This window comes from Streptomyces sp. NPDC058697, from assembly GCF_042715345.1.
Classification (GTDB): Bacteria; Actinomycetota; Actinomycetes; order Streptomycetales; family Streptomycetaceae; genus Streptomyces; species Streptomyces liliifuscus.
Genome location: NZ_JBHXSU010000007.1, coordinates 1 through 51015, shown reverse-complemented (window position 1 = coordinate 51015; position 51015 = coordinate 1). Strand labels below are relative to the sequence as shown.

The following is a 51015-nucleotide window of genomic DNA, read 5'->3' as shown; positions in this document are numbered from 1 at the left end:
CCTTTATCCGCGTTGTTTGGTTCTTTTTTGTTTTTGTCTCGGCGGGCGTCCCCACGGGCGGGGGGCGGGCGGGCTCGCGCCCCCCCCCCCCCGCGGGGTTCACCCGGTGTCTGCCTCTCCGCCCTCACGCGCCTCGGTTCCGCCCGTACCGGGGGGCCGCGGAGCCGTCGGAGCGGCGGGCCGCACGGGCACCACGGGCCGCCGGGCGGCCGCGAGATGGCGGCGCGCCCTCTCCAGGGCCCGCCTCACATCGCGCGTGCCGGTCGACACGCAGAGCGTGTACGCGAGGTCCTGCGCCCGCTGGTCCGGTTTCGCCACGGCGCCGCTCTCGCCCCCGGGGGCGATCAGCGCCTCGTACTCGTCCACGAGCCTGCGCAGGGTCGCGGGATGGGGCATCAGCATCGGACTCACTCCTCGACCTCCTCGGCCTCTTCGGATTTCCGCGTCACGCGGCCCTGGTACGCCCGTCGGTGTCGGCCTGTGCGTCGCCGTCCGGGCGACCGGCCCGCGGCTCCTGCCCGCCCATCGCCTCGTCCCTCACACGCGCGCAGCTGCGGCTGATGAGACGTGAGACGTGCATCTGGGAGATGCCGAGCACATCGGCGATGCGCGTCTGCGTCATGTCCTCGAAGAAGCGCATGTACAGGATGGCCCGCTCGCGTTCGGGCAGCCGGCGCAGCCCTTCCCTGGCCGCTTCCCGGTCGACGACCAGCTCGTACGAGGAATCGACGTCGCCCAGGGTGTCCGCGAGGCTGTAGTTGTCCTCCGCGGAGGCGAGTTCGGCGTCCAGGGACAGCGTGCTGAAGCTCTCCATGGCCTCCATCCCCGCGCCGACCTCGTCCTCCGTCAGGCCGGTGTGCGCGGCGATCTCGGCCACCGTCGGCTCCGGGGATCCGGGATTCAGCGTGAGATCCCGACGGGCCACGCGCACCTTGTTGCGCAGTTCCTGGACCCGGCGGGGCACTCGCAGCGCCCACATCCGGTCCCGGAAGTGCCGCTTCACCTCACCGGTGATGGTGGGCACGGCGTAACTCTCGAACGCCCCGCGCGAGGGGTCGTAGCGGTCGACCGCCTTCACCAGCCCCATGGCAGCCACCTGGCGCAGGTCCTCGACCGACTCGCCCCGGTCGCGGAAGCGGCCGGCGATCCGGTGGGCCATGGGCAGCCATACGGTCACCAGTTCGTCGCGTACGGCGTCCCGCTCGGGCCCATCCTCCAGTTCGGCGAGCCGGGCGAACGCGGCCGCGGCGTCAGGAGCGTCGTCGTGCGAATGCTTTGCGTGGGCGGCCGGCAGGGCGGGTGAGTCCGGCCGGACGGCCGTCTCCGTGCTCACGGGCTTGTCAGGTCGATTTGTAGACAAATCGCTAGGCATGAGGATTCGCTCCTGAACTTGGCTTGCGGGGGAATGCCGCAGGAGGAGTGGTGTCGCCCGAGCCGCCCGGAGGCCCCCGGAGCTCACACCTACTCGCTCCTACGGACGTGCCTCCGGTCCGAAGCACGAAATTCCGCTTGCCCGGGCTTCCCGGGGAAAAACACCGCTTCTCGAAATCGACCACACGGCACAGAGGCGAGATTCGCGCCCCGCAACAGCTCCGGCCAGGCCTCGGCCTTGGTCACCGTCCGCCCGAAACCCCCTCAGGAGAGGGAACAAAGGGGCGACTTCCGGCCAGATCCTCCCGACGCCCGCATTCTCTTGCCTCGCGAAGGGAGTGGGCGGCCCGAAGCAGGGCATGCGGGCTTTGACACATCAGCGCCGACGAGTGGGGTGGACGGCATGACAGCCGTGACGGCAGGCGAAGCAACGGCCACGGCACAGCGCACGCAGACGGTCGACGAGACGGCACTCCCTCTCATCGACGAACCGTCGCTGATCAAGCCGAAGGACGCTCGCGATCTGTCCCGACAGTTCTTCGACCGCCTGGCCGTGCTGGAGGAAGGCACCCGCGAATACCAGTACGCGCGCAACACCCTGATCGAGATGAACCTGTCCCTCGTCCGGTACGCGGCCTCCCGGTTCCGCGGCCGGGGCGACTCGATGGAGGACATCGTCCAGGTCGGCACCATCGGGCTCATCAAGGCCATCGACCGGTTCGAGCTGACCCGCGAGGTGGAGTTCACCTCCTTCGCGGTCCCCTACATCGTCGGCGAGATCAAGCGGTTCTTCCGCGACACGAGCTGGGCCGTCCATGTGCCGCGCCGGCTGCAGGAGGCCCGGGTCGAGCTGGCGAAGGCCACCGAGGAACTGCGGACGCGTCTGGGCCGTACGCCCACGACCGCCGAGCTGTCGCAGCTCATGTCGCTGCCCGAGGCAGAGGTCATCGAGGCCCGCAAGGCGGCGAACTGCTACAACTCCTCATCGCTCGACGCGGCCCTCACCTCCGATGGCGACTCGCAGGGCGAGACCGTCCTGGCCGACTTCATCGGCGAGGACGACAAGGCGCTGGAGCTCGTGGACGACCTGCACTCCCTGACCCCCCTCATCGCCGAACTCGACGAGCGCGAGCGCCTGATCATCCACCTGCGGTTCGTCGAGGAGCGGACCCAGGCGGAGATCGGCGAGGTCATCGGCATCTCGCAGATGCACGTGTCGCGACTGATCAGCCGCATCATCAAGCGGCTGCGCGCCGGTCTGCTCGATCCCTCGGTGGCCTGAGCCGCCGTTCCGCCGACCGCCTGATCCCACAGCCGGCCGTCGAGCCCGCCCTTCCGCTCCCGCGAGCGTTTCCACCTCGCGGCAGCGGCACGGCGGGCTCCGTCGTGCGGGGCCCCGGTGGCACTTCGTCGTGCGGCCCCGGTGGCGCTTCCCAGGGAAGATCACACTCCCCAGTCTCAACCCCCGTATCAATCTGGCTCGACCTTTGTTCACGGCATGACCTTCGGGTTAGCCTGCGGCGTACTTCCTCGACGGGCAACCCTTGTTCACGGGTCCGCGCCGACGAGGAGGGGTCCGGCAGTGGGCCTGAAGTTCCGAGTCCCCCTTTCACGGGACTCTTTGTCTTGAGCGGAACGAGGGTGCGCATGACCAGCCAGACGACCGACCCCGTCGGCCGCACACCGGGCGAGCCGGAGCTGCGCCGGCTCCTGGCCGGCCTGACAGCGGTACGGGACGGAGACTTCGGCACACGTCTGCCGGACGACGGCGGCGGCCTCCTGGGCGACATCGCCACCGTCTTCAACGGCATGGTCGACCAGCTGTCCGTGTTCACCTCAGAAGTCACCCGTGTCGCGCGCGAGGTGGGTACCGAGGGGACGCTCGGCGGACAGGCGGAGGTGCCGGGCGTCTCCGGCACCTGGGCCGATCTCACCGACTCGGTCAACGCGATGGCGGGCAATCTGACCACCCAGGTCCGTGACATCGCGCAGGTGGCGACGGCGGTCGCCAAGGGTGACCTCTCCCAGAAGATCGACGTGCCGGCCCGCGGCGAGATCCTGGAACTCAAGAACACCATCAACACGATGGTCGACCAGCTCTCCGCCTTCGCCGACGAAGTGACCCGGGTGGCCCGCGAGGTCGGCACCGAGGGGCGGCTCGGCGGCCAGGCGGACGTCAAGGGCGTCAAGGGCACCTGGCGCGACCTGACCGACTCCGTGAACTTCATGGCGAGCAACCTGACCGCCCAGGTCCGCAACGTGGCCCAGGTGGCGACCGCGGTGGCCAGGGGCGATCTCTCGCAGAAGATCACCGTCGACGCCCGGGGCGAGATCCTCGCGCTCAAGGAGACCATCAACACGATGGTCGACCAACTCTCCGCGTTCGCCGACGAGGTGACCCGCGTGGCCCGCGAGGTCGGCACGGCAGGCAACCTCGGCGGGCAAGCCACGGTCCGCGGTGTCTCGGGCACCTGGAAGGACCTCACCGACAACGTCAACGTGATGGCGTCCAACCTGACGGGCCAGGTCCGCTCGATCGCCCAGGTCGCCACCGCCGTGGCCCGCGGCGACCTGTCCCAGAAGATCACGGTCGAGGCCAAGGGCGAGGTCGCGGCCCTGGCGGACGTCATCAACACCATGGTCGACACGCTGTCCGCCTTCGCCGACGAGGTCACCCGGGTGGCCCGCGAGGTCGGCACCGAGGGCCGGCTGGGCGGCCAGGCCCAGGTGCCGAACGTGGCGGGCACGTGGAAGGACCTCACCGAGAACGTCAACTCGATGGCCAACAACCTCACCGGCCAGGTGCGCAACATCGCGCTGGTGACGACGGCGGTGGCCAAGGGCGATCTGTCCAAGAAGATCGACGTGGACGCCCGGGGCGAGATCCTGGAACTCAAGACGACGATCAACACGATGGTCGACCAGCTCTCCGCGTTCGCCGCCGAGGTGACGCGGGTGGCCCGCGAGGTCGGCAGCGAGGGACGGCTCGGCGGACAGGCCGAGGTGGAGGGTGTCTCCGGCACCTGGAAGCGTCTGACGGAGAACGTCAACGAGCTCGCGGGCAACCTGACACGACAGGTACGCGCGATCGCCGAAGTCACCAGCGCCGTCGCCGAGGGCGACCTGACACGCTCGATCACCGTCGAGGCGTCCGGCGAGGTCGCCGAGCTCAAGGACAACATCAACTCGATGGTCGAGTCCCTGCGCGAGACTACCCGGGCCAACCAGGAGCAGGACTGGCTCAAGACCAACCTCGCGCGGGTCTCCGGCCTGATGCAGGGCCACCGGGACCTGTCCGTGGTGGCCGAGCTGATCATGGACGAGCTCGCGCCCCTGGCGTCGGCCCAGTACGGCGCGTTCTACCTCGCGGAGGAGGCCGGACGCGGCCACGAGCTGCGGCTCGTAGGCTCCTACGGATGGCCCGACGACGACGGGCGTCCCGTCCGGATCCCCTTCGGCCGCTCGCTGGTCGGTCAGGCCGCGCGCAGCCGCCGCACCATCTCCGTGGACGAGCTGCCGCCGGGATACGTGACCATCTCCTCAGGGCTCGGCCGGACGGTGCCGACGGCCCTGGTGGTCCTGCCGATCACGGTCGAGGACCAGGTGCTCGGAGTCATCGAGCTGGCCTCGGTCACCCGCTTCACCCAGATCCACCAGGACTTCCTGGGCCAGCTGATGGAGACCATCGGCGTCAACGTCAACACCATCGTGGCCAACGCGCGGACCGACGAGCTGCTGGACGAGTCCCAGCGCCTGACCACCGAACTGCAGGCCCGTTCCGAGGAGTTGCAGGTCCAGCAGGACGAACTGCAGCGCTCGAACGAGGAACTGGAGGAGAAGGCCTCGCTGCTGGTCGCGCAGAACCGTGACATCGAGGCGAAGAACCTGCAGATCGAACAGGCCCGGCAGGAACTGGAGACCCGCGCCCAGCAGTTGTCGCTGGCCTCCAAGTACAAGTCGGAGTTCCTGGCGAACATGAGCCACGAGCTGCGGACCCCGCTGAACAGTCTGCTCATCCTCGCCCAGCTGCTGGCGCAGAACCCCTCACGCAACCTCACCCCGAAGCAGGTCGAGTACGCGGGCATCATCCACTCCGCGGGATCGGACCTGCTGCAGTTGATCAACGACATCCTCGATCTGTCGAAGGTCGAGGCCGGGAAGATGGAACTCGCTCCCGAGCGCGTCCCGTTGCGGCAGCTCCTCGAGTACGTCGAGGCGACCTTCCGGCCGATGACGACGCAGAAGAGCCTGAACTTCACCGTGCGCACCGCGCCCGGGGCGCCCGGCGACCTCCTCACCGACGACTCCCGGCTGCGTCAGGTGCTGCGCAACCTCCTCTCGAACGCGGTCAAGTTCACCGAGCAGGGCGGTGTCGAGCTGCGTATCGAACCGGCGGCCGACGACGAGGTGCCCGACGGCGTGCTCCGGGGCGGCACCATCGTGGCGTTCCGTGTGCGGGACACGGGGGTCGGGATCCCGGAGCAGCATCTGGAGACGATCTTCGGAGCCTTCCAGCAGGCGGACGGCACGACGAGCCGCAAGTACGGCGGCACCGGCCTCGGTCTGTCCATCACACGGGAGATCGCGCACCTGCTCGGCGGAGCCGTCACCGTCGTCAGTACGCCCGGACAGGGCAGTACGTTCACGCTGTTCCTGCCCGTGGCGCGCGCCGACTTCGAGGATCTCCTGAGCGGGGACCGGTCGTCCGAGAAGGCCCTGACCGCGGCTCCGTCCGAGGAGTCGGCGGAGCACGTGCCGCCCTCAGGACCTGCCGCCCTGCCCCGGAGCCGCAGGCGCCGTCTGCTGGTCGTCGAGGAACGGCAGCGCGGCCTGCTGACCCTGGTCGCCGAGAGCACGGTCGCGGACGTCGCCCACGGTCCGGACACCGGTGATCCGCGCGGCACGGTCGACGTCATCACCGCCGTCGGGGCGCAGGAGGCGGCGAGCGCGCTGGCCGCGGGACCGTGCCACTGCGTCGTGCTGGAACTCGGCATGCCGGACGGCGAGGCGACCCGGTTCCTGGACGCCATGCACGGCGACTCCGCGCTCGCGAACGTCCCGGTCCTCGTCCACAGCGGTCACCGCGCGGATCTGGCACAGGAACAGGCGCTGCAGGCCCGTTCGGGCACGCGTGCCCTGGAGTTCCTGTCGAGCCTCGACGAACTGCGCGAGCGCATCGCCCTCCATCTCTCCGCGGAGGAGCTGGGGGATGTTCCCTCCCTGGCCCGCGCCGAGGAACCGCAGCCCGAGACACCCCACCCCGTCGAGGACGCCTTCCTCGGCCGCACGGTCCTGGTGGTCGACGACGACGCGCGCAACCTCTTCGCGCTCAGCGGGATCCTGGAGCTCCAGGGGTTCCACGTCCTGCACGCGGACAACGGCCGCAAGGGCATCGAGACATTGCTCCACCACCCGGACATCTCGCTCGTCCTGATGGACGTGATGATGCCGGAGATGGACGGCTACACGGCCACGGCCGAGATCCGGAAGATGCCTCAGTACGCGGGTCTTCCCATCATCGCCGTCACCGCGAAGGCGATGCCCGGCGACCGCGAGAAGAGCCTCGCCTCGGGGGCCAGCGACTACGTCACCAAGCCGGTCGACACCAACGACCTCATCGCCTGTGTCCGCCAGTGGCTGCCCGCGTGACCCGCACCGAGCAGTGTCCTGATCCGGCCGAGGAGCGCTCGCCGGACGAGTCCGCGCAGGAGCCTCCGGACGCGTCGGCCGACGAGTCGCCCGAGGACTCGGCCGCTCTTCTCGCGAGCTACCCGGTGGGCAAGCTCGCCGCCACGGTGGAACGCCTGCGCCGCGAGGTGCGCGCGGCCCAGGCCGAGGCCGACGGACGTGCCCTGATCGAACTGGCCAAGGGCATCCTGGTGGAGCGCCTCGGGTGCGGGCCGGCACAGGCCGCCCGCCAGCTCGCCGAACTCACCGAGCAGGCCGGGGTGAGCACACTCGAACTCGCCGTCGAGGTCATCAACCAGGCCGCCCGCGACCGGCTTTCGGAGGTGGCCGACGCCTTCCTGACCGCCGCGAAGTCCACCGCCGCTGCCACGGACGACGGGTCGTCGAACGCGCACTCCCCCGCCGTACGGATGCGGGAGGCGGAGAGCGGTGCGCTGGCGGCCCCCGACACCCAGGCCGTCGCCGACTCCCTGCTGCAGCACGCGCTGACCCCGCTCGGCGCGGTGGCCGTGGCCATCTGGACCGTGCGCTCCGACGGTTCCCTGACGCTGGCCGGCAGTGCCGGCTTCTCCCCGGCGGAAGCCGGACGCTGGCACCATGTGCCCCCGGGCGTGGTGACGGTGGCGCGCACCAGCCTCTCCGAGCGCGCCGGGCAGTGGATCGGATCGCTGGCCGAGACCGGGCTTCCCTCCATCGGCCAGCACCAGTTCCCCGACGGTGGAAGGGCTGCCGTGCCCGCCGGCACCGGAGGCCGCATCCACGGGGCCCTGGAGATCGTCTGGCCCTCCCGCCTGGAACCGCAACCGCCCCAGGTGGTCCGGCAGGTCGAGGCCCTGGCGGAACTGTGCGCCCGCACGCTGGAGACGTACGCCTTCGTACACGGCGACGAAGCCCTCCGCGAGCCGCGTGCGGTCCCCGACGCCACCGAACTCGTGGACCTGGCCGACGGGTTGCACGACCCGGCCCTGGTCCTGGTCCCCTATCTCGACGGCGGGCAGCTCGTCGACTTCCACATCCATCACGTCAACAGCCGTTTCCTCGATCCCGCCGGCCGGCCGCGCGGGCTGGTCAACGGCGCGATGCTGCTGGAGGCCTACCCGTTGGCCGCCGGGGAGAGCGAACTCTTCCAGCGGATCGAGCGCGTCTACGCCACGGGCGAGCCGTTCCGCGCGCAGCGCATGAACCTCACGGCCCTCGTCGACCAGGTGCCGCTGTCGGCCGTGGCGGAAATCAGCATCAGCCGGCACGCCAACAGCGTGCTCCTCATCTGGCGCATCGAGGACGAGACGGCCCGGCTGGCGAGCATCCTCCAGCACGCCCAGCGCCTGGGCCGCATCGGGGGCTTCGAGGAGAATCTGGTCACGGGTGAGATCACCTGGAACGGCCAGCTCTTCACCCTGTACGGCAGGCCTCCGACGAGCTCGCCCGTGCCGCTGGAGGAACTGCCCGTCCACGCGCACCCGGACGACGCCGTGGCCATCCGCCGCTTCCTGCGCACCGTGCTCCATCACCGGCGGCCCGCGTCCGCGTCGTTCCGGCTCCGGCGCCCCGACGAGGTGACGCGCCACATCCGTGTGGTGGCCGAGCCGGTGCTCGACGCCGACGGCCGGCTGTTCGTCGTACGCGGGGCCTACCAGGACATCTCGGCCCAGCACTGGACGGAGGTCGCGCTCGCCGCCACCCGTGTCCAGCTCGCCCACACCGAGCAGCAGGCGACCGAACGCAGCCGCCTCACGCTGCAGCTCCAGCACGCCATCATGCCCCCGACCCAGGACCCGTTGCGGGCCCCGGGAATCGACGTGGCGGTCCGCTACCGGCCGGCCGAGACAGAGCATCTGGTGGGCGGCGACTGGTACGACGCGGTCGTCCTGCCGTCCGGTCTCGTGCTCCTGTGCGTGGGTGACGTGGCCGGTCACGGTATGGAGGCGGCGACCAGCATGGTCGTCCTGCGGAACGCGCTGCGCGGACTGGCCGTGACGGGTGCGGGCCCGGGCCAGCTGCTGACCTGGCTCAACAGCGTGGCGCACCATCTGACGGGCACCGTGACCGCCACCGCGGTGTGCGGCCTCTACGACCCGGAGCACCGTACGTTGCGATGGGCCAGGGCCGGTCATCTGCCGCCCGTGCTGGTACGCGACACGGGGGCGGTGTCCCTTCCCCTGGTCAAGGGGTTGCTGCTGGGCGCGGCACCGCGGGTGACGTACGAGGAGGACGAGATCCAACTGGCCGTCGACGACACGCTGTTGATGTACACGGACGGCCTGATCGAGCGCCGGGACCGCTCGATGGAGGAGTCCATGACCCAGCTGCTGACCACGGTCCGTACGGCTCCGGCCACGCTCGACCAGCAACTGGACCGGCTGCTCACGTACAGCCGGTCGGACACCGACGACGACACCTGCATCATCGGCATCCGCGTGTCGTAGCCGCGGGGCCGACGAGAGTCTGATCACGTCGCGCGGAAGGCAGCCGAGGGCATCGAATCCGCACAGGGGGGTAACCGGCCCAAGCCGTCACTTCTTCTGGAGGTACCTGTGTCCATTGCCCAGAACCCGCTGTCCGTCGAGGTAGCACTGCCTCGCGAGGGCATCGCCCTGCTCACGGTCGAGGGCCATCTGGACATCGACACCGCCACGGGGCTGCAACATCATCTGGCGAACCAGTTCCAGCACGGCCGCCGGCACTTCCTGCTCGATCTCTCGGCCGTGCCCTTCATGGACTCGTCCGGCATGAACATCATCATCAGGGCGTACCAGCAGACCCGGGAGTCCGCGGGGAGCGTGCACATCATCGGGCCGCCGCCGGCCGTGCGGCGGATCCTGGACCTCACCGGGGTCAGCATCACCGTGCCGGTGTCGGACACCGTCGACGAAGCGCTCGCTCTCGTGGACAAGCCGCGGGACGAGCCCGAGCTCTGAACGGGAGCGCGAGCGGTACGGCGGTGTGGGGAGGGGGTCCGGGATGGGGCGGTGGATGACAACGGACAATCACGCGGAGCGAGTTCCGCGTACGGACTCACGGGTTCCGTGTACGGGTGCACGGGATCCGGTGCCGTCAGGGGGTCAGGCCGTCCTGGCGTCGGCGACGTCGTCCTCGTGGATCTCCTGCGCCGCGGCGGCGCAGAACGCGACCAGCCCCTCCAGCAGTGCGGTCCGTTGCGCGGCCGGCATGTGCTCCAGCACGGACTGCAGAGCCTGCTCGCGGCGGGAGCGCAGATCGACAAGGAAGGCACGTCCCCGGCGGCTGAGGTACAGCCGCAGTTCGCGACGGCTGGTGGCACCGGGTCTGCGTTCGACGAACCCCACGGCCTGGAGGCGGTCGCAGAGCCGGCTGGTCGAGGGAGGCGTGGAACCCAGGGCGTCGGCAAGCGTGCGCAGGTTGATGCCCTCGTGGTGTTCCAGGATGAACAGCACACGCAGCTGGGACGCCGAGACCGGAGCCGTCGAGGCACGCCCCCACAGGACTTCCAGCAGCTCCGCCGCCTCTGAGGTCACACGCGCCACTTCCTGGGGCTCCGGGCGCGCGTAGGAGGAAGTCACGGTGACACTCTCCCAGGCTTCCCGAACGCTGTCAGCCCGCCGCCTCGGGCGACCGGCCCCCGGTCACCGACTCACACAACAGACCGTCGGCGTCGGGTACCCGACGAAACGGGCCCGACGCCGACGCGGAGAGAATGGCATATCCACCATCGTGAACAGATTCGTGGCAGCCGAGCGCGCGCTGCGCTCCGCGGCACCGCACCAGCTGCTGGACGCGGTCCGCGAGGTGCTGTGCAACCGGTACGCGGCGCAGGACGCCGAACTATTCCTCGCCGACTACGGACTGACCCTGCTGCAGCCCGTGTCCGCGGCACAGCACGCCGTGGACCCGCTGCCGGTGCACGACAGCCCGGCCGGCCGGGCCTTCGGGGCGCAGGAGCCGTACACGGAGCACCAGGGCGGTGGAAGCGTGCGTCTTCATCTGCCGGTCACCGTGCGCGGCGACCGGCTCGGAGTGCTGTCCGTCACCCTGCCCTCGGCCGAGGCGGCCCGGGAGTGCCGGACCGAACTGGCCGAGGTGGCCGAGGTGCTGGGCCACGAGGTGGTGGTCGCCGACCGTGACACCGACCTGTATCTGCTGGCGCGGCGCAGGGACCGGCTCACCCTGGCGGCGGAGATGCAGTGGCAGCTGCTGCCCGCCCGCTCCTGTGCCCGGCCCGAGTTCACGCTCGGCGCCCAACTGGAGCCCGCCTACGCCGTGTTCGGCGACAACTTCGACTGGTGCGTCACCGCCGACCGGCTGACGCTCTACATCACCAACGGCATGGGCGAGGGCATCGACGCCTCGCTGCTGACCAGCCTCGGCATCAACGCGCTGCGCAACGCCCGGCGGGCGGGCATCCCCATCGCGGACCAGGCGTCCCTCGCCGACCAGGCGGTGTACGCCCACTACCGCGGCGCCGCGCATCTGTCCGTGCTGCTGCTGGACCTCGAACTGTCCACCGGGCGCCTGCGGGTCGTCGACGCCGGCTCGCCCCGGATGCTGCGTCTGCGCGACAGGTCCGTCACGACCGTGGACATGGAGGCACAGCTCCCGCTGGGCATGTTCGAGGAAACCGACTATGTGGCGCAGGAGTTCACCGTCGAGCCCGGCGACCGGCTGGTCCTCGTCAGCGACGGGGTCCACGCGGTCGCGGCACCGGGCGGCGAGCGCTACGGCGACCGGGCGCTGGCCCGGGCCGTCACCTCCACGAGCCTGGTGCCGGCCCCCGAGGTGCCCGGGGCGGTCCTACGGGAACTGACGGGGCATCGCGGCGAATCCGAGCCGGACGACGACGCGTTGGTGGTCTGTCTCGACTGGCACGGAAAGCAGCCGGCGTCCTAGGCGGGCGCCCACGGGGCAGGAGGTGTCGTGCCGGACGGCACCCCGGCTACAGTTGCCATCCGGCAATCTTTACATCGCTTTCTCGTTGCCTTCGTCAAGTTCGAAGCGACACGACGCACGTGAGGAGTGGAACAGGTGCCGGAGCACGAAACGGCAGGACAGCACGGATCGCCCGCGCGGGAGGTCGGGGACTTCCTGCGGCGCCGCCGCGAGCAGATCGCCCAACGGTGGGCCGACACCCCCTTGTTCCGTACGGTCTTCACCGTGTCCAGGGACGAGGCGGTGGAGGCGGGCAAGGCCGTGGTCGAGGCACTGGCCGGGGTGGCCGCGGCCGGCCGCGTCGAGGACGCCGAGGCGGACGGTTTCACCGTGGTGCGCGAGCAGTTGACGCGCACGGCGGCCGCCAGGTCACGCGCCGGTGCCGGCTCGGCACAGGTGTCGAACGAGGTGGACGCCCTGCGACCGCCCGTCGTGGACCTGCTCGTGGCCGACCTGTCCCAGGCGTCCGCCGAGCACGTACGCGAGTGCGCGACCGCGGTGACCGTACTGATGGGCACGCTGCGGCTGGTGGTCATGGAGTCGGCACTGAACGAGGGCCGGGCCCTCATCGACCGGCAGCGGATGGAACTGCTGGAGACGGCCACGCCCGTGATCAGGCTCTGGGACGGCATCGTCGCCGTACCGCTGATCGGCACGCTGGACAGCGCGCGCAGCCAGGTGGTGATGGAGACACTCCTGGAGTCCGTCGTCGACCAGCACGCGCGCTTCGCGATCCTGGACATCACCGGTGTGCCGACCGTTGACTCCCTCGTGGCGCAGCACCTGATGAAGACGGTCGCGGCGGCGCGGCTGATGGGAGCGGAGTGCATCGTCTCCGGCATCCGGCCGGCCATCGCGCAGACCATCGTCCATCTCGGCCTGGACCTGGGCACGGTGGTCACCCGCGCCAGCCTCGCCGACGCCCTGGCGTACGCGCTCGACCAGCAGGGCTCAGGCATCGTGGACCCGAAGCCCCGTGGGGCGGTCGCGCGGTGACCGACGCGCACGCCGGACCTCCGTGGGGGTCCGTCCCGGTGCTCAGGCTCGGCGACGTCCTGCTCGTGACCCTCCAGGGCGATCTGCACGACAGTACGGCCGAACGGCTCCAGCAGGACATCAGCGAGACCATCGCGAGCAGTTCGACCACCGGTGTGGTCATCGACCTCTCGGGGGTCGAGATGGTCGACTCGTTCCTGGGGCGTGTGCTGGCCGAGATCGCGGCGAAGGCGGGGCTCCTCGCCGCGCAGACCGTGGTGGCCGGCATGCGGCCCGCGGTCGCGATCACGTTGGTGGAGCTGGGTCTGACGCTGCCGGGTCTGCGCACCGCGCTCACCACGGAGGACGCCCTGGGCCTCCTGGGCGGGGAGGTCCAGCCGTACCGTCCCCGCGGCACACGGTGGGAGAGTCCGTGAGGCAGACAGCCGGCTGTGTCGACGCCCGCCTGCCGATCCACTCGGACATGGATCTGGTGTGGGTACGGCAGCATGTGCGGCAGACGGCCGCCCAGTTGGGCTTCGGCCTGGTGGAGCAGACCAAGCTGGTCACCGCGGCGAGCGAGCTGGCCCGCAACACACTGGTGCACGGCGGGGGCGGCGAGGTGGAGGCCACTGTCCTGAGGAACGGTCACGCACCGGGGCTGCGGCTGGCGTTCATCGACGAGGGCCCTGGCATCGCGGACCTGGAGCGGGCGCTGAGCGACGGCTACACCTCGGGGGACGGCCTCGGGATGGGCCTGGGCGGCGCCCGGCGGCTGGTCCACGAGTTCTCGGTCGACAGCAGCCCCGGAAACGGCACCACGGTCACGGTGACCTCCTGGACCGTCCGTCCGCCGCGGCAGCGGGAGGAGACCTGATGCCCCGTGTCTGGGACGTCCCGGTGCACGACTCGACACGCGTGCGCGACGCCAGGGTCGCGGCGGAGGGTGCCGCCGCCCTGGCCGGGCTCGACGGGAGCCGCACCGCCGCGGCCGCGCTCGTGGCCACCGAACTCGCCACCAACCTGCTCAAGTACGCCAAGGGAGGCCAGCTGCTCATAGAGGCCGTGCCCCCTCCCATGCTGCCGGCCGGGCAGGAAGCGGCCTCCGTGGTGCAGATCGCCGCGATCGACCACGGCCCCGGCATGGCCGATGTCCCGGCCGCCCTGCGTGACGGTTTCTCCACGGCGTCCACGCTCGGCGCCGGGCTCGGTGCCTGCCGGCGCATCGCCGACGACTTCGATCTGCACAGCGTGCCGGGGCGGGGCACGGTCGCGCTGGCGCGGATCGGTGCCGCCCATTCCGGTACCGCCGCCCGCGGTCGCCATCACGCGATCGCTCCCGATCCGGTTGCCGCCACAGCTCGGGCGGGCGGGGTCAACATCCCCTTCGCCGGCGCGGAGTTCTCCGGTGACGCCTGGGCGTGGGTCCGGGCGGGCCACCGTACGACCCTGATGCTGGCCGACGGACTGGGCCACGGCCCCGACGCCGCCCGGGCCTCGTCCGCGGCAGTTGAGGCACTGCGCCGCTCGGGCCATCTGCCGCCGGCCGAAGTGCTCCGGTACCTGGACGCGGAGCTCCGCCCCACCAGGGGCGCCGCGGTCGCCGTGGCCCAGCTCGACACGGAGACCGGGCAGTTGACCTTCTCCGGGATAGGGAACATCGGTGCCCGGCTGCGCACGCGTGAGGGCTGGCGGCCCCTGCTGTCCCGTCCCGGCATAGTCGGCGCCCACCGGCCCACGACCATCCCCGAACACCATGCGACGTGGGACGCGGACTGTCTGCTGGTCCTGCACAGCGACGGGCTGCCCAGCCGCTGGACCCCGCCCACGGACGCCTGCCTCGCGTCCTACGACCCGGCTGTGATCGCGTCCGTCACGGTGCGCGACGCGAGCAGCTCCGCCCGGCCGGTACGGGACGACACCGCTGTCGCCGTACTGAGCCCCGTTCCGCCGGACGGCACACCATGATGCGTACCTGGCACATCACCACGGTCACCGACGCCGCGCGGGCCCGTATCGACACGGCACGTCTGACGGCCGCGTACGGGGTGCCCGGTCTGGAGCGGACCCGGCTGACCACCGCGCTCAGCGCGCATCTGCGGCAGTGCCTCACGAAGGGCGGCACGTGGCGGCTCTGCCTGGAAGCGACGCCCTCGGTGTCGCCCTCGGTGCCGCCCGGGGACGGTCTCCTGCGGGCCGTCGTGACCTCGTTCGACGACGCCGGCGCCGACGGGCAGCCGCCGTGGCACATGACGGTCACCTGCCCGGAGGGCGCGGACCTGTCGGACATCGGCGCCGTGGCGGACGATTCCGCGATCCTGGCCGAGGCACTGCTGGGCGCCGACGAGGACACGGCCCTGGTCCTGGAGAAGCTCGGCGAGCAGGAAGGGCTGGTGGACTTCCACCGGGAGGAGCTGCACCAGACCAACCAGGGCGTGCTGGCCCTGCACGCCGAACTCGACGCGGCGGGACGGGCCCAGCGCGAACTCTTCGCCGCCGAGCGGAAGGCTCGTACCGAGGCGGAGAGTGCCCGCCGCAGGCTGACGTTCCTGGCCGACGCCAGCGCCGTACTCACGGCTTCGCTCAACCACGACGAGATCGTGCGGCGGCTGCCCAGCCTTCTGGTGCCGGAGTACGCCCGCAGTGTCGACGTGTGGCTGTTCGACGGCGAGGACGACGAGCTGCGGCAGAGTCCGCGTCCGGCCGCCGCCGTGGTCGCTGCCCGCAGCGGACGCCCTCAGTACGCCGCCGGCCATCCGGGGGGCCTGCCCGGCGTCGACGACCTGCCCCCTTCCGCGCTGCATCCCACGCGGCCCCTGCTCTGCGTTCCGCTGCCGACACGGCGGGCGCCGCTCGGGGTACTGATCCTCACGCCGCCCGGCGAACGCTGGGACGCCGACGACGCAGTCATGCTGATCGAACTCACGCGCCGTGCCAGCATCGCCATCGACAACGCCCGGCGCTTCGAGCACAACCGCGACATCGCCGAGACACTGCAGCGGGCCCTGCTCACGGATCTGCCCACCGCTCCGGAACTGCGCCTGGCGGCCCGCTATCTGCCGGCCACCCACGGTCTGAACATCGGCGGGGACTGGTACGACGCCTTCCGCCAGCCCGACGGCAGCCTGATCACCGTCGTCGGCGACGTGACGGGGCACGGACTGCACGCAGCCGTCATGATGAGCCAGTTGCGCACGGCGCTGCGCGCGTACGCCGTCGACGGAGGCACCCCCGGCCAGCTCCTCACCCGGCTGCACATCCTCCTCCACCACCTGCAGCCCGATCTGTACGCGACGGCCGTCATCGCGCGCTTCCACCCCGACGATCCGACGCTCACCTGGGCCGCGGCCGGCCACCCGCCGCCGGTGCTGCGCACTCCCGACGGGGAGGTGCACACGCTCGACGCCAAGCCCGGTGCCATGCTCGGCATCCCGCTGCGCCAGGTGATCGACGACCACACCGTGCGCCTCGACCCAGGTTCGACGCTGGCCCTCTACACGGACGGGCTCGTCGAGCGCCGCGCCCAGGGCATCGACCCGGGAATCGAGCGTCTTGCCGCGTCGCTCGGGGCCTTCCGTTCCGAGGACCTCGACACGGACCTGGACGGCTCGGCCGACCGTCTCCTGCATCCGTTGTTGAGCGACTCCGAGCGGGACGACGACGTGTGCCTGCTCCTCTGCCACATCCCGGGCCGGGCGGCGGAGACGGTACGCCCCTCCCCCACCGGACTACCCGTCTGACGGGCGTCAGCCGCCGGTCCCTGTTTCTCCCCCGCCCCGCGTGTCGCCCCGCAGCCGCGGACGTGTGCGGGCGCGGGCCTGCTCGAAGGCGCCCAGTCCTCGTTGCAGAGAAGCACGTTCGCCGGGCGTCATCGCCCCGAACACGGCGGCCAGACACAGGGATCGCCGCTCGGTGACGTCCGCCAGGAACCGCCGTCCGTCGTCGGTGACCACCAACCGCACCTCACGGCGGTTGTGGGGCTGGACGGTCCGCTGCAGCAGCCCGGCGGACACGAGCCGGCCGCACAGCCGGCTGGCGGTGGGCAGTCCTATCTCCAAGTGCTCGGCCAGAGCGGTGAGATTGAGCTCGGGCCGGCGACGGACCGTCTGCAGGGCGAACAGCTGACGCGCGGACAACTGCGGGACGACGTCCTCCGCCGCCGCGAACCAGAGCGTCACGAGACTCTCCACCGTGTCGACGACGTGGCGGGCAAGCGTGTCCGGCTCGTTGCCGGGGTCCTGGTCGCGGCCCGTGGGCCGGTCGGTCTCCACAAGCGCTCTCTCAGTGAACTGCGGACAGGGCAGCTGTCATGTAGGTCGGCCCTACCCGAAGAACCGGACCGTACACGGCCCGGCTCCCGCTCGTTGTACGCCTGTCCAGCCGCTCGGGGCCCAACGCCCCCGGCCTCCCGTCCCCGCGCGCGGTGTGCGGGGACGGGAGGCCGGGCCGGTGGCCGGACGGCCGGTCAGCCGGTGGCGAGAGCGCTCCTCAGCACGGTCACTGCCTGGCCTATGGCGGCGCGGGCCGCGTGGGTCTCGGCGAGGGCGTTGAGCATCACGAAGTCGTGGATGATGCCCTGGTAGCGGACCGCCGTGACCGCGACGCCCGCCTCGCGCAGCTTGTTGGCGTAGGCCTCGCCCTCGTCGCGCAGGACGTCGGCCTCGCCGGTGATGACCAGGGCCGGCGGCAGACCGGTGAGCTGCTCGGTGGTGGCGCGCAGCGGGGACGCGGTGATCTCGGCGCGCTGCTTCTCGTCGGTCGCGTACTGGTCCCAGAACCACTGCATGGCGTCGCGGCGCAGGAAGTAGCCCTCGGCGAACTGGTGGTAGGAGCCGGTGTCGAAGGCCGCGTCGGTCACCGGGTAGAAGAGGACCTGCTGGACGAGGGGCACGTCACCGCGCTCCTTGGCCATCAGGGTCAGGGCCGCGCTCATGTTGCCGCCGACGGAGTCGCCCGCCACCGCGATACGGGAGGCGTCCAGGTTGTGCTCGGCGCCGTCGGTGACGACCCACCGGGCGACGGTGTAGTTCTGCTCGATGGCGACGGGATAGCGGGCTTCGGGCGAGAGGTCGTACTCGGGGAAGACCACGGCCGCGTTGGCACCGACTGCGAGTTCACGGACCAGGCGGTCGTGGGTGTGGGCGTTGCCGAAGACCCAGCCGGCGCCGTGGATGTAGATGATCACCGGGAGGACGCCGGAGGCACCCGCCGGGCGGACGACGCGTGCCCGGACCTGTCCGGTGGGGCCGCCGGAGACCGTGACCCACTCCTCGTCGACGTCGGGCTTGGTGATGTCGCCCGACTGCACCTCGTCCACGGTCTTGCGGCCCTCTGCCGGGCCGAGGTCGAACAGGTACGGCGGGTTCGCGGTCGCCTCGGCGAAGGCCGCGGCGGCGGGCTCCAGGACGGGACGGGTGCCGGTGGTGTCGGTCATGGCGATCTCCTCGGATCCGGTGCCGTGGGCAGGCTCCGTCGACGGTCTTTCGCCGGAGCGGCGGCACACCACGAAAGTAGCGCACTATTAAGTCGTGCACAACTAATTAGGGTGCGATAGAATCGAGGAGACTCGAACGGTAGAGTGGAGATCACCGTGCGCCACACCGGAGCGGGCACAGGAACAGGGAGCGACACCGTGAGCACACCAGGGGCCGAACCGACCCGGGAGGGTTCCCTGCTCCTGGACGACCAGCTCTGCTTCGCCCTCTATGCGGCCTCGCGTGCGGTCACCGCCCGCTATCGGCCCCTGCTGGACGAACTCGGACTGACCTATCCGCAGTACCTGGTCATGCTCGTGCTGTGGGAGCAGGACCAGATCTCCGTACGGGACCTGGGCAACGCCCTCCAACTGGAGTCCAGCACCCTCTCCCCGCTCCTCAAGCGCCTGGAGGCGAACGGCCTGCTGCGGCGCGAGCGCCGGGCGGAGGACGAGCGTTCCGTCGCCCTCCGCCTCACAGACGCCGGAGCCCGGCTCAAGGAGCAGGCGGACACCGTCCCCCTGGCCATCGGCGACGCCATGGCCCTGACCCCCGAACAGGACGCCACAGCAAAGCAGTTGCTCCGCCTACTGACAACAAACGTCACCCGGTAGGGACACGGCCCCGCAGCCCCGCCCCTCAAGGGGCGCGGGGAACTGCGCGACAAGCCCCCACCGAACCCGCAGACGAATCACCACGCATCCAGCGAAGCGTTACTGCCGAGCCCACTTCTGATTGGCACCCCCACCACAAGTCCACAGGACAACCTTCGTCCCGTTGGCGGTAGCGGCGTTGTACGCATCCAGACAGAGCCCGGCATTCACATTGGTCACGGTCCCGTCGGCATTCACGTTCCACTTCTGATTGTTGCCCCCGTTGCAGTCCCAGACGACGACCCTCGTGCCGTTGGTGGTCCCCGCCTGATAGGCGTCGAGGCACTTGTTGCCGTAGACCACGAGCTCCTTGCGCGCGGTGTACGTCCAGGACTGGTTGACCCCGCCCGCGCAGTCCCACAACTGCGCCTGGGTGCCGTTGGTGATGGTGTTGTTGTCGACGTCGAGGCAGCGGCTCGACTGCTGCCCGATGAACTCCGTGCCGTTGGTGCCGGGCAGCGGCCGTACCTCGATCGCGTCCAGATCGGGCGTCCAGGCGGAGGCGTTGGAGAACGTCAGGGTGTTGGCCGAGCCCTTGGCCAGGGACACCTCGACCGAGACGGTGCCGGGCGTGGTCCAGGAGCCGGTCGGCGGGAAGGAGACCTTGGTGGCCGTCTGCCCGTTGACCTGGAGGACCGCCGTACGGGCCGCGCTGTCGCCGTTGGTGTAGGCGATGTCGACGACCTTGGTGCCCGTGTCGGCTGCCGAAACGGCGTTGAACCGCAGGGTGTTGGCCGCGCCGTTGCCGACACCGCCCACCTTGGTACCGCCGGAACAGTTGGCACAGGTGGCATCGGCCGCCGAGCCGCCCTTGGTGTTGCCCGACGCCTCGGCCTCGTACGTGGTGCTCGCGGCCTCGGTGGCGCCGGTGACGGTGAGCATCACCGAGTCCTTGGCGGGGACGCTGACCGTGTAACTCGTGCCGAAACTGCCCACGTTCGCCCGCGTCCAGAGGTTGCGGACCGTCGCGGACGCGTTGGTCAGCCCCAGGTCCGACCAGCGGACGGTCATGTTCTGTGCGCTGGAGGTGCGGTTGAGGAGGACGACTGCGCGCTTGCCGGTGCCGGAGAGGACCTTGCCGTACACCTGCAGCCCGGAGGTGTCCTCGGCGACCTTGACGCCCTGGAGGCCGCGCGGGTCCTGGTCGACCGCGATGACCTCGGGGTTCTTCAGGATGTTCGCCGACTCCGTGCTCATCGTCGCGAGGTTGTTGCCGGCGAGGAGCGGCGCCCCGGAGACGGCCCAGAGGTTCATGTGGCTGCGGTTCTGGGCGGCGGTGAAGCCGTCCATGCCGACCATGAGCATGTCGGGGTCGTTGTAGTAGCCGGTGTGCTGGGCGGTGGGGTGCACGTTGGTGTCGAAGTTGGTCAGCATGCTGTCCCACGACGGCGAGTTGCCGTGGAAGATGATGTCGGTGTTGGTCCGCCACAGGGCGGCCATTCCGGCGCCCCAGTTCCACGGGTTCTGCTTGCCCCAGTTGCAGATCGACAGGGTCAGCGGCCGTCCGGTGGTGGCCGTCGCCTTCGCGGCGGCGTCGCTGATGGCCTGGTACGTGGTCCTGGCGTCGAGGCCCTCGACGTCGCCGCCGCACCAGTCGACCTTGACGTAGTCGAAGCCCCACCGCGAGAACTGGAGCATGTCCTGCTCGTAGTGGCCCTCGCTGCCACTGCCCGGGGCGGCGGGACGGCCGGTCGGGAAGTAGTAGCCGCAGCCGTCCCTGCCCGCGTCGGTGTAGATGCCGGCCTTGAGGCCCTTGCTGTGGATGTAGTCGGCGATGGCGCTCATCCCGCCGGGCCATTCGGACTCGTCGATCGTGATGTTGCCCGCGCTGTCGCGGGTGCCCTGCCACCAGCCCTCGTCGAGGTTGATGTACTTGTAGCCGGCCGCGGGCAGGCCCGCCGCGACGAACGCGTCGACCTGCGTCTTGATGACGTTGTAGTCGATCCGGGCGGCGAAGGTGTTCCAGGAGGCCCAGCCCATCGGCGCCGTCGGCACCGGGATCTGATTGGACGTCACCGCGACCGGCTGCACCCGGTCGAGATCGACAGCCGCCCGCTCCTGGAGACCGACCAGGGCGCCGGCCGCCAGGGCGAGAACGGCGGCACGGACAACGACAGCTCTGCACAGACGTCTTGCACGGGGGACGAACTGCGGAAAAGGCATGGGGGTTCCTTCCGGGGGCGCGGCAACCCAGCACACAGGAATGGTCGACATATCGAACACTGAACGAGTTGTCGAACCGATGGGACGCCGAAGCTAGGCCCGCACCACATGGAAGTCAACGGATCGTCACCACTGGATTTCCATCAGTCGCACAGACCCCGGGGAAGCGACGCCCACGACGGACACCCGTCACACCGAATCAACCGGAGCCGAACGCGCCGGAAGCGTTGACGTGTCCCCACCCCAAATCTATGTTTTGGTCGAACTTCCGCACGCCGTACGGCATTTCGAACATCCCTGACGTCCGTACACCCGTCACCCGATCCCGACCCTCCGCGCAGAGACGAGGAACGAATGGCCCCCGCCTTCCCCAGACGGAGACTCCTCCAGGCCGCACTGTTCGCCACGGCGACCCCGGCGTTCTCGTACGCGGCGGGAGGCGGTTCGGCCGCGGCCGCCACGCTGCCCGCGCCCGCCGCCTGGACGCTCCGGCCGTTCGAGCTCAAGGACGTGAAGGTCGGTCAGGGCGTCTTCGCCGCCAAGCGCCAGCTGATGCTCGACCACGGCCGCGGCTACGACGTGAACCGGTTGCTCCAGGTGTTCCGCGCCAACGCCGGGCTCTCCACCGGCGGCGCGGTCGCCCCCGGCGGCTGGGAGGGCCTGGACGGTGAGGCCAACGGCAACCTCCGCGGCCACTACACCGGCCACTTCCTGACCATGCTGTCCCAGGCGTACGCGAGCACCGGCGACCAGGTGTACGCCGACAAGATCCGGACCATGATCGGCGCGCTCACCGACGTGCGCGCGGCTCTGCGCAAGGACCCGGCTGTGCTCGGTGTCACCGGGAAGTTCGGCACCGCTGCCGAGAACGTGCGCGGTTCCTACCAGTACGTCAGCCTGCCTGCCGCAGTGCTCAACGGCTCCGCGACGATCACCCTGTCGGCCTGGGTGAAGCCCACCCACGACGCCAACTGGACCCGGGTCTTCGACTTCGGCAACAACAACACCCGGTACATGTACCTGGCCGCCCGCAACGCCGGCGGCGTACCGCGCTTCGCCATCTCGACCAACGGGCCCGGCGGGGAACAGGGACTCAACGGCACCGCCGCGCTGCCGCTGAACCAGTGGAGCCACCTGGCCGTCACGATCTCGGGGAGCACCGGCACCCTCTACGTCAACGGCACCTCCGTCGCCCAGAACACGTCGATGACGCTCAACCCGTCGTCCCTGGGCGCCCTGACGAACAACTGGCTCGGCCGCTCGAACTTCGACGACCCGGTGTTCGCGGGCGTCTACGACGAGTTCAACATCTGGTCGCGGGCGCTGACCGCCGCCGAGATCACGTCGTTGCAGAGCAATCGCGCCGCCGCCTCCTCGGCAGGTCGCGGCACCCTGGCCTCGTACACCTTCGACGAGACCGCGGGCGGCACCTTCGCCGACGCCTCGGGCCGTGGGCTGACCGCCACCCTGCGCCGGACCTGGGGCGGGCCGAGCCATACCGGGTTCCTGGCCGCCTATCCGGAGACGCAGTTCATCGACCTGGAGTCGCGGACCAGCCCGGACTACACCAAGGTGTGGGCGCCCTACTACACCGCGCACAAGATCCTCAAGGGCCTGCTGGACGCGTACCTCGCCACGGACGACGCGCGGGCGCTCGATCTCGCGTCCGGGATGTGCGACTGGATGTACTCCCGGCTGTCCAAGCTGCCCGAAGCCACCCTGCAGCGGATGTGGGGCATCTTCTCCAGCGGCGAGTTCGGCGGAATCGTCGAGACGATCGTCGACCTGTACACGATCACCAGCAAGGCCGAACACCTCGCGCTGGCCAGGCTGTTCGACCTCGACAAGCTCATCGACGCCTGCGCCGCGAACACCGACACACTCGACGGGCTGCACGCAAACCAGCACATCCCGATCTTCACCGGGCTGCTGCGGCTGTACGACGCAACGGGCGAGACGCGCTACCTCACCGCAGCGAAGAACTTCTGGGGCATGGTCGTGCCCCACCGCATGTACGGCATCGGCGGGACCAGCACGGCCGAGTTCTGGAAGGCGCGCGGGGTGATCGCGGGGACGATCAGCGACACCACCGCCGAGTCGTGCTGCGCATACAACCTGCTGAAGCTCAGCCGGATGCTGTTCTTCCACGAGCAGGACCCGAAGTACATGGACTACTACGAGCGGGCCCTCTACAACCAGGTCCTCGGCTCCAAACAGGACAAGGCCGACACGGAGAAGCCGCTCGTCACCTACTTCATCGGCCTGACACCCGGTCACGTCCGGGACTACACCCCCAAGCAGGGCACCACCTGCTGCGAGGGCACAGGTATGGAGAGCGCCACCAAGTACCAGGACTCGGTGTACTTCAAGAAGGCCGACGGGAGCGCGCTGTACGTCAACCTGTACAGCCCCACCACCCTGACCTGGTCCGAGAAGGGCGTCACGGTCACGCAGACCACGGACTACCCGAGGGAACAGGGCTCCACCCTCACCTTCGGCGGCGGCAGCGCGGCCTTCGAACTGCGGCTGCGGGTGCCGTCCTGGGCGACGAGCGGCTTCCGGGTGACGGTCAACGGCGGTGCGGTGAGCGGGACTCCGGTCGCCGGAAGCTACTTCGCCGTCACACGGACCTGGCGCAGTGGTGACGTGGTGAAGGTCGCCATCCCGTTCCGGGTCCGAGTCGAGAAGGCCCTCGACGACCCGGGACTGCAGACCCTGTTCCTCGGTCCGGTCAACCTGGTCGCCCGCAACTCCGGTACGAGCTACCTGCAGTTCGGGCTCTTCCGCAACGCCGCGCTCTCCGGCGACCTGCTGCCGAGCCTCTCCCCCGTGTCAGGCAAACCGCTCCACTACACGCTGAACGGCACGGAGTTCGCCCCGTTCTCCGAGGGCACCGAGGACCCGACCCACGCCTACTTCAGGCGTTCCGAGCCCAAGGTGGTCTTCGGCACCACCGATTCCGGCGTCACCAACCCGGCCCGGTCCGACGGCACCACGCTCCTCGACGAGATCTGGGCAGGCGCCCCCTTCGGCAACAAGGCCGCGCTGGTCTCGCGCGTGCAGAGCACGGTGAACTCGTGGGTGTCGGCGGGCCTTCTCGGCCAGGCAGACGGCCAGAAGGTGGTGACCACGGCACAGAACGCCTCGTACGTGTCCTGACGCCCTGTCCGTACGCCCTGTCCGTTCATGGCCCGACCGTCCCGGGCGTCGCGCAACCGAGCGCCTGTCGCGGTCGTGGGACGATCGGGCCATGCTGCTGGAGACCCCCAGACTCGTACTGCGCCGATTCCGTGCCGAGGACGCGGCGCCGCTGGCCGCGTACCGGTCCGATCCGCTGGTGGCCCGCTATCAGAGCTGGACCGCGCCGGTGCCGCTCGACTCGGCGGCGCGGATGGTGCGCGGCATGGCCACGGGGTCCCCAGAGGAACCGGGATGGTTCCAGTACGCGATCGAACTCAAGGCCGACCACTGCCTGGTGGGCGACGTCGGGGTCTGCCTGCACGAGAACCGCATGCAGGCGGAGCTCGGCTTCACCCTGGCCGGCGACCGGCAGGGGCAGGGCTACGCCACGGAGGCCGTACGAGCTGTCCTCGGCGATCTCTTCGATCACCGAGGACTGCATCGGGTCTCCGCCGAGTGCGACGCGCGCAACGACCGTTCGGCCCGGCTGCTGCGACGGCTCGGCTTCGTCCAGGAGGGCCTGCTCCGCCAGGCCACCTGGCTCAAGGACGAGTGGACGGACGACCTGCTGTTCGGCCTGCTGGCCTCGGACTGGCAGTCGTCCGACAGGGCCTAGTCCGGGCCCGGTCCGTCCTCGTCCCGTCCCTCACGCGTCGGCCGCCGCGTACACCCGGCGGCCGTCGACGAACGTCTGGAGCACCCGCGTGGCGGCGATCTCCTCCGGCGGTCCGGCGAAGGGGTCGCGGTCCAGGACGACCAGGTCGGCGAGCCTGCCGACGGTGATACTGCCGGTGATGTCGTCGAGGTGATTGGCGTGAGCGCTGCCCGCGGTGTACGCAGCGACGGCGGCACCGAGGTCGAGTTTCTGGTCCGGCAGGAAGGCGGGCGTGCCCTCGGGTGCGTCGGGGACGACTCGGTTGACGGCGACATGGAGGGCCGCCAGGGGGTCGGGGCTACTGACCGGCCAGTCGCTGCCCGCGGCGAGGGTGGCTCCGGCGCGCAGGAGGTCGCCGAACGGGTACTGCCAGGCGGCCCGTTCGGGGCCGAGGAACGGGATGGTGAGCTCGTCCATCTGCGGTTCGTGGGCGGCCCACAACGCCTGGAGGTTGGCGGTCGCGCCCAGTGCGCGAAAGCGCGGTACGTCCTCGGGGTGGACGACCTGGAGGTGGGCGAGGTGGTGGCGGGTGTCGCGCCATCCGTTGGCCGTGCGGGCCGCCTCCACGGCGTCCAGCGCCTCACGCACCGCGCGGTCGCCGAGCGCGTGGAAGTGGACCTGGAAGCCGAGCGCGTCGAGTTCGGTGACGTACTTCTTCAGCTCGTCCGGCTCGACGAAGCTGATCCCGGAGTTGTCGGAGGCACAGCCGCAGCCGGTGAGATACGGGCCCAGCAGGGCGGCGGTGTGGTTCTCGGCGATGCCGTCCTGCATGACCTTCACGGTGGTGGCCCGGAACCGTCCCCGGCTCGACTCCTCCCTGCGGGCGGCGAGTTCGGGGATCTGTTCGCCGCCCCGGCTCCGGTCCCACCACAGGGCGCCGACGACCCGGGCGGTGAGCAGGCCGCGGTCGACCGCCTCGTGATAGGCGGGCGTCGGATCGGTCATGTTGGCGAACTCGCCGACGATGGCGTCCTGCCAGGCGGTGACCCCGTACGAGTGCAGGACCGACTGGGCCCGCAGCAGTGCGGCGAGTTGTTCCTCGGGGGTGGGGTCGGGCATCAGGCGGGACACCAGGTGGGCCGCGCCTTCCTGGAGCATGCCGGTGGGGTTGCCGTCGGCGTCCCGCTCGATGCGGCCGTCGGACGGGTCGGGGGTGCTGGCGTCGATGCCGGCCCGTTGCAGGGCACGGGAGTTGACCCAGGCGCCGTGGTGGTCGCGGTTGGGCAGGAACACGGGCCGGTCGGGGACGACCGTGTCCAGCAACGCGGCAGTCGGGGTGCCGCCCGGAAAGGCCTCCATGGACCAGCCGCCCCCGGTGATCCACTCGGCTTCGGGGTGCTCGTCGGCGTACGCCCTGACGCGCCGCAGGTACTCCTGCGGGTCGATGGTGTCGTTCAGGTGGCACAGGCCCAGTTCGGCGCCCGCGCCCTGGGGGTGGACGTGGGCGTCCTGGAAGCCGGGCAGCAGCAGTCGTCCGGCGAGGTCGACGACCTCGGTACCGGTGCCGATCAGCTCGTGGACCTCGTCGTGGCCGACGGCGACGATCCGCCCGCCGCGCACGGCCACGGCGGTGGCCCGGCTGCGCGCGGCGTCGACGGTGTGGACGGGTCCGCCGGTGAGGACGAGGTCGGCGGCCTGGGGGTGGGACATGGGTTCAGCGCTCCAGAGGGGAGGGATCGGACGGTCCGTCGGGAGGGGGTCACACGGCGGTGCGGTCCATCGGGAGGGCGAGCGCGTCGGCGTCGGTGCCGCGCCCGGTGGTGAAGTACGGCGAGCGGCGGGCGTACTTGGCGACGGCAGCCATGACGAGTCCGCTCAGCACGATGGTGAGGGGCAGGGAGAGCATGAACCAGCCGTTGTCGGGGCTGAGTTCGATGTGGTCGGTCATGGTCAGGTACGAGTATCCGAGGTAGCCGCCGAGGCCGAGCAGGACCAGTCCGGAGGCGGCCGGCACGCCGACGGCGAGCAGTGCCTCGCGGGGCCCGTCGTGCCGGGCGGCGCGGAAACGGACGGCGCAGGCGAGCGCGGTGAGGCCGTAGTAGAGGGCGACGACGAGGCCGATGGCGTTGACGGCGGCCAGCAGCATGTCGCTCAGCTTGGGGATGGCCATGGCGAGCAGGGCGATGGTGGCGGCGATCGACATGACGACGACGGTTCCGGCGGCGGGCGTCCCGTACTTGGGGTGGATGCGGGTCCACACCGGGCCCATCGTGCGGTCGCGGCCCATGGCGAGCAGTCCGCGGGCGGTGGGGATGACGGAGGACTGGACGGAGGCGACGGCCGAGAACATCAGGGCGAGCAGCGGGAGGCTGGCCCAGGGTTCGGCGGCGAGCTTGGCGCCGAGGTACGGGAGGACCTGCGGGCCGTTCTCGATGAGTTCGGGCAGGCTCATCTCCCGCTGGAAGGCGACCGAGGCGAAGATGAAGAGCCCGAGCATGGCGAACAGGGCGATGAACCCGCCGCGGGCCGAGTCGCCGGGGCTCCTGGTCTCCTCGGTGACGCTGAACGCCGCGTCCCAGCCCCAGAAGAAGAACACCGCCAGGACCATGCCCTGCGCGAAGGCCGTGCCGCTGGAGATCTCGAAGGGGTTGAACCACGCCCAGGAGAAGTCCTGGTGGCCGGTGACCAGGGCCCAGGTGCAGAAGACCAGCAGGACGGCATACTCGAAGACCAGCAGGCCGAACTGGAGCCGGGTGGCGCTGCGTACGCCGGTGATCGCGAGGACGGTGACGGCGGCGAGGACCACCAGGCCGACGACCGTGCTCGCGGCGGTGGACGTCGGGTCGAGGGCGATCCCGGCGAGGGTGTCCAGGCCGGCCTTGTTGGCGAAGATCAGCACGACCGAGCCGGTCACCGCGCTGGTGTAGGCGAGGAAGATGATCGTGCCGACAAGGGTGACCCAGCCGGCCAGGAAGCCGGGCCAGGGGCCGAGGGACTTGCCGACCCAGGTGTAGCCGTTGCCGCAGTTGGGTTCCGAGCGGTTGAGGCGGGCGAAGGCCGTGGCGATGCCGAGGACGGGCAGGAACGCCAGGAGCAGCAGGGCCGGGGCCTGGAGACCGACGATCGTGCCGATGGTGCCCATGCCGATGGCGATGCTGGTGGTGGCCGCCGTGCTGGAGGCGGCGATGGCGACACCGTCGACGACGCCGAGCGAGCGGCGCAGTTCGGCGGGCGGGCGGTCCGGAGCGGACTTGCCGGGAGCGAGGGAGGACATCGGGGCTCCTCACGAGGAGGGAGAGGGACGGGAGGAAGAGCCGTGTGGGGATGCGAAGGATGGAACAACGGCCGCACACCTTGCGTCAATGCCGTTGACATAAGGCTGGGGTGCGCCGTTCACTGAGCGTGCACAGGCCCGTCGACCGTGCGAAGGGATCCGCCCTCATGCCCACCCGCGCCCCGCAGGAACGCCGACGCCGCCGCCCGACCGCCTCGGGCGTCGTGCTGTCGAAGGAGCTCATCACGGAGACCGCGCTGCGGCTGATCGGCGAGCACGGTCCTGAGGCGCTGAGCGTGCGCCGCCTCGGCGCGGCCCTCGGGTGCGACCCGAGCGCGCTCTACCGCTACTTCCGCAACACCGACGATCTGCTGCTGGCCATCGCCGACCGGATCATCGGGGACACCATGGTCGGCTTCGTGGCCGGTCCCGACTGGGTCGCCTCGCTGCGCGAGATGGCGATGCGGGTACGTGCCGGATACCTCGCCCATCCGCGGGCCGCGGCCATGGCCTCGTACCGGGTCACGCGCCGCGAGAACGAGTTCCGTGCCGTGGAGACCGGGGTCGGTCTGCTGCTCTCCGCCGGCTTCCCTCCGGCCGACGCCGTCCGCCTCTACCTGGCCTTCATCGACACGGTCCTCAGCCACGCGGCCCTCGACGCGGCATGCCACGCGCTCCCGCGGCAGCAGCGCGAGGCCGACGAGCGGGCGTGGACGGAGGCCTACCAGTCGGTCGACCCGGCGGCCTACCCCGCGCTGGGCGAGGTGCGGGGCGAGCTGCACGCCATGGCCGAGAGCTCCTTCGAACCGGCCGTGGACCTGCTGCTCGACGCACTGGCGGCCAAGGCCTCGGCCCTTCGCCCGCGGACGTGAACCGCTCCTCCTAGGCGCACTGTCGCACTCCGCAGGGAGCGGTCATGCTTGCCCCGACGAGTCGGAACGAGCGATCGACGGAGCCCGTATGACGACGGACAGGGGCACACAGGTCGAGGTGAGGCCGGTCGCGGGACACATCGGCGCCGAGATCACGGGCGTCGACCTGGCCGGGGATCCGGACGACGCGGTGGTCGCCGGGATCCGGGCGGCGGTGTTGCGCTGGAAGGTGGTGTTCTTCCGGGGGCAGCGCCTGGACCACTCCTCGCATGTCGCGTTCGCCCGGCGGTTCGGCGAACCGGTCCGCCTGGGCAAACGCGGCAGCGCGTCACCCCCGGACTTCCCCGAGGTCGAGACGACGGCGGACCGGCTGGAACTCGGCGGGCGCTACGGCATGGACCACGACGAGTGGCTGCGCAGGCGCCGGCACTCCCTGCTGCGCGGCTGGCACTGCGACCACGGCGCCCGCGTCGATCCGCCGGCCGCGACCATCCTGCGCGCGGAGGACGTGCCCCCGTACGGCGGCGACACGACCTGGTCCAACCTTGCCGCCGCGTACGCGGGGCTCTCGGCGCCCCTGCGCGACTTCGTCGACGGGCTGCGCGCGGAGCACCGGCTGGGGGTCGGTTACCAGCCACGGCCCGGCGACGACGCGTACGTACGGCATCTGCTGGACCGGCAGATCGCCACCGAGCATCCTCTGGTGCGGGTGCACCCGGAGACGGGTGAGCGGGTGCTGTTCGTCAACGGCTACTACGTCGAGCAGATCCTGGGGCTGTCGCGCATGGAGAGCGCGCCGCTGCTGGAGATGCTTCTCGGTCAGGCGACCCGGCCCGAGTACACCGTGCGGTTCCGCTGGGAGCCGGGCAGTGTGGCCTTCTGGGACAACAGGGCCACCATCCACCTGGCTCCCGGCGACACGACCCATCTCGATCATCCCCGGGTCATGCACCGGGTGATGCTCGCGGGAGAGGTCCCGGTCGGCGTGGACGGCAAGCCGTCGGCACCGATCGTGGGGAGCGAACCGCAGCGCTGGTGAGGACGACGGGGCGGGCCGGGCGGATCCGCGGGGCTCAGCCGGCCTTGGCCTGGGCCGAGATGCCGCCGTCCACCGGCATCGCCACACCGGTGACGAACGACGAGCGGTCGCTGCACAGCCAGGCCGCCGCCTCGGCGATCTCCCGGGGCGAGGCCATGCGCTTCTGGATCTGCGGGGCGATGAACGCCTGCTCCAGGTCCGGGTACTGACGCACGGCCTCATCGATCATCTCGCTGCGTGTCGTGCCGACGACGAGCGCGTTGACGCGGATGCCCCGGTCGCCGTACTCGGCCGCCGCCGCGCGGGTGATCCCCAGGATGGCGTGCTTGGACGCGACATACGGGACGGAGGCTCCGGTCGCGTAACGGCCCGCCGTACTGCTGGTGTTGACGATGGAGCCGCCCCTGCCCGACGCGAGCATCACGGGCAGCTGGTGCTTCATGCAGTTCCACACGCCCCGGACGTTGACGTCCATCGTGCGGTCGTACACCTCGTCGTCGGTCTCGTGCAGGAGGGTGCCGACGGTGGCGTAACCCGCGTTGTTGAAGGCGGAGTCGAGCCCGCCGAAGCGTTCCACCGCCGCCTCGACAGCGCGGCGGACGTCGGCGGCGACGGCGACATCGCCCGGAACCGCGAGCGCCCGCCCGCCGGCCGCGACGATCTCCTCCACGATCTTGTTCAACCGCTCCGCGCGGCGGGCCGTCAGGACAACCGCCGCGCCCTCTTCCGCGAACAGACGTGCGGCGGCCTCGCCGATACCGCTGGACGCGCCCGTGATCATGACCACCTGGCCTGCGAGCAGGCCCCGGTGGCTCCCCTGTGTGATCTCTTGTCCGGTCATCGGGCGAGCATACGCATCACGGCGTCGGCCGTAGCAGGGGCGAATCAGCCCCTCCGGTCAGCCTCTCCGGTCAGCCCTTCCGGCTGCTGAGCCGCCGCCAGACGAGGTCGATGAGCCACGCGTTGACCATGGCGGACGCGGCGAGCACGGCGTACATCCAGGCCACCGATCCGCCCGGGATCGCCAGGGCCAGCAGGCTGGTCGGGGCGGTGAAGAGGATCGGGATCACGGCGGCGAAGGAGGCGTCCGCCTGAGGCTGTGACGACACAACGGCCAGCCAGACGATCAGCGCGGCGGACACCGCGAGATACAGACGGGCGGGCCAGGTGCCGAAAGGAGCGCCCAACGCCTGGCCCCCGGTGACTGAACTCATCGTGCTTGCTCCCTCGTACGAGGGGTTCCGGCCGCTCCGGCGCCCCGCTGCGGTCCAGTCTCTTCGGGTGGGTCCGGTGGGGCATGAGTTCACATACTCAGTTCGGCGGGGTGCGTACTCACCGAGCCACCGCGTCCGAAGCACCGCCGCGCCGACGGGTTCTACGCACCGGACTCGAAGGTCCCGTACCGGGGCGGGCCCGTCGTCTCGTAGATCTGGGACGTCACTCCGCTCGGCGTCGTCTCGCTGCGCAGCAGCCGCAGCCCGGACGGCTCGCCGTTCTCCGGGAACAGCCGGCGGCCGCCGCCCACGACCACCGGCGCGATCATCAGGCGCACCTCGTCGACCAGTCCGGCGGCCAGCAGGGACGCGCCCAGGCGGGCGCTGCCGTGGATCTGCAGCTCGCGGCCGGGCTGCCGCTTCAACTCGGCGACCTGGGCCGGAACGTCTCCGGAGAGGATGGTGGTCGGATCCCAGCCGGCCGTGGTCAGGCTGTGCGAGGCCACGTACTTCGGCAGGCCGTTGAGCTTGGTGCCGATCGGGTCGTCCGGGTCGTTCATCTTCGGCCAGTCCCTGGCGAAGTTGACATAGGTGCGGCGGCCGAACAGGAACGCGTCCGCCTCGTCGAGCCAGCCCGTGACGATCCGCATGTACGCGTCGTCCAGGTGCGGCACGAGCCAGCCTCCCCGCGTGAACCCGTCGCTGGTGTCCTCCTCAGGGGACCCGGGGCCCTGCGCCACGCCGTCCAGCGACAGGAACTCCTGCAGAATCAGTCTCACGGTGAACTGCCCTTCCTCGGTTGCAGGCGCTCGCGGGGAACGCCCGGTGACGCGGACCTCCCGCGCACCCAGCCGTACATCACCACCGAGCACACCGCCGCGAACGCGCACCACGTCGAGACGAACTCCAGCTCCCACACCACCCAGCAGACCACCGCGCCGACGGCGACCAGGATGCCCAGCAGCACAATCATCCGGTCGCCGGAGAGAAGCAGCGAGCCGACCGTGGCCAGGAGATAGCCCGCCACGAGCAGTTCGGCCTGAGGCAGATCGATGACGTATCCGACGGTGTGGCCACGGATGTCCGCCGTCACGGAATGGGTGGCGAGGTTGTACGAGAGGGTCGCCGCGGTGGCGAGACCTGCGGCGAGCGGGATGATCAGCCGGTGCCGGGCACGCGGCGGCATCGCGCACAGCACGGCCACCGGTACCCACAGCGCCAGCAGCGGAAGCGCTATCGCCGCCCAGGCCACGGTGGCGGGTCCCGTGCCTCCCCCGGAACGCCAGACCAGGGACTCGACCACCTGATGAGCCCCGAGCAGCAACGGCAGCCCGGCCAGCGGAAGATCCCCGACCCTGCGGGTGCGCGCCACGCAGGCGACTCCGACGGCGGCGATGCCGCAGCCTGCCACGAGATCGGCCGTCGCGCTCCAGCACATCACGCCACCAGGTGTTTCGTCTTTCGGGGTCCGGCCTTGCGCTGGCCACGGTACGGCCCGGCCCGCCGACGCCCGCGCTGACACGGCCGCCATGCCCCTGAGCGGCGGCGGGACCGGCAGGACCGGCGGCGGGATCGACGGCAGAAGGATTGCCGGGGCCAGTAAGCGCTCTCTAGACTCATGGGAAATGAACTCGGAAAGCTTGGTGGACGACTCCTACTTCGACTACTGCCCCTGGGACTTCGTCCTTCGCGCGTCCGACGAGCAGCGCGCCGCGCAGGCGGCGCTGCAGAAGCGACTGGCCGACGGCGGCGCGAGCTTCGGCCCGTCCTCCTACGTCTCCCCCGCCGCCGGGGTGTTCACCGACGTCCTGCGTCTGGGCGAGAACTCCTACATCGCCGGGCACGCGTACGTCACCGGCGACGTGACGACCGGCGCCGACTGCACGGTCAATCCGTACGCCACCGTGCGGGGCCGCGTCACCCTCGGGGACGGTGTACGGATCGGCGCCCACAGCTCCCTGCTCGGCTTCAACCACGGATTCGCGCCCGACCGGCCCGTGCACCGGCAGCCCCTCACCAGCAAGGGCATCACCGTCGGCGACGACGTGTGGATCGGCTCGAACGTCGTCGTCCTCGACGGGGTGACGATCGGCGACCACTGTGTGGTGGGCGCGGGCGCCGTCGTGACCAAGGACCTGCCGCCGTGGACGGTCGCCGCCGGGAACCCGGCCCGTCCGCTGCGCGACCGCCGCGGTCAGGGGGCCGCGTCCGCCGGAAGCCCGGTGACGGCAGGCGGCCTCGGGGACGCCGTCGCCCGCTTCGCGGACCGGGCCCGGAGCCAGGCCGCCGACCTCCTCGCCCGTGGCTGGAACGCGGACACGGGCCGCTACAGCGACCGGCCCGGAGCGCCCGAGACGATCCGCGCGCACTGCGACGCCGTCGAGATCGCCGACCTCCTCCTGCGCTCGCATCCGCCGCAACTGCCCGCCGCCGAACACGTTGAGCGGCTGCATGCCCTGCAGGACCCCGACAGCGGACTCGTGCCCGAACTCGCCCCGGACGGCGGTCCCGGTGCGCTGCCCGCCCCGGCGGCGGACGGCTGGATCGACGACGGGAGCGCGGAGTACCACGTGCTGTCCGTGGGCTACGCGCTGGACCTGCTGGGCTCGCGATTCGCCCACCCGGTGCACGTCGTACGGCGCATGACGGCAGATCGGCTCGTCGCGCGTCTGGACTCGCTGCCGTGGCGGACCCGGGCATGGTCCGCCGGTGCGTGGGTGGACTGCTGGGCGACCGGTGCGCACCGGAACCTGGAACTGGGCGCCGAGGCAGGCGCGCCGGGCACCTTGGAGGCGCTGTTCGGCTGGCTGGGCACCCGGGCGGATCCCTGGACGGGGATGTGGGGCGAGGCCGCTTCACCCGCAGCGGGACGGCTGCAACTGGTCAATGGCTACTACCGGCTGACGCGCGGCTCGTTCGCGCAGTTCGGGCTGCAACTGCCCTACCCGGAACGGGTGGTGGACACCGTGCTGGCCCATGGCGGTGAGCCGCGCTGGTTCGCGGCGGGCCGTCAGAACGCGTGCAATGTGCTGGACGTGGCGCACCCGTTGTGGCTCGCCGGGCAGCAGACCCGCCACCGTGCGGCCGAGGCGCGGGCCTGGGCCCGGGAACAGCTGGGCCAGGCGCTGGAGCGCTGGCGGGACGGGGCCGGTTTCGGGTTCGGCCCACCCGGCGAGGGCGGTTCGGGTCCCGGTCGGGACCCTGGTCTCCAGGGCACCGAGATGTGGCTGGCGATCATCTGGCTGCTGGCCGATCTGGCGGGTGTGGCGGACCGGCTGGGCTACCGGCCGCGCGGCGTCCACCGCCCGGAAGCCGCGCGCTCACCCGCATCACGGATCCCTGCTCAGCCGATCCCCATCGACAACTCGCTGTAGTAGAAGTCGTGGTCCGAGTGGGGGGTCGGTCGAGTGCCGGTGTCCGCCCAGCGTGCGGCCCCCCGCGCTCCCCACACGAACAGGTAGTCGAGCTTGCGGCCGTCCTCGTAGGTCGGAAAGGCGTACGGCGGGTCCGACTCGCGAGGGCCGCTCGCCTCGATGCCGTCGTACATGACGTCCAGCTCCGGTGCGGCGGGCGGGGCGTTCAGGTCACCGGCGATGACGACCGGGCCGTCCGTACCCAGCCGGTGTGTGCCGTCCGGTTTCCAGCCGTGGATGAACGCGGCCTGGGCCTCGCGTTCGCTGTCCTTCGTGACGCCGACGCTCAAGTGCGTGCTGCACGCGGTGACTTGGGGACCCGAGGGGCCCTGGTGTCCGGCAGCGCGTACGACGGCGCAGATGATGCCCCGTTCGCCGCCCCTGTTGTCCGTGTTCGGCAGCAGGGCAGGTGGCAGGACCTTCGTGGCCGAGTGGAACAGGATGGCGTTGCCGTACGGCTGGCCGTCGGCGCAGTCCGTACCGGTGTCGATGAAGGCGCTGCGCAGGCCCAACTCCCGGGCGAACCGCTCGCCTTGGGCCTGGCACACCTCCTGGAGGCCGATGAACAGCCAGCGGTCCATGCTGCCGCGCCCTACGGCCCTGATGGCGTCGGCTTCTTCCTTGATCCAGTCGCCTGCGTCGCCTCGATGGCCGATGTTTCCGTAGATGTTGAAGGTGCCGACGTAGTGGCCCTGGGTGACATTCGCTCGGGCGGCCACATCGGGGGCGGCGGTCGCGTCGGGGGCGGCACCGCTTCCCGCGGGGAGTGCCACCAGAACACACAACAGGGCCAGCACAATTGCCCTGGCCCCGCCGCGTCTCCTCGTACGACGCGTTGTCATGACATCGAAGATACCGTCGTTGCCTGTGACCCGGTTGGGCCGCAGTGCCAGATGTGAATGGCCCAGTCCCCCATGGCGGTTGGGCGTCAGCGCCGTCGGTAGAGCGTGATCGAATGGCCGACGTCGTCGACCGGTGTGCTGGTGTCGAGCAGCGCGGCCAGCCGTCCGTCGGCCTTGGCCGCCGCGGAGTCGGACACGACGAGCAGCCCGTGCACCTCGCTCAGCGGGGCCTTCAGCGGGTTGGACGCGTTGATTCCGTAGTACGAGGGCACACCCGCGCCCTTGTAGACGAGCCACACCCGCTGCCCCGGGTGGTCACGGTGGAGGCGATCGCCGAGGCGGCCGAGGTCCTGGCCCCAGTCGACGTTCGAGTCGTGCAGCCGCAGATGGGTCTTCGACGGCCCGCCGAACGCCTCGTTGGAGTACGGCAGGTAGTACGGAAACGTCCGCAGTGAACTGACGGCCACGAAACACACCAGCGCGGCCGTCACGCCGTACACCCACCGGCGGCGCAGGAGCGTGACACCGGCGGCCGCCACCGCCGCGAACATCGGTACGAAGATCGCGTACCGGACGCCGAGGTCGCGGGCCCCGTTCATGGACACGGCAAGGAGCAGGCCCGCGGGGACAAGTACGTACGGTGCCGCGGGCCGCAGCCGGCGCAGCGCCAGGACCGCGACGGCGCCGGCGAGCCACAGGACGAGCATGCCGAGCGGAGTCTTCACCAGGAGCGCGGCCGGCAGGTAGTACCAGAGCGAGCCCTCGTACAGCCTGCCGAACAGGAAGCCCTGCCAGATGTCGTACTCGAAGCCGAACTGGATGCGCATGCCGTCCCGGTACGCCTCAGGGAACGGCAGCCACGCGGCGATGCGGCCGCGCATCCCGCGGATGTCCGGCACGTTCTCGGGCTGTGCCCAGCGCAGTCGCGGGTCGACGACCAGGTAGGTGGCCCACACGACGGCCACCGCGACGAGGGCCATGCCGAGGGCGGCCGCGGCGCCGTACGCAAGGATCCGCATCCGTTCCCGTGCGTTGAGCCCGGGTGTCCTGCGGGCGTACCAGAACGACAGGACGGCCAGCAGCATCAGGACGGGAACCACCGCCAGCATGCTCATCTTCGTGGCGACGGCGGCGCCCAGCGCCACGCCGGCGAGCGGGAGGCACAGGTACGGCCGTTGCCGCGCCCGCCACAGGAGCCAGACGGAGGTGAGCAGGAAGCCTGCCGCGGGGACGTCGAGCGTGGCCAGCGATCCGTTCGCGATGACGTCCGGCGAGAACGCGTACAGGGCGAGGGCCACCAACCCGCCCACCGGGCCCGTGAGATCGCGGGCGAACGCGAGCACGACGAGCCCGAACAGCAGCGTCAGCACGATCACCGGGAGTCGTGCCCACAGCATGAGCCGCTCCGGGTCGTTGCCCGACTCGTACAGCACGCTGCGGCCCAGGGCCATCTGGCTGCCGACGAAGTCGGAGTCGAGGTGCGCGTCGGTGAACACCAGCCCGGAGGCGACGATCAGCTTGCCCAGCGGCGGGTGTTCGGGGTTGTAACGGAGGCTGTGCTCCTTGAGGTAGACCTCGGCCGTGGCCACGTAGACGGGCTCGTCGATGGTCGGGGTCTGCTGGACGGCCGTGGTGACCATCGCGAACGCCATCTGGGCGAGGAGCGCGACGACGGCCAGCACGAAGAGCGAACGCCGGTGCCGCAGAAAGCGCTTGAGCCCATGGGATCGGCCTGGCAACCCGCCCGTTGCCTTCGGTGTGGGCAGGTCGGGCGCGGTGTGCTCATCACCGTCGAGCCCGGTGATCCGCGGCGCGCTCATGGGCCCACCCTCCCATCAACCTCACCCTCCGTGGCGCTCTTTCCCGACGCGGGGCCCAAGTGTTGGGCGGCGCTTAACCAATGTGACGCCTGCGGCCTCTTGGCACGCGAGTGAAAACCCGGGACTCTGAACTGCACATGTCACAAAGGGCGTTGGCCTGCACTGGTCCGATCAGGAGGACACTTTGAACGGCAGTCCCGCATCGAAGCTTTCCGGATCCCGGCGTCTGCGCCGGAGGTCACTCGGCGTCCTCGCGGGCGCCGCCGCTCTGGTCTTCGTCTTCCCGTCCACCGCCCTGGCGGCCCCGCCCGGCGCGCTGCCCGCCAACGCCGACGGACTGGACCAGACGTTCCAGCCCGCCTACGACTACGACACGGACGGCTGCTACTCGACGCCCGCGATCGGCCCCGGCGGCGCCGTCAACGGCGGCCTGAACCCGAGCGGCGCCCTCAACGGCCAGTGCCGCGACGCCTCGGACCTCGACAACACCAACGGCTACTCGCGCTCCAAGTGCAACAACGGCTGGTGCGCGATCGTGTACGCCCTCTACTTCGAGAAGGACCAGGCGCTGCCCGGCAGCAGCCTCGGCGGGCACCGGCACGACTGGGAGCACGTCGTGGTCTGGGTGCAGAACAACGTGGCCCAGTACGTCTCGACGTCCAACCACGGCTCGTTCACGGTCCACAACCGCTCGGCGATCCGCTGGGACGGGACGCACCCGAAGATCGTCTACCACAAGGACGGAATCAGCACGCACTGCTTCCGCGCCGCGACCGCAGGCGACGAGCCGCCGGAGAACCACAAGGGGACCTGGCAGTACCCGCCGCTGGTCGGCTGGAACGGCTATCCCGCAGGCGTGCGCGACACGCTGACCTCGTACAACTTCGGCAGTGCCACGCTCGGCATCAAGGACAGCACGTTCAACTCGCACCTGTCCTCGGCCAAGCCGTCCGGGATCGCGTTCGACCCCAACGCCTGACCTGACGTCACATGGAAGGCCCGCCCCCGCCGGGGCGGGCCGGCAGGACCCGGGCGGCGAAGCCGACGACGTCCTGGACGACCCGTTCCGGCTCCTCCCAGTACAGAAGGTGCCCGGCGCCCTCGTACACGACGAGGGTCGAGCCGTGGATCGCGTCGAGGATCTGCTGCTGGTCGGTGCGCGGCAGCGCGCTGTCCGCGTCACCCCAGATCACGAGCGTGGGTACGAGGATTCCCCGCAGTGTCGCGGCGAGATCGGCCTCCAGCAGGCCGCGCATTGTCTCCTGCCAGACCCGTGCGGGTACCTTGAGGTTCTCCTCGGCCATCGTCGCCAGGAGTCCGCGGGCCAGCGGCCGGGACGCGAGGTCGCCGAGCAGGTCCTCCACGAAGGCGCGTGGCACGGGGTCTTCGAGCGCCTGGACCTTCTCCCACAGGACCGTGCTGCCGGGCTTGTCCGCGAGTGTCGCCGGGACGCCCACCAGGACGAGGCCCGCGACCCGGTCGGGATGGCTGCCGGCGACCGTCCGGGCGGCCACCCCTCCGCTCGACGCCCCGACCAGGACGGCACGCTGAATGCCTGCCGCGTCGAGGAATTCCACCAGGTCGCCTGCGAAGTCCTCCGGCCGGTAGCCGTCCGGGGGCCGTTCGGCGTCGCCGTGGCCCCGCTGCGTGGGGGCGTATCCGTGCACCGCGGCGGGGAGCTGCCGGAGCAGCGGTTCGAACGTCCACCAGGAGTCGGCGAGGCCGTGCACGAAGACCACGGGAAGGCCCTCCGGATAGCCCGCCTCGGCATAGGGGAGCACCAGCCCGCTCCTCAGCTGGGCGGACTTCACCGCGATCGTGCTCACGGCGGCCCTCCTGACGTCGGTCGGCCCCCTGGCACGCGGACCCGCGGGGCGGCGCCACGATCTCTTTCATCGTAGTGACGGGTGCGGCGAAACGCCTGTCCGCGGCGGAGCGCTCGCCCACGACGGGACGGTCCGCCGCCCCCCCGGCTGCTCTTCTGGGCCCACCGCGTTCAACTCCTTTCGGGCGAGGGGCGATTTCTTGCTGTCCTTGCTTCAGATCTTGACGGGCTTGGTTCAGACCTTTAGGTTCACCGATCGCCGAGGTTCCACCCATGCGCTCAACGTTCACACTCATGAACTGATCGCGAACAGGAAGGGACGTTCCATGCTCGGAATCAGATCCTCCGGTCCGGCGCACGTCACTCTGCGGGTCCTTGCCCTGCGGGTCCTCGTACTGCTGGCCACTCTGCTGGGCCTCGCCGCGCCGCCCGCCCAGGCGGCCTCCACGGCGGCCCCGTTCAAGGTGCTCGCCCTCTACAGCGGTACGTGGGACGCCGCGCACATCAGTTTCGTCCGCGAGGCCAACCAGTGGTTCCCGGCCCGGGCCGCCGAGAACGGCTTCACCTACACGGCGAGCACCGACTGGAACCTCCTGGCCAACGGGGGCGTGAACGCGTACCAGGTCGTGCTGTTTCTCGACGAACTGCCGCAGAGCGCCAACCAGCGGGCGGGCTTCGAGCGGTACATGCGCGGAGGCGGCGGCTGGCTGGGCTTCCACGTCTCGGCGTTCACGACCGCAGCACAGAACTGGCCCTGGTACCACCAGCAGTTCCTCGGCAGCGGGAACTTCAGGTCCAACACCTGGGGTCCGACGACCGCGGTCCTGCGGACCGAGGACCGCACGCACGCCTCGACCAGGAACCTCCCGGCCACCTTCACCTCGTCGGTCAGCGAGTGGTACAGCTGGTCCAACGACCTACGGCGGAATCCGGACATCAAGATCCTGGCCTCGGTCGACGCAAGCAGCTTCCCGCTGGGCACGGATCCCAACCAGACCTGGTACAGCGGGTACTACCCGATTCTGTGGACGAACGCGAAGTACCGCATGCTGTACGCGAACTTCGGCCACAACGCCATGGACTACGCGTCCAACACCCCGTTGTCGTCCACGTTCGCGAGTGCGACCCAGAACCGCTTCCTGCTCGACGGACTGAAGTGGCTCGGCACCACCTGAACCACCCTTGTCCGGAAAGGACATCAAGCCAGGCGTTCGACGGTTCGTGCTACACCCACCGCCGCCGTGGGCTAGATTTCGAACGCCTCGATTCCGGACTCCATCGGAGGGGCGCTCTGCGCGGAATTACTGGAGCGGCACATGCACCCCTTGGAAGTTGTCAGACCCGCTCCGCCATTGATGCAGGGAGGGCTCGCGGACAGTCTCTTCGAGATGGCGGAACGCGATCCCACCCTGTCTCAGCTGGCCCGCCGTTCGGACGCCGCTCCGGGGGCCTGGGAACCGGTGGCCGCGATCGAGCTGCGGGACGAAGTCGTGGACGTGGCCCGGGGTTTCATCGCGGCCGGGATCTTCCCGGGCCACCGCGTGGCCGTCATGGCACGTACCCGCTACGAGTGGACCGTGCTGAGCTACGCGCTCTGGTCGGTGGGCGCCGAGATCGTGCCGATCTACCCGACGTCGTCGCACGAGCAGGTCGGCTGGATCCTCAAGGACGCCGGCTGCGTCGCGGTCGTGGTGGAGGACGAGCAGGGCATCATGACGGTCGGCTCCGTGTGCGCCTCGCTGCCGGCCCTGCAGCACGTCTGGCAGCTGGACTCCGGGGCCCTCACCGACCTGATGGAGCAGGGCCGGTCGGTCCCCGTCACCACCGTCGAGTCGATGCGCCGGATCGTGCTGCCCGACTCGACCGCGGTCATCGCCTACACCTCGGGTACGACGGGCGCCCCCAAGGGATGTGCCCTGAGCCATCGCAGCCTGGCGAGTTCCTGCGACACCCTGCTGGCCGGCTGGGGCCACACGGTGGCGCCCCCCGGGCAGCAGCCGGCCATCCTCGCCTTCCTGCCGTTCTCGCACGTGTACGGCCTCATGATCCAGGGGCTGTGCATGCGCGGCGGAATGCTGATGGGGCACGTGCCCGAGCTGCGCGCGGAGACGCTGTCCGCCGCCCTTCTGTCCTTCCGCCCCACGTTTCTCTACGCCGTCCCGTCCGTCTTCGAGAAGATCTACAAGAATTTCCTGCGCAAGGCTCAGGAGGCGGGCCGCGGCGCCCTGTTCGAGCGTGCGGTCCGCACGGCGCAGGACTTCGCCTCGGCTGCCGAGCGGCACCGGCTGGGAACGGGGCCGGGCCCCGGTTTCGATCTGCGCCTTCAACACGCCCTCTACGAAAAGACGGTGTACCGAAAGCTGCGTGCCGCGCTGGGCGGAAGAGTCCGCGGCGCGGTGTCGGGCGGCTCACCCCTCAACCGTGAACTCGCCCTCTTCTACGCGGGAATCGGGATTTTCGTCCACGACGGATACGGACTTACGGAAACCAGCGGAGGAATTACGGCACAGCCGGTCGGCCGGGAGAAGTTCGGAACCGTCGGACGTCCCCTGCCCGACATGGAAGTCCACGTCGCCGAGGACGGGGAGATCCTGGTGCGGGGCCCCTCGGTCTTCCAGGGCTACATCAACGACGAGGCGAGCACCCGTGCCGCGCTGCACAACGGCTGGCTGGCCACCGGCGACATCGGCCGGATCGACAGCGAGGGCTATCTGAGCATCACCGGGCGCAAGAAGGACATCGTCATCACGAGCAGCGGCAAGAGCGTGGCACCCGCGGCTCTCGAAGAGCGTCTGCGGGTCCATCCGCTCATCCATCAGGCGGTCGTCGTGGGCGACAACCAGCCCTGTGTGGGTGCCCTGATCACCCTCGATCCGGATTTCCTGGCGCACTGGCGCTCGGTCCTCGCCATACCGGGCGAGGTCCACGACCGCGAGATGCGCGAGGAGAACGCCCTGCGCGAAGAGGTCAAGCGCGCCGTCGCCGCGGCCAACAGCACCGTCTCGCGCTCGGAGTCCATCCGCGTCTACCGCGTGCTCCCCGAAGCGTTCGACCAGGCCAACGGCATGCTCACCCCCTCGATGAAGCTGCGCAGGGACGCCATCGCGCACCGCTACGCCGCCGAGATCGAGGCCATGTACCAATCGTCCTCGCAAGTCCCCCGCAGTCTCTCGGCCGCTGATCCCTACAGCTGGGACGACGCGGACAATGTCTTCAGGTGAGCCGCCGGGTTCACCCGAGCCATTGGTACGACGCCTGACGCGGTCAGGGCCGGGAGACAGACATGCGACGAGTACACGGGGGCCGGCTGCCGCGGTTGGCCGGGGTGGCGGCCCTCCTGGGGGCCGTCGTGGCCTGTGGGAGCACGGAGGCGGGGGCCGGGGACGCCTCGCCGGGCCCCGACACCGCCCAGGCCTCCCGCACTTCCCCTACCTCCCCCACCTCCCGCCCGTCGCCGTCGCATGCTCGCTTCGTCGAGGAGATCGAGTGGGCCGACGGGCGCCGCGTGGGCATGTACTACGCGGCGAAGCGCGGGCTCATGGAGCAGCACCAGGACACCGCGGGCGGCGCGTGGAGCAAGCCCCGCCTGGTGTACGCGACCAAGTCCGATCCGTGCCAGAGCATCACGCTCAAGGCGTTCGACGGCGGTACGGTCGCCGCCATCGCGAACTGGGGTCCCTACTGCTCCGACGGTGAGCCACCGATGGAGTCCATCGCCGCGGTCGGCACCAGGAACCTGTCGAAGTGGGACACGAAGCTCACCAAGGAGTTCGACGGCTGGGAGAAGGTCGAGGCGTCGGGCGACAACGAGTACCTCACCTTCGGCCGCAACTCGACCGAGTGGCTGACCCGACTGCGCTGGAGCCGGACGGACGGCTTCGGCGAGGTGGAGGAGACCCGCCGGTAGGACACACCGCCGTTCATGGGACACCGTCGTGCCCCGTCCGGCCTTCTCGGCAGCTGCGGGACCGACGAACTGCGCTCGGTCGTCGCGGAGTTACTCACCCGGCCACAGGCCGGCTCCACCCTTCTCAGGGCCCGCCGGGTGGCCGAGGAGGTGGGCCCACCGGGTGGCCGAGGGGGTGCCACCGGGTGGCCGAAGGGGTGCCGTCACCGGCCAGAGGCTTGCCATGGCGTTCCGGGAGGCCGGGCTCCCCGTGACCCGGCCTCCCGGAACCCCACTCGCCCGGCGCTGTCCCTCGTCCGGCATCGGCGGGCCGGCATCGTGGAACGCTCTCCCCCCGGTGCTCCCCCGTACGTCCACGTGTTCCCCCGTACATCCCCGTGGATCGTGCCGGCCCGCCATGACCTCAGCTTTCACGGTCGGGGCATTGTCCGGCAGTCCCCTGTCGCCACTTCAGACAATTTCGTGGCGCGAGTGGTGCGTTCTCGCCATGCCCCTTTCCCCACGGCCGCCAGGATTCGTAGCGTGCGGGTCGACAGAGGCACACGGCGACGGGGGATGCGATGGGACGTCGTGAGCGGCCGCTGGACCCGGCCGAGGGACCTGTCGCGCAATTCGCGTACGAGCTGCGGAAGTTGCGTCAGGAGGCGGGCGGGATCACCTACCGCGCGATGGCCCGGCAGGCGCACTACTCCGCGGCCACGCTCGCGCACGCGGCGGCCGGCGAGCGGCTGGCCTCGCTGCCGGTGACGCTCGCGTATGCCGAGGCGTGCGGCGGGGACCGCGACGAGTGGGAGCGACGGTGGCACCGGGCCTCCCAGGACACGGCCGAGGAGAGCCGCGCCGCCGACGACGAGGCGGAGGCTCCCTACCCCGGTCTGACCCGCTTCGAGGCGGGCGACAGCGAACGCTTCTTCGGCCGGGACGATCTCGTCGGCCAACTCGTCGACCTGGTGCGGGACAAGGACTTCGTCGTTCTGACCGGCCCGTCCGGCAGCGGCAAGTCCTCACTGCTGCGCGCGGGTCTCATCCCCCGCCTCCAGAAGACCGACCCGCCGCGTGACCGGCCCGCGACGATCCGCATCCTCACCCCGGGACCGCACCCGGCCCGCACCCACGCCGACGCCCTGGATCCGAACACCACCCGCTCCGGGACCGTCGTCGTGGTGGACCAGTTCGAGGAACTCTTCACCCTCTGTGCCGATCCCGCCGAGCGAAAAGGCTTCCTCGACCTGCTGTTCACCGCCGTCCGCCCCGATCACGGCATCCGCGTCGTCATCGCGGTCCGCGCCGACTTCTACGGCCACTGCGCCCGGTACCGCCGGCTCGCGCAGGCCGCACAGGAGGCGACGCTCCTGGTGGCTCCCATGAGCACGGAAGAGCTGCGCGAGACGATCGTGAAACCGGCCGCACTCGGGGGTCTGATCGTCGAACGGACGCTGACCTCACGGATCATCGCCGAGATCCAGGACGAGCCCGGTGGCCTGCCCCTGATGTCGCACGCCCTGCTGGAGACCTGGCGCAGACGCCGGGGCAGAGCGCTGGGCGAGGCCGCGTACGACGCCGCGGGAGGCATTCACGGGGCGATCGCCCGCACCGCCGACGATCTCTACGAGAGCCTCACCGGCCGCCAGGCCGACACCGCCCGTCGCATCCTGCTCCGCCTGGTGAGCCCGGGTCAGGGAACCGGGGACACACGCCGTCCGACCCGGCGCACGGAGCTCACCGCGCTGGGCGACGGCACGCACGCCGACGCGGATGCCGACGCCGACGCCGACGCGGATGTCGTGCTCGAACGACTCGCCCGCGCCCGTCTCATCACGCTCGACGAGGACACCGTCGACCTCGCCCACGAGGCCGTACTCACCGCCTGGCCCCGGCTGCGGACCTGGATCGACGAGGACCGCGAGCGGCTCAGGTCCCAGCACCGGCTCACCGAGGCGGCGGCCACCTGGCAGGACCTCGGACGGGACGCGGGCTCCCTCTACCGGGGCGTACGACTGTCCACCGCCGAGGAGCAGTTCGGCGCCACGGACGATCTCACCCCGCTGGAACGGGAGTTCCTCGACGCCGGTCTCGACGCCCGCCGGAGCGAGCAGCGAGGCCGCAGGACCCGTACGGTCGTCCTCTCCGTCCTTGTGGTGATCAGCCTCGTCGCGGCACTCGTCGCCTGGGAGCAGAACCAGTCCGGCGAACGGCGGCGGATCGAGGCGGAGGCCCGCCGGCTCGTCGGAGTCGCGGAGAGTCTGCGCCTGTCCGACCCGGTCACGGCGATGCGGCTCAGCCTCGCCGCGTGGCGCGTCGCCGACCTTCCCGAGACACGCTCCGCGCTGCTCGGCGCCGCGGCGCAGCGGAACCAGGACGTGTTCACCGATCCCGACGGCACCGACGAGACCATGCGGCATCTCAGCGCCGACGGCCGCACTCTCCTCAGCGTCGGCACCGGTCAGGTGACCCGGTGGGACGTGGGGACAGGCCGGCGTACGGCCACCTGGCCCGGGCTCGGCGAGGCGGCGAAGGACGTGGGATTCATCCGGGCGGACGCTTCATGGATCCCCGAGTTCGACGGAGGCAGGGCCGCGCTGCGGAACCTCGCCACGGGGCGCCGGGACGGAACACCGCTGGCGGTCGCCGACGGCGGCGTCGAGATGGGGACGAGCGGTCGCAGCCTCCTCGTCCACCACTCCGAGGGATCCGAGCGCCGAGTGCAGCTCTGGGACGCCCGGTCCCGGCGGAAGCTCCTGGAAATCGTGCGCGAATCGGACGCGAAGGCGGACGGGACGACCGGCTCCCAAGTGGAGTGGGCGAGGCTCACGGCACACATGAAACGGCAGCAGAAGGACGGCCGGGGCACGGCTCTCACGGACGACCCCGCCTTCATGGATGCCGCGGTCAGCGCGGACGACCGTCTGCTGGCCCTGTGCGTCCCGGGCGAGCGGTTCGAGTTGTGGGATGTCACCGAGAAGCGTCGAACACCCGCGCCCTGGCTGCCGAAAGCCACCATCGAGCAGTGCGTCAAGGAGCGGATCGAGTTCACGCCCGACGGCCGGTACCTGGGACTGATCGACACCACCGGATTCCGGGCGTGGGACGTCGCGTCGGGCAAAGAGCTGCCCGCGGTCACGTACCCCGGTCTGAAGGTCGCTCAACTCAGTTCGGACGGCGCCTTCTTGGTGGCGTCGGACGGCGAGGAGATCCTGGTCTGGCGGATGGACTCACCCGACTTCCCTGTCGTACGGCACCAGTTGGCCGGCGAGACCGTCCAGGAGATCAGGGTGGACACCGAGGCCGGCATCGTCCGGTACCTCGGCGGCCCGGAGGGCTCATGGGGACCTGCCGTCCACACACTGAACGTGGGCAGCGCGGTGAACACCCGCTGGGCGCCGTCCCGCGCCCTGGCCGTCGAGTTCGGCGCGGACGGCAGGACACTTGCCGTCGCCGGCGTCGACGAGGACGGGACGCACCTTCGGTTCCGCGTGGTCGACGGACGTACGGGACGACTGCTGGCCGAACCTCCGCCCGTGCTGTGCCCAGCTTCTGCGGACCATGCGGCGTCCGGAGGCTGCGATGCCCTGCTCGCCATCGACTCCACCGGCAGAGAACTCGCCTACGGCGTGGTGGACTTCGCGTCAGGTCCCCCCACGACCAAGGTGTCCCTCTACGACATTCCGCGACGGCGCGTCACCATCACCCTCGGCTCCGATGCGGTCGGCGCCGAGGCGCTGTCGGACATCGCCTTCGGCGCCGACGACCGGTCGCTGCTCCTCTCCCCGCTGCCCGGCTCCATACCCGAGGCCACCCGTATCTGGGACCTGCGCCGCCGGACCACGACCGGCACGCTCCCCGGTTCCGTCGGCGCGGTGACCTCGCATCCCGACGGCGACCTGCTCGTCACCGAGCGCGGGCAGGCGTACCGCATGCCCGCGGGCACCCGGCTGCCGTCCGTCAGAAGCCCCGGCAAGTCCACCGCTCTGGCGTTCAGCCCCGACGGGGATCATCTGGCCGTGGGTGACGGCTCCGGCCGGGTCGTCCTCTGGGACGGGAAGCTGGACCGACGGCTCGGTGTCCTCGCCGACCCGGACACGACCACCTACCAGTACGTGTCGGCCCTGGCCTTTTCCGCCGACGGCCGCACGCTCGCCGTCGCGGGTGACGAGGGCACCCTGCAGCTCTGGGACGTCCCCTCCCGCCGGCGGATCGGATCCTCGCTCGTCACACCGGGCGACACCGTCCGCGCGCTGGCGTTCGGCCCCGACGGCGGCACGCTGTACGCCGCCGGGGACCACGCCCCCTTGCAGACGTACGAGATCACCCCGGACCATGCCGCGCGGACCGTCTGCCGTCGCGTGGCCACCGGGCTGTCGCGGGACGACTGGAACCGCTACGTCCAGGACATCGCCTACAGAAGGAGCTGCCCGAAGCACTAGACGGACCGCCGGGCCTGCCTGGGCGGACCACCGGGCTTACCTGGGCGGAGCGCCGGGCTCCCTTCTCCTCTCGGGGCGCCCTGACGAGGAACGCCACCGGCCCGCGACCGCCTGAGCAGTTGCGGGCCGGTGCGGCGTTCTCCGCGGGGACCGGATCTACCCGGCGGCCGCCGCGACGACCTCGTCCTGGAACGAACCCACGGGCATGGAGATCGCCATCGCCGGTACGGGCATCTCGCGGGGCGTCCGCCGGGCCTCGCGCAGACTGGGCGCGGGGCCGGCCGGGACCAGCGGGGCACGCTCGATGGCGCGGGCCCGGCGCGAGAACCAGACGATCTTTCCGCCGGTGTCGGTGCCGCAACAACCCCATCCGTCGCTCAGCGCGGCGATGCGGGCCAGGCAGCCGGGCGTGGCGGACTCCGGATGGATCCCGCCGTCGTTGTCGGCGACGGCGGTGATGAGGTGCTGGCCGTTCCACCACATCTCGATGGTGGTGTTCTTGTCGGCCGCGTGCTCCCCGATCGAGCGGAGCAGCACCTCGGCGCAGTGACAGACGGGCTCGACGAGGTTCTCAAGGTTCCAGTACCGGAGATGGGCGGCCAGAATGCGCCTGACCTGGTCGACCCGCTCCGGACTGACTTCCACGTCGAGGTGGTAGTAGCAGGGCACTACGGTCTTCATCGTCGTTGGCTCCTCACCGGCGAAGCTCTTGCTCCTCCTCGCCCCTGCGGGCCGAGCCCCGAACACGAAGCGTGAGCAGTGATCGCTTCTGAGTCAGTCCCAGAGTGGGAGCGGTACTCCATTCGTGCAACACGAGAGCGCGTCGGATGTAGTTGAAGCGACAACAGGACGTTGAGTGTCACCGAGTGCACCATGGGTGAGGGCGTCGGCCGCTGTAGTCGGTCGATGCCTCTCCGCGCACGGGCTTCACGCACGATCCGGGCGAACCGTGCGCATTCGAGGGAGTGGAAGGTGACCAGTGAAATGCTGCTGCCTGCCAAAGCCGAGGTCGCCAGGCATCTGGAGCTGTACCGAGCCTGGGAACGCATGATGCTCGCGGCCCCCGCCGACCGTGCGGCGCGGGGCAATTTCGAGGACACGGGCTACACGCTGTGCGTGCTGATGGGCAAACGCTGCGCGCGGGAGGCCGTGCACGCCGCCGAGCGGTATCTGTCGGTCGGGCCGGGCGCCCGCCGCCGGGACCGGGCCAGAGTCGGTCCGGGCGACGGCAGGCGATCCGCCAAGTCCGGCAGGTCCGGCCGGTCCGACGGCCTCGCGGCAAGCCCTGTGGTGTAGCGGGGCCTCCAGCACTGCCGACCGGCACGGACCTGGTGCCAGAACGACGAGAACGACGAGAACGACGAAGACGCAAGCACAGCGAACAAGGCGCAGAGGAACGGCGGAGGTGAGATCCATGACCGACAACCCGGCCGACGGCCGTGTCCCCCCTGTTGGCCGCGTGCCCATCGTCCCGATCGGACGCGTCCCTGTGGTGGATGTCCGGCCGGCCGTCGACCGCGGCACCCGCCCGGCGAAGGCGGTCCCGGGCGAAGCCTTCCAGGTCACCGCCACCGTCTTCGGCGAGGGCCACGACGCGGTCGCCGCGAACGTCGTCCTGCGCGATCCGCAGGGCCGTACGGGCCCGTGGACCCCGATGCGCGAACTGGCTCCCGGCACCGACCGCTGGGGCGCCGACGTCACCCCCGGATCGGTGGGCGACTGGGTCTACTGGGTGGAGGCCTGGTCCGACCCCGTGACCACCTGGCGCCGCGCCGCCGGCATCAAGATTCCGGCGGGCATCGATGTCGGGCTGGTCCTGGAAGAGGGCGCCGAACTGTACGAACGGGCCGCCTCCGGAGTCCCGCACGAGGCCGGGCGAGCGTCGGTACTGACCGCCGTGGACGCCCTGCGCGACGAGTCCCGGCCGCCGATCGCCCGCCTCGCCGCCGCACTGACCCCGGACGTGGACACAGCCCTGGCCGACCACCCCCTGCGGGAACGGGTCTCCCGATCGGCCCCGCTGCCCTTGCTGGTGGAGCGGGAGCGGGCGTTGTACGGCTCCTGGTACGAGTTCTTCCCGCGTTCGGAGGGCGCGGTGGTCGAGGACGGCAAGCCGCCGGTCACCGGCACCTTCCGGACCGCGGCGCGACGGCTGCCGGCGATCGCGGAGATGGGCTTCGACGTGGTGTACCTGCCACCGATCCACCCCATCGGCACGACCTTCCGCAAGGGCCCCAACAACAACCTGTCCGCAGGCCGTCAGGATGTCGGGGTCCCCTGGGCGATCGGTTCACCTGAGGGCGGGCACGACGCCGTCCACCCCGACCTGGGCACGATCGACGACTTCGACGCCTTCGTACGTACCGCGGCGAAGCTGGATCTCGAAGTCGCCCTGGACTTCGCGCTTCAGTGCTCGCCCGACCACCCGTGGGTGGAGAAGCACCCGGAGTGGTTCCACCACCGCTCGGACGGCACGATCGCGTACGCGGAGAATCCGCCGAAGAAGTACCAGGACATCTATCCGATCGCCTTCGACAAGGACATGCCGGGTCTGGTCCAGGAGACGCTCAGGGTTCTGCGGTTCTGGATGAGTCACGGGGTGCGGATCTTCCGTGTGGACAACCCCCATACAAAACCGGTCATCTTCTGGGAGCAGGTGATCGATGACATCAACCGCACCGACCCCGATGTCATCTTCCTGGCAGAGGCGTTCACCCGCCCCGCGATGATGCACACGCTCGGCGCGATCGGATTCCAGCAGTCGTACACCTATTTCACGTGGCGCAACACCAAGGAAGAACTGACCGAGTACCTCACCGAGCTGTCGGGCGAGGCGGCCGCCTATATGCGGCCCAACTTCTTCGCCAACACCCCCGACATCCTGCACGAGTTCCTCCAGCAGGGCGGCCGGCCCGCCTTCGAACTGCGGGCCGTGCTCGCCGCGACCCTGTCGCCGACCTGGGGCGTCTACAGCGGATTCGAGCTGTGCGAGAACGTCCCGGTGCGGGACGGGAGCGAAGAATACCTGGACTCGGAGAAGTACCAACTACGTCCGCGGGACTGGGAGTCGGCGCAGCGCGAGGGTCGTAGCATCGCCCCTCTGATTGCCGAACTCAACGCGGTCAGGCGCCGGAGTCCGGCCCTGAGGCAACTGCGCGACCTGCACTTCCACCAGGCGGACCAAGAGGCGGTGATCGCGTACTCGAAACGGAGCGGATCGAACACGGTTCTGGTGGTCGTGAACCTCGACCCTCACCACACCCAGGAGGCCACGGTCTCGTTGGACATGCCACGACTCGGCCTCGACTGGCACGAGTCGATGCCGGTGCGCGACGAGCTCACCGGCGAGACCTACCACTGGGGCAGGACCAACTACGTACGCCT

General features: G+C 70.5%; 38 protein-coding genes and 1 pseudogene. 23 read left to right on the top strand and 16 right to left on the bottom strand.

Annotated features, from left to right (window positions below; genetic code table 11):
- Positions 1-99: 99 nt before the first annotated feature.
- Complete coding sequence (locus tag ACFWXQ_RS18540; RefSeq protein WP_383957274.1) at positions 100-402, bottom strand: DUF5133 domain-containing protein; 303 nt, start codon at positions 400-402, stop codon at positions 100-102.
- 43 nt (positions 403-445) lie between these two features.
- A complete protein-coding gene (locus ACFWXQ_RS18535; RefSeq protein ID WP_383957272.1) occupies positions 446-1372 on the bottom strand; it encodes a SigB/SigF/SigG family RNA polymerase sigma factor in 927 nt (308 codons plus the stop codon).
- Between the two features lie 402 nt (positions 1373-1774).
- Between ACFWXQ_RS18535 and ACFWXQ_RS18530 the strand changes: the two genes are divergently transcribed.
- The 4 genes from ACFWXQ_RS18530 to ACFWXQ_RS18515 all read left to right on the top strand — a co-directional run bounded on the left by ACFWXQ_RS18530 (position 1775) and on the right by ACFWXQ_RS18515 (position 9977).
- Positions 1775-2653: an RNA polymerase sigma factor SigF gene (locus tag ACFWXQ_RS18530; protein WP_383957271.1), complete on the top strand. Its 879-nt coding sequence runs from the start codon at positions 1775-1777 to the stop codon at positions 2651-2653.
- Positions 2654-3018: 365 nt separating this feature from the next.
- Positions 3019-7020 carry a HAMP domain-containing protein gene (locus ACFWXQ_RS18525; RefSeq protein ID WP_383953526.1) on the top strand — a complete coding sequence of 1334 codons (4002 nt, stop codon included), beginning with the start codon at positions 3019-3021 and terminating at the stop codon, positions 7018-7020.
- Entirely contained in the window at positions 7017-9485 is a 2469-nt protein-coding gene (locus ACFWXQ_RS18520) for a SpoIIE family protein phosphatase (RefSeq protein WP_383953524.1), read from the top strand. The genes ACFWXQ_RS18525 and ACFWXQ_RS18520 overlap by 4 nt, the downstream gene beginning before the upstream one ends.
- Positions 9486-9593: 108 nt before the next feature.
- A complete protein-coding gene (locus tag ACFWXQ_RS18515; protein ID WP_383953522.1) occupies positions 9594-9977 on the top strand; it encodes an STAS domain-containing protein in 384 nt (127 codons plus the stop codon).
- Between the two features lie 144 nt (positions 9978-10121).
- Here ACFWXQ_RS18515 and ACFWXQ_RS18510 read toward each other — a convergent pair whose 3' ends face one another.
- Entirely contained in the window at positions 10122-10598 is a 477-nt protein-coding gene (locus tag ACFWXQ_RS18510) for a MarR family winged helix-turn-helix transcriptional regulator (protein WP_383953520.1), read from the bottom strand.
- 151 nt (positions 10599-10749) lie between these two features.
- Between ACFWXQ_RS18510 and ACFWXQ_RS18505 the strand changes: the two genes are divergently transcribed.
- From ACFWXQ_RS18505 to ACFWXQ_RS18480, 6 genes are all read left to right on the top strand, one after another.
- Positions 10750-11922 carry a PP2C family protein-serine/threonine phosphatase gene (locus ACFWXQ_RS18505; RefSeq protein ID WP_383953518.1) on the top strand — a complete coding sequence of 391 codons (1173 nt, stop codon included), beginning with the start codon at positions 10750-10752 and terminating at the stop codon, positions 11920-11922.
- A gap of 135 nt (positions 11923-12057) precedes the next feature.
- Positions 12058-12957 carry an STAS domain-containing protein gene (locus ACFWXQ_RS18500; RefSeq protein ID WP_383953516.1) on the top strand — a complete coding sequence of 300 codons (900 nt, stop codon included), beginning with the start codon at positions 12058-12060 and terminating at the stop codon, positions 12955-12957.
- Entirely contained in the window at positions 12954-13373 is a 420-nt protein-coding gene (locus tag ACFWXQ_RS18495) for an STAS domain-containing protein (protein ID WP_383953514.1), read from the top strand. The genes ACFWXQ_RS18500 and ACFWXQ_RS18495 overlap by 4 nt, the downstream gene beginning before the upstream one ends.
- A 47-nt stretch (positions 13374-13420) precedes the next feature.
- Positions 13421-13813, top strand: a complete 393-nt coding sequence (locus tag ACFWXQ_RS18490) for an anti-sigma regulatory factor (protein WP_383953528.1) — start codon at positions 13421-13423, stop codon at positions 13811-13813.
- Positions 13813-14904 (top strand): SpoIIE family protein phosphatase, encoded by a 1092-nt coding sequence (locus ACFWXQ_RS18485; RefSeq protein ID WP_383953512.1) that lies wholly within the window; start codon positions 13813-13815, stop codon positions 14902-14904. The genes ACFWXQ_RS18490 and ACFWXQ_RS18485 overlap by 1 nt, the downstream gene beginning before the upstream one ends.
- Positions 14901-16676 carry a PP2C family protein-serine/threonine phosphatase gene (locus ACFWXQ_RS18480; protein ID WP_386268591.1) on the top strand — a complete coding sequence of 592 codons (1776 nt, stop codon included), beginning with the start codon at positions 14901-14903 and terminating at the stop codon, positions 16674-16676. Before ACFWXQ_RS18485 ends, ACFWXQ_RS18480 begins: the two co-directional genes overlap by 4 nt.
- A 6-nt stretch (positions 16677-16682) precedes the next feature.
- Here the strand turns inward: ACFWXQ_RS18480 and ACFWXQ_RS18475 are convergent, their stop codons facing one another.
- Both ACFWXQ_RS18475 and ACFWXQ_RS18470 read right to left on the bottom strand, forming a co-directional pair.
- Positions 16683-17207: a MarR family winged helix-turn-helix transcriptional regulator gene (locus tag ACFWXQ_RS18475; protein ID WP_386268589.1), complete on the bottom strand. Its 525-nt coding sequence runs from the start codon at positions 17205-17207 to the stop codon at positions 16683-16685.
- A gap of 194 nt (positions 17208-17401) precedes the next feature.
- Entirely contained in the window at positions 17402-18370 is a 969-nt protein-coding gene (locus tag ACFWXQ_RS18470) for an alpha/beta hydrolase (RefSeq protein WP_383953964.1), read from the bottom strand.
- Positions 18371-18568: 198 nt separating this feature from the next.
- On the opposite strand from ACFWXQ_RS18470, the gene ACFWXQ_RS18465 reads away from it, so the two are divergent.
- Positions 18569-19024 (top strand): MarR family winged helix-turn-helix transcriptional regulator, encoded by a 456-nt coding sequence (locus ACFWXQ_RS18465; protein WP_383953966.1) that lies wholly within the window; start codon positions 18569-18571, stop codon positions 19022-19024.
- Positions 19025-19123: 99 nt separating this feature from the next.
- On the opposite strand, the gene ACFWXQ_RS18460 is transcribed toward ACFWXQ_RS18465, so the two are convergent.
- Positions 19124-21226, bottom strand: a complete 2103-nt coding sequence (locus ACFWXQ_RS18460; RefSeq protein WP_383953968.1) for a ricin-type beta-trefoil lectin domain protein — start codon at positions 21224-21226, stop codon at positions 19124-19126.
- 354 nt (positions 21227-21580) lie between these two features.
- On the opposite strand from ACFWXQ_RS18460, the gene ACFWXQ_RS18455 reads away from it, so the two are divergent.
- Together ACFWXQ_RS18455 and ACFWXQ_RS18450 are read left to right on the top strand one after the other, a co-directional pair.
- On the top strand, positions 21581-24385 hold the full coding sequence (locus tag ACFWXQ_RS18455; protein ID WP_383953970.1) for a beta-L-arabinofuranosidase domain-containing protein: 2805 nt from the start codon (positions 21581-21583) through the stop codon (positions 24383-24385).
- 91 nt (positions 24386-24476) lie between these two features.
- A complete protein-coding gene (locus ACFWXQ_RS18450; protein ID WP_383953972.1) occupies positions 24477-25022 on the top strand; it encodes a GNAT family N-acetyltransferase in 546 nt (181 codons plus the stop codon).
- Between the two features lie 30 nt (positions 25023-25052).
- On the opposite strand, the gene ACFWXQ_RS18445 is transcribed toward ACFWXQ_RS18450, so the two are convergent.
- Positions 25053-26711: an amidohydrolase gene (locus ACFWXQ_RS18445; RefSeq protein ID WP_383953974.1), complete on the bottom strand. Its 1659-nt coding sequence runs from the start codon at positions 26709-26711 to the stop codon at positions 25053-25055.
- 49 nt (positions 26712-26760) lie between these two features.
- Positions 26761-28275 (bottom strand): APC family permease, encoded by a 1515-nt coding sequence (locus tag ACFWXQ_RS18440; RefSeq protein ID WP_383953976.1) that lies wholly within the window; start codon positions 28273-28275, stop codon positions 26761-26763.
- Between the two features lie 167 nt (positions 28276-28442).
- On the opposite strand from ACFWXQ_RS18440, the gene ACFWXQ_RS18435 reads away from it, so the two are divergent.
- Together ACFWXQ_RS18435 and ACFWXQ_RS18430 are read left to right on the top strand one after the other, a co-directional pair.
- Positions 28443-29147 carry a TetR/AcrR family transcriptional regulator gene (locus ACFWXQ_RS18435; RefSeq protein WP_383953978.1) on the top strand — a complete coding sequence of 235 codons (705 nt, stop codon included), beginning with the start codon at positions 28443-28445 and terminating at the stop codon, positions 29145-29147.
- A gap of 88 nt (positions 29148-29235) precedes the next feature.
- Complete coding sequence (locus tag ACFWXQ_RS18430) at positions 29236-30186, top strand: TauD/TfdA dioxygenase family protein (protein WP_386268584.1); 951 nt, start codon at positions 29236-29238, stop codon at positions 30184-30186.
- Positions 30187-30220: 34 nt separating this feature from the next.
- Here ACFWXQ_RS18430 and ACFWXQ_RS18425 read toward each other — a convergent pair whose 3' ends face one another.
- The 4 genes from ACFWXQ_RS18425 to ACFWXQ_RS18410 form a co-directional block, all read right to left on the bottom strand.
- On the bottom strand, positions 30221-31027 hold the full coding sequence (locus tag ACFWXQ_RS18425) for an SDR family NAD(P)-dependent oxidoreductase (protein ID WP_383956785.1): 807 nt from the start codon (positions 31025-31027) through the stop codon (positions 30221-30223).
- A gap of 70 nt (positions 31028-31097) precedes the next feature.
- Positions 31098-31400, bottom strand: coding sequence for an SCO4225 family membrane protein (locus ACFWXQ_RS18420; protein ID WP_383956788.1), 303 nt, complete (start codon positions 31398-31400; stop codon positions 31098-31100).
- 161 nt (positions 31401-31561) lie between these two features.
- Positions 31562-32179 carry a dihydrofolate reductase family protein gene (locus tag ACFWXQ_RS18415; protein WP_383956791.1) on the bottom strand — a complete coding sequence of 206 codons (618 nt, stop codon included), beginning with the start codon at positions 32177-32179 and terminating at the stop codon, positions 31562-31564.
- A complete protein-coding gene (locus ACFWXQ_RS18410) occupies positions 32176-32838 on the bottom strand; it encodes a DUF6629 family protein (protein ID WP_383956797.1) in 663 nt (220 codons plus the stop codon). Before ACFWXQ_RS18410 ends, ACFWXQ_RS18415 begins: the two co-directional genes overlap by 4 nt.
- A 187-nt stretch (positions 32839-33025) precedes the next feature.
- Here ACFWXQ_RS18410 and ACFWXQ_RS18405 point away from each other — a divergent pair, with 187 nt between their 5' ends.
- Positions 33026-34774 (top strand): acyltransferase, encoded by a 1749-nt coding sequence (locus ACFWXQ_RS18405; RefSeq protein ID WP_386268580.1) that lies wholly within the window; start codon positions 33026-33028, stop codon positions 34772-34774.
- On the opposite strand, the gene ACFWXQ_RS18400 is transcribed toward ACFWXQ_RS18405, so the two are convergent.
- Both ACFWXQ_RS18400 and ACFWXQ_RS18395 read right to left on the bottom strand, forming a co-directional pair.
- The gene (locus ACFWXQ_RS18400; protein WP_383955634.1) at positions 34744-35655 is read right to left on the bottom strand and encodes an endonuclease/exonuclease/phosphatase family protein; all 912 of its coding nucleotides are present in this window, start codon (positions 35653-35655) and stop codon (positions 34744-34746) included. The two genes, ACFWXQ_RS18405 and ACFWXQ_RS18400, sit on opposite strands and share 31 nt — an antisense overlap.
- A gap of 86 nt (positions 35656-35741) precedes the next feature.
- The gene (locus ACFWXQ_RS18395) at positions 35742-37475 is read right to left on the bottom strand and encodes a phospholipid carrier-dependent glycosyltransferase (RefSeq protein ID WP_383955631.1); all 1734 of its coding nucleotides are present in this window, start codon (positions 37473-37475) and stop codon (positions 35742-35744) included.
- Positions 37476-37659: 184 nt separating this feature from the next.
- Here ACFWXQ_RS18395 and ACFWXQ_RS18390 point away from each other — a divergent pair, with 184 nt between their 5' ends.
- The gene (locus tag ACFWXQ_RS18390) at positions 37660-38454 is read left to right on the top strand and encodes an NPP1 family protein (protein WP_383955628.1); all 795 of its coding nucleotides are present in this window, start codon (positions 37660-37662) and stop codon (positions 38452-38454) included.
- A 7-nt stretch (positions 38455-38461) separates the two neighbouring features.
- On the opposite strand, the gene ACFWXQ_RS18385 is transcribed toward ACFWXQ_RS18390, so the two are convergent.
- Positions 38462-39301: an alpha/beta fold hydrolase gene (locus ACFWXQ_RS18385; protein ID WP_383955626.1), complete on the bottom strand. Its 840-nt coding sequence runs from the start codon at positions 39299-39301 to the stop codon at positions 38462-38464.
- Between the two features lie 325 nt (positions 39302-39626).
- Here ACFWXQ_RS18385 and ACFWXQ_RS18380 point away from each other — a divergent pair.
- The 4 genes and pseudogenes from ACFWXQ_RS18380 to ACFWXQ_RS18365 form a co-directional block, all read left to right on the top strand.
- Positions 39627-40466, top strand: a pseudogene (locus tag ACFWXQ_RS18380) (ThuA domain-containing protein); the annotation flags it as partial.
- 150 nt (positions 40467-40616) lie between these two features.
- Positions 40617-42521, top strand: a complete 1905-nt coding sequence (locus tag ACFWXQ_RS18375; RefSeq protein WP_384094051.1) for an AMP-dependent synthetase/ligase — start codon at positions 40617-40619, stop codon at positions 42519-42521.
- Positions 42522-42583: 62 nt separating this feature from the next.
- Positions 42584-43207 (top strand): hypothetical protein, encoded by a 624-nt coding sequence (locus tag ACFWXQ_RS18370; protein WP_383957349.1) that lies wholly within the window; start codon positions 42584-42586, stop codon positions 43205-43207.
- Between the two features lie 560 nt (positions 43208-43767).
- The gene (locus tag ACFWXQ_RS18365; RefSeq protein WP_386268575.1) at positions 43768-47631 is read left to right on the top strand and encodes a helix-turn-helix domain-containing protein; all 3864 of its coding nucleotides are present in this window, start codon (positions 43768-43770) and stop codon (positions 47629-47631) included.
- A 156-nt stretch (positions 47632-47787) separates the two neighbouring features.
- On the opposite strand, the gene ACFWXQ_RS18360 is transcribed toward ACFWXQ_RS18365, so the two are convergent.
- Positions 47788-48312 (bottom strand): pep a2, encoded by a 525-nt coding sequence (locus ACFWXQ_RS18360; protein WP_383957258.1) that lies wholly within the window; start codon positions 48310-48312, stop codon positions 47788-47790.
- Between the two features lie 303 nt (positions 48313-48615).
- Between ACFWXQ_RS18360 and ACFWXQ_RS18355 the strand changes: the two genes are divergently transcribed.
- Positions 48616-48927 carry a DUF5133 domain-containing protein gene (locus ACFWXQ_RS18355; protein WP_383957262.1) on the top strand — a complete coding sequence of 104 codons (312 nt, stop codon included), beginning with the start codon at positions 48616-48618 and terminating at the stop codon, positions 48925-48927.
- 118 nt (positions 48928-49045) lie between these two features.
- Positions 49046-51015 (top strand): alpha-1,4-glucan--maltose-1-phosphate maltosyltransferase (locus ACFWXQ_RS18350; protein ID WP_386268573.1); only part of this gene is annotated, 1970 nt, incomplete at its 3' end.

Bases quoted from the DNA above. Each gene is read 5' to 3' on its own strand.
- ACFWXQ_RS18540 (WP_383957274.1), bottom strand. From the start codon at position 402: ATGCTGATGCCCCATCCCGCGACCCTGCGCAGGCTCGTGGACGAGTAC.
- ACFWXQ_RS18535 (WP_383957272.1), bottom strand. From the start codon at position 1,372: ATGCCTAGCGATTTGTCTACAAATCGACCTGACAAGCCCGTGAGCACG.
- ACFWXQ_RS18530 (WP_383957271.1), top strand. From the start codon at position 1,775: ATGACAGCCGTGACGGCAGGCGAAGCAACGGCCACGGCACAGCGCACG.
- ACFWXQ_RS18525 (WP_383953526.1), top strand. From the start codon at position 3,019: ATGACCAGCCAGACGACCGACCCCGTCGGCCGCACACCGGGCGAGCCG.
- ACFWXQ_RS18490 (WP_383953528.1), top strand. From the start codon at position 13,421: ATGGATCTGGTGTGGGTACGGCAGCATGTGCGGCAGACGGCCGCCCAG.
- ACFWXQ_RS18485 (WP_383953512.1), top strand. From the start codon at position 13,813: ATGCCCCGTGTCTGGGACGTCCCGGTGCACGACTCGACACGCGTGCGC.
- ACFWXQ_RS18480 (WP_386268591.1), top strand. From the start codon at position 14,901: ATGATGCGTACCTGGCACATCACCACGGTCACCGACGCCGCGCGGGCC.
- ACFWXQ_RS18470 (WP_383953964.1), bottom strand. From the start codon at position 18,370: ATGACCGACACCACCGGCACCCGTCCCGTCCTGGAGCCCGCCGCCGCG.
- ACFWXQ_RS18460 (WP_383953968.1), bottom strand. From the start codon at position 21,226: ATGCCTTTTCCGCAGTTCGTCCCCCGTGCAAGACGTCTGTGCAGAGCT.
- ACFWXQ_RS18455 (WP_383953970.1), top strand. From the start codon at position 21,581: ATGGCCCCCGCCTTCCCCAGACGGAGACTCCTCCAGGCCGCACTGTTC.
- ACFWXQ_RS18450 (WP_383953972.1), top strand. From the start codon at position 24,477: ATGCTGCTGGAGACCCCCAGACTCGTACTGCGCCGATTCCGTGCCGAG.
- ACFWXQ_RS18445 (WP_383953974.1), bottom strand. From the start codon at position 26,711: ATGTCCCACCCCCAGGCCGCCGACCTCGTCCTCACCGGCGGACCCGTC.
- ACFWXQ_RS18440 (WP_383953976.1), bottom strand. From the start codon at position 28,275: ATGTCCTCCCTCGCTCCCGGCAAGTCCGCTCCGGACCGCCCGCCCGCC.
- ACFWXQ_RS18435 (WP_383953978.1), top strand. From the start codon at position 28,443: ATGCCCACCCGCGCCCCGCAGGAACGCCGACGCCGCCGCCCGACCGCC.
- ACFWXQ_RS18430 (WP_386268584.1), top strand. From the start codon at position 29,236: ATGACGACGGACAGGGGCACACAGGTCGAGGTGAGGCCGGTCGCGGGA.
- ACFWXQ_RS18425 (WP_383956785.1), bottom strand. From the start codon at position 31,027: ATGACCGGACAAGAGATCACACAGGGGAGCCACCGGGGCCTGCTCGCA.
- ACFWXQ_RS18420 (WP_383956788.1), bottom strand. From the start codon at position 31,400: ATGAGTTCAGTCACCGGGGGCCAGGCGTTGGGCGCTCCTTTCGGCACC.
- ACFWXQ_RS18410 (WP_383956797.1), bottom strand. From the start codon at position 32,838: ATGTGCTGGAGCGCGACGGCCGATCTCGTGGCAGGCTGCGGCATCGCC.
- ACFWXQ_RS18405 (WP_386268580.1), top strand. From the start codon at position 33,026: ATGAACTCGGAAAGCTTGGTGGACGACTCCTACTTCGACTACTGCCCC.
- ACFWXQ_RS18400 (WP_383955634.1), bottom strand. From the start codon at position 35,655: ATGACAACGCGTCGTACGAGGAGACGCGGCGGGGCCAGGGCAATTGTG.
- ACFWXQ_RS18395 (WP_383955631.1), bottom strand. From the start codon at position 37,475: ATGAGCGCGCCGCGGATCACCGGGCTCGACGGTGATGAGCACACCGCG.
- ACFWXQ_RS18375 (WP_384094051.1), top strand. From the start codon at position 40,617: ATGCACCCCTTGGAAGTTGTCAGACCCGCTCCGCCATTGATGCAGGGA.
- ACFWXQ_RS18370 (WP_383957349.1), top strand. From the start codon at position 42,584: ATGCGACGAGTACACGGGGGCCGGCTGCCGCGGTTGGCCGGGGTGGCG.
- ACFWXQ_RS18365 (WP_386268575.1), top strand. From the start codon at position 43,768: ATGGGACGTCGTGAGCGGCCGCTGGACCCGGCCGAGGGACCTGTCGCG.
- ACFWXQ_RS18360 (WP_383957258.1), bottom strand. From the start codon at position 48,312: ATGAAGACCGTAGTGCCCTGCTACTACCACCTCGACGTGGAAGTCAGT.
- ACFWXQ_RS18355 (WP_383957262.1), top strand. From the start codon at position 48,616: ATGCTGCTGCCTGCCAAAGCCGAGGTCGCCAGGCATCTGGAGCTGTAC.